The sequence below is a fragment of the Aeromonas sp. QDB34 genome (assembly GCF_027705405.1).
In the GTDB taxonomy this organism is placed as follows: domain Bacteria; phylum Pseudomonadota; class Gammaproteobacteria; order Enterobacterales; family Aeromonadaceae; genus Aeromonas; species Aeromonas hydrophila.
Genome location: NZ_JAPDBT010000008.1, coordinates 56,825 through 112,831 on the forward strand (window position 1 = coordinate 56,825; position 56,007 = coordinate 112,831).

52 protein-coding genes and 1 tRNA gene (2 of these 53 only partly in view) are annotated in these 56,007 nt (G+C 63.8%); 20 read left to right on the forward strand and 33 right to left on the reverse strand.

All coding sequences use genetic code 11. The features are described from left to right. Together OKC29_RS12635 and OKC29_RS12640 are read left to right on the forward strand one after the other, a co-directional pair. Nucleotides 1-52, forward strand: partial view of a DUF5610 domain-containing protein gene (locus OKC29_RS12635; protein ID WP_045525903.1) — the final stretch only. The gene continues 1,091 nt to the left of window position 1, outside the view; the window shows 52 of its 1,143 coding nt (coding positions 1,092-1,143); its start codon lies beyond the left edge, outside the window; its stop codon occupies nt 50-52. A gap of 87 nt (nt 53-139) precedes the next feature. Then, nucleotides 140-673, forward strand: coding sequence for an ATP--cob(I)alamin adenosyltransferase (locus tag OKC29_RS12640; protein ID WP_029304963.1), 534 nt, complete (start codon nt 140-142; stop codon nt 671-673). A 111-nt stretch (nt 674-784) separates the two neighbouring features. Here the strand turns inward: OKC29_RS12640 and malZ are convergent, their stop codons facing one another. The 9 genes from malZ to OKC29_RS12685 form a co-directional block, all read right to left on the reverse strand. Next, nucleotides 785-2,614, reverse strand: coding sequence for a maltodextrin glucosidase (gene malZ / locus OKC29_RS12645; RefSeq protein WP_045788795.1), 1,830 nt, complete (start codon nt 2,612-2,614; stop codon nt 785-787). Between the two features lie 5 nt (nt 2,615-2,619). After that, nucleotides 2,620-3,468 carry an HDOD domain-containing protein gene (locus OKC29_RS12650; RefSeq protein WP_017409738.1) on the reverse strand — a complete coding sequence of 283 codons (849 nt, stop codon included), beginning with the start codon at nt 3,466-3,468 and terminating at the stop codon, nt 2,620-2,622. 70 nt (nt 3,469-3,538) lie between these two features. Then, nucleotides 3,539-3,958: an META domain-containing protein gene (locus OKC29_RS12655; protein WP_016352339.1), complete on the reverse strand. Its 420-nt coding sequence runs from the start codon at nt 3,956-3,958 to the stop codon at nt 3,539-3,541. A gap of 153 nt (nt 3,959-4,111) precedes the next feature. After that, a complete protein-coding gene (yegD, locus tag OKC29_RS12660; protein WP_029304961.1) occupies nt 4,112-5,491 on the reverse strand; it encodes a molecular chaperone in 1,380 nt (459 codons plus the stop codon). Between the two features lie 91 nt (nt 5,492-5,582). Further along, a complete protein-coding gene (locus OKC29_RS12665; RefSeq protein ID WP_011707803.1) occupies nt 5,583-6,572 on the reverse strand; it encodes a 2-hydroxyacid dehydrogenase in 990 nt (329 codons plus the stop codon). A 77-nt stretch (nt 6,573-6,649) separates the two neighbouring features. Continuing rightward, nucleotides 6,650-7,129 (reverse strand): CreA family protein, encoded by a 480-nt coding sequence (locus tag OKC29_RS12670; protein ID WP_073352169.1) that lies wholly within the window; start codon nt 7,127-7,129, stop codon nt 6,650-6,652. Nucleotides 7,130-7,150: 21 nt separating this feature from the next. Beyond that, on the reverse strand, nt 7,151-7,597 hold the full coding sequence (locus tag OKC29_RS12675; protein ID WP_073352167.1) for an Mpo1 family 2-hydroxy fatty acid dioxygenase: 447 nt from the start codon (nt 7,595-7,597) through the stop codon (nt 7,151-7,153). A 51-nt stretch (nt 7,598-7,648) separates the two neighbouring features. Next, nucleotides 7,649-8,506, reverse strand: coding sequence for a hypothetical protein (locus tag OKC29_RS12680; protein WP_045788800.1), 858 nt, complete (start codon nt 8,504-8,506; stop codon nt 7,649-7,651). Nucleotides 8,507-8,676: 170 nt separating this feature from the next. Continuing rightward, nucleotides 8,677-9,063: a TraR/DksA family transcriptional regulator gene (locus OKC29_RS12685; protein ID WP_010635769.1), complete on the reverse strand. Its 387-nt coding sequence runs from the start codon at nt 9,061-9,063 to the stop codon at nt 8,677-8,679. 468 nt (nt 9,064-9,531) lie between these two features. On the opposite strand from OKC29_RS12685, the gene OKC29_RS12690 reads away from it, so the two are divergent. The 9 genes from OKC29_RS12690 to OKC29_RS12730 all read left to right on the forward strand — a co-directional run bounded on the left by OKC29_RS12690 (nt 9,532) and on the right by OKC29_RS12730 (nt 18,717). Continuing rightward, nucleotides 9,532-10,863, forward strand: a complete 1,332-nt coding sequence (locus OKC29_RS12690; RefSeq protein ID WP_011707799.1) for a glutamine synthetase family protein — start codon at nt 9,532-9,534, stop codon at nt 10,861-10,863. Between the two features lie 186 nt (nt 10,864-11,049). Further along, nucleotides 11,050-12,411 (forward strand): aspartate aminotransferase family protein, encoded by a 1,362-nt coding sequence (locus OKC29_RS12695; RefSeq protein ID WP_011707798.1) that lies wholly within the window; start codon nt 11,050-11,052, stop codon nt 12,409-12,411. Nucleotides 12,412-12,465: 54 nt separating this feature from the next. Further along, on the forward strand, nt 12,466-13,563 hold the full coding sequence (locus OKC29_RS12700; RefSeq protein WP_016352333.1) for a polyamine ABC transporter substrate-binding protein: 1,098 nt from the start codon (nt 12,466-12,468) through the stop codon (nt 13,561-13,563). 141 nt (nt 13,564-13,704) lie between these two features. Next, nucleotides 13,705-14,766 (forward strand): polyamine ABC transporter substrate-binding protein, encoded by a 1,062-nt coding sequence (locus OKC29_RS12705; RefSeq protein ID WP_219255756.1) that lies wholly within the window; start codon nt 13,705-13,707, stop codon nt 14,764-14,766. A 75-nt stretch (nt 14,767-14,841) separates the two neighbouring features. Beyond that, nucleotides 14,842-15,996 carry a polyamine ABC transporter ATP-binding protein gene (gene potA / locus OKC29_RS12710; protein WP_011707795.1) on the forward strand — a complete coding sequence of 385 codons (1,155 nt, stop codon included), beginning with the start codon at nt 14,842-14,844 and terminating at the stop codon, nt 15,994-15,996. After that, on the forward strand, nt 15,993-16,898 hold the full coding sequence (locus OKC29_RS12715) for an ABC transporter permease subunit (RefSeq protein ID WP_017409743.1): 906 nt from the start codon (nt 15,993-15,995) through the stop codon (nt 16,896-16,898). Before potA ends, OKC29_RS12715 begins: the two co-directional genes overlap by 4 nt. Beyond that, a complete protein-coding gene (locus OKC29_RS12720; RefSeq protein WP_011707793.1) occupies nt 16,895-17,737 on the forward strand; it encodes an ABC transporter permease subunit in 843 nt (280 codons plus the stop codon). The genes OKC29_RS12715 and OKC29_RS12720 overlap by 4 nt, the downstream gene beginning before the upstream one ends. 45 nt (nt 17,738-17,782) lie before the next feature. Further along, nucleotides 17,783-18,493, forward strand: coding sequence for an MOSC domain-containing protein (locus OKC29_RS12725; RefSeq protein ID WP_073352164.1), 711 nt, complete (start codon nt 17,783-17,785; stop codon nt 18,491-18,493). A gap of 147 nt (nt 18,494-18,640) precedes the next feature. Beyond that, nucleotides 18,641-18,717 (forward strand) — tRNA-Pro (locus OKC29_RS12730). Nucleotides 18,718-19,074: 357 nt separating this feature from the next. Here OKC29_RS12730 and OKC29_RS12735 read toward each other — a convergent pair. Together OKC29_RS12735 and OKC29_RS12740 are read right to left on the reverse strand one after the other, a co-directional pair. Beyond that, nucleotides 19,075-19,602: an AbiTii domain-containing protein gene (locus tag OKC29_RS12735; protein ID WP_011707791.1), complete on the reverse strand. Its 528-nt coding sequence runs from the start codon at nt 19,600-19,602 to the stop codon at nt 19,075-19,077. Nucleotides 19,603-19,726: 124 nt separating this feature from the next. Then, a complete protein-coding gene (locus OKC29_RS12740; RefSeq protein ID WP_029306122.1) occupies nt 19,727-20,191 on the reverse strand; it encodes a thioesterase family protein in 465 nt (154 codons plus the stop codon). A gap of 133 nt (nt 20,192-20,324) precedes the next feature. Between OKC29_RS12740 and recQ the strand changes: the two genes are divergently transcribed. Next, nucleotides 20,325-22,160, forward strand: a complete 1,836-nt coding sequence (gene recQ, locus OKC29_RS12745) for an ATP-dependent DNA helicase RecQ (RefSeq protein ID WP_011707789.1) — start codon at nt 20,325-20,327, stop codon at nt 22,158-22,160. A gap of 68 nt (nt 22,161-22,228) precedes the next feature. On the opposite strand, the gene OKC29_RS12750 is transcribed toward recQ, so the two are convergent. Next, a complete protein-coding gene (locus tag OKC29_RS12750; RefSeq protein ID WP_049045451.1) occupies nt 22,229-22,528 on the reverse strand; it encodes a c-type cytochrome in 300 nt (99 codons plus the stop codon). A 103-nt stretch (nt 22,529-22,631) separates the two neighbouring features. Between OKC29_RS12750 and OKC29_RS12755 the strand changes: the two genes are divergently transcribed. The 3 genes from OKC29_RS12755 (at nt 22,632) to OKC29_RS12765 (ending at nt 25,164) form a co-directional block, all read left to right on the forward strand. Next, a complete protein-coding gene (locus tag OKC29_RS12755; RefSeq protein ID WP_073352617.1) occupies nt 22,632-24,059 on the forward strand; it encodes a protein adenylyltransferase SelO in 1,428 nt (475 codons plus the stop codon). 10 nt (nt 24,060-24,069) lie between these two features. Beyond that, entirely contained in the window at nt 24,070-24,357 is a 288-nt protein-coding gene (locus tag OKC29_RS12760) for a DUF3630 family protein (RefSeq protein ID WP_162275792.1), read from the forward strand. A gap of 132 nt (nt 24,358-24,489) precedes the next feature. Beyond that, nucleotides 24,490-25,164 carry a 7-cyano-7-deazaguanine/7-aminomethyl-7-deazaguanine transporter gene (locus OKC29_RS12765; protein ID WP_073352161.1) on the forward strand — a complete coding sequence of 225 codons (675 nt, stop codon included), beginning with the start codon at nt 24,490-24,492 and terminating at the stop codon, nt 25,162-25,164. Between the two features lie 270 nt (nt 25,165-25,434). On the opposite strand, the gene rraA is transcribed toward OKC29_RS12765, so the two are convergent. Further along, nucleotides 25,435-25,920: a ribonuclease E activity regulator RraA gene (rraA, locus tag OKC29_RS12770; protein ID WP_005306574.1), complete on the reverse strand. Its 486-nt coding sequence runs from the start codon at nt 25,918-25,920 to the stop codon at nt 25,435-25,437. Nucleotides 25,921-26,066: 146 nt separating this feature from the next. On the opposite strand from rraA, the gene OKC29_RS12775 reads away from it, so the two are divergent. After that, nucleotides 26,067-27,920, forward strand: coding sequence for a methyl-accepting chemotaxis protein (locus OKC29_RS12775; protein ID WP_017409750.1), 1,854 nt, complete (start codon nt 26,067-26,069; stop codon nt 27,918-27,920). A gap of 57 nt (nt 27,921-27,977) precedes the next feature. Here OKC29_RS12775 and mgtE read toward each other — a convergent pair whose 3' ends face one another. The 11 genes from mgtE to OKC29_RS12835 all read right to left on the reverse strand — a co-directional run bounded on the left by mgtE (nt 27,978) and on the right by OKC29_RS12835 (nt 41,923). After that, a complete protein-coding gene (mgtE, locus tag OKC29_RS12780; protein ID WP_073352158.1) occupies nt 27,978-29,402 on the reverse strand; it encodes a magnesium transporter in 1,425 nt (474 codons plus the stop codon). A 131-nt stretch (nt 29,403-29,533) separates the two neighbouring features. Next, nucleotides 29,534-30,940, reverse strand: a complete 1,407-nt coding sequence (gene cysG / locus OKC29_RS12785) for a siroheme synthase CysG (RefSeq protein ID WP_073352156.1) — start codon at nt 30,938-30,940, stop codon at nt 29,534-29,536. 12 nt (nt 30,941-30,952) lie between these two features. Next, nucleotides 30,953-31,765 carry a nitrite transporter NirC gene (gene nirC, locus OKC29_RS12790; protein ID WP_073352154.1) on the reverse strand — a complete coding sequence of 271 codons (813 nt, stop codon included), beginning with the start codon at nt 31,763-31,765 and terminating at the stop codon, nt 30,953-30,955. Between the two features lie 57 nt (nt 31,766-31,822). After that, nucleotides 31,823-32,140, reverse strand: a complete 318-nt coding sequence (gene nirD, locus OKC29_RS12795) for a nitrite reductase small subunit NirD (protein WP_041204400.1) — start codon at nt 32,138-32,140, stop codon at nt 31,823-31,825. Nucleotides 32,141-32,246: 106 nt separating this feature from the next. Further along, nucleotides 32,247-34,793 (reverse strand): nitrite reductase large subunit NirB, encoded by a 2,547-nt coding sequence (gene nirB, locus OKC29_RS12805; RefSeq protein WP_162275791.1) that lies wholly within the window; start codon nt 34,791-34,793, stop codon nt 32,247-32,249. Between the two features lie 296 nt (nt 34,794-35,089). Further along, entirely contained in the window at nt 35,090-36,190 is a 1,101-nt protein-coding gene (locus OKC29_RS12810; protein ID WP_073352150.1) for an ABC transporter permease, read from the reverse strand. Between the two features lie 3 nt (nt 36,191-36,193). Next, complete coding sequence (locus OKC29_RS12815; RefSeq protein ID WP_073352149.1) at nt 36,194-37,303, reverse strand: ABC transporter permease; 1,110 nt, start codon at nt 37,301-37,303, stop codon at nt 36,194-36,196. After that, nucleotides 37,300-39,069, reverse strand: a complete 1,770-nt coding sequence (locus OKC29_RS12820) for an ATP-binding cassette domain-containing protein (RefSeq protein WP_073352147.1) — start codon at nt 39,067-39,069, stop codon at nt 37,300-37,302. The genes OKC29_RS12815 and OKC29_RS12820 overlap by 4 nt, the downstream gene beginning before the upstream one ends. Further along, a complete protein-coding gene (gene hlyD, locus OKC29_RS12825) occupies nt 39,066-40,034 on the reverse strand; it encodes a secretion protein HlyD (RefSeq protein ID WP_073352145.1) in 969 nt (322 codons plus the stop codon). The genes OKC29_RS12820 and hlyD overlap by 4 nt, the downstream gene beginning before the upstream one ends. An 85-nt stretch (nt 40,035-40,119) precedes the next feature. Further along, nucleotides 40,120-40,761 carry a TetR/AcrR family transcriptional regulator gene (locus OKC29_RS12830; protein WP_073352143.1) on the reverse strand — a complete coding sequence of 214 codons (642 nt, stop codon included), beginning with the start codon at nt 40,759-40,761 and terminating at the stop codon, nt 40,120-40,122. Between the two features lie 241 nt (nt 40,762-41,002). Beyond that, nucleotides 41,003-41,923, reverse strand: coding sequence for a LysR family transcriptional regulator (locus tag OKC29_RS12835; protein ID WP_073352141.1), 921 nt, complete (start codon nt 41,921-41,923; stop codon nt 41,003-41,005). A 168-nt stretch (nt 41,924-42,091) separates the two neighbouring features. Between OKC29_RS12835 and OKC29_RS12840 the strand changes: the two genes are divergently transcribed. Further along, nucleotides 42,092-43,516, forward strand: a complete 1,425-nt coding sequence (locus OKC29_RS12840; RefSeq protein ID WP_073352139.1) for an MFS transporter — start codon at nt 42,092-42,094, stop codon at nt 43,514-43,516. Between the two features lie 88 nt (nt 43,517-43,604). Here OKC29_RS12840 and hslU read toward each other — a convergent pair whose 3' ends face one another. From hslU to argS, 4 genes are all read right to left on the reverse strand, one after another. Continuing rightward, a complete protein-coding gene (hslU, locus tag OKC29_RS12845; RefSeq protein ID WP_010676031.1) occupies nt 43,605-44,933 on the reverse strand; it encodes an HslU--HslV peptidase ATPase subunit in 1,329 nt (442 codons plus the stop codon). Nucleotides 44,934-45,028: 95 nt separating this feature from the next. Continuing rightward, nucleotides 45,029-45,562 carry an ATP-dependent protease subunit HslV gene (hslV, locus tag OKC29_RS12850; protein ID WP_005306539.1) on the reverse strand — a complete coding sequence of 178 codons (534 nt, stop codon included), beginning with the start codon at nt 45,560-45,562 and terminating at the stop codon, nt 45,029-45,031. 188 nt (nt 45,563-45,750) lie between these two features. After that, nucleotides 45,751-46,590: an SPOR domain-containing protein gene (locus tag OKC29_RS12855; RefSeq protein WP_011707775.1), complete on the reverse strand. Its 840-nt coding sequence runs from the start codon at nt 46,588-46,590 to the stop codon at nt 45,751-45,753. 3 nt (nt 46,591-46,593) lie between these two features. Beyond that, nucleotides 46,594-48,339, reverse strand: a complete 1,746-nt coding sequence (gene argS, locus OKC29_RS12860) for an arginine--tRNA ligase (RefSeq protein ID WP_024945163.1) — start codon at nt 48,337-48,339, stop codon at nt 46,594-46,596. A gap of 313 nt (nt 48,340-48,652) precedes the next feature. Between argS and OKC29_RS12865 the strand changes: the two genes are divergently transcribed. From OKC29_RS12865 to OKC29_RS12875, 3 genes are all read left to right on the forward strand, one after another. After that, nucleotides 48,653-49,219: an LON peptidase substrate-binding domain-containing protein gene (locus OKC29_RS12865; RefSeq protein ID WP_043164119.1), complete on the forward strand. Its 567-nt coding sequence runs from the start codon at nt 48,653-48,655 to the stop codon at nt 49,217-49,219. A gap of 132 nt (nt 49,220-49,351) precedes the next feature. Beyond that, nucleotides 49,352-49,921 (forward strand): sigma-70 family RNA polymerase sigma factor, encoded by a 570-nt coding sequence (locus OKC29_RS12870; RefSeq protein WP_016352315.1) that lies wholly within the window; start codon nt 49,352-49,354, stop codon nt 49,919-49,921. Then, complete coding sequence (locus tag OKC29_RS12875; protein WP_073352138.1) at nt 49,914-50,579, forward strand: ChrR family anti-sigma-E factor; 666 nt, start codon at nt 49,914-49,916, stop codon at nt 50,577-50,579. Before OKC29_RS12870 ends, OKC29_RS12875 begins: the two co-directional genes overlap by 8 nt. Before the next feature lie 61 nt (nt 50,580-50,640). Here OKC29_RS12875 and bacA read toward each other — a convergent pair whose 3' ends face one another. The 5 genes from bacA to OKC29_RS12900 all read right to left on the reverse strand — a co-directional run. Continuing rightward, the gene (gene bacA, locus OKC29_RS12880; RefSeq protein WP_011707770.1) at nt 50,641-51,456 is read right to left on the reverse strand and encodes an undecaprenyl-diphosphate phosphatase; all 816 of its coding nucleotides are present in this window, start codon (nt 51,454-51,456) and stop codon (nt 50,641-50,643) included. Nucleotides 51,457-51,648: 192 nt separating this feature from the next. After that, nucleotides 51,649-52,659, reverse strand: a complete 1,011-nt coding sequence (locus tag OKC29_RS12885) for an aldo/keto reductase (protein WP_073352136.1) — start codon at nt 52,657-52,659, stop codon at nt 51,649-51,651. A gap of 186 nt (nt 52,660-52,845) precedes the next feature. Beyond that, on the reverse strand, nt 52,846-53,838 hold the full coding sequence (gene galM, locus OKC29_RS12890) for a galactose-1-epimerase (protein ID WP_162275790.1): 993 nt from the start codon (nt 53,836-53,838) through the stop codon (nt 52,846-52,848). A gap of 64 nt (nt 53,839-53,902) precedes the next feature. Next, entirely contained in the window at nt 53,903-55,051 is a 1,149-nt protein-coding gene (galK, locus tag OKC29_RS12895) for a galactokinase (protein ID WP_011707767.1), read from the reverse strand. Nucleotides 55,052-55,154: 103 nt separating this feature from the next. Next, nucleotides 55,155-56,007, reverse strand: the 3' portion of a protein-coding gene (locus OKC29_RS12900; RefSeq protein ID WP_073352615.1) for a UDP-glucose--hexose-1-phosphate uridylyltransferase. Its footprint extends 197 nt past the window's final position; only the last 853 of its 1,050 coding nucleotides appear in the window; the start codon falls outside the window, past its right edge — the gene reads right to left on this strand; it ends in the stop codon at nt 55,155-55,157.

Sequence of the window (56,007 nt, forward strand, 5' to 3'; positions counted from 1 at the left end):
GATGATCGGCCAGTTCCAGCCGGCGACGGATGCCAGCAGCAAGAGCGTCTGAACCGTTTCGAATCGAGGACCATGACCGGCCGTTTGCCAGCTCCTGCGGGGGCTGGCAAACTGGCCTTTTTCCCGATCCGGCCAGCCCATGAACCCGAAAAAGCCCAGAGACAAGCGCGAGCTTTGCTACCCCTTCATCTTCGAGACCCAGTTCCAGTGTGACTACGAGATCGCCACCGATGAGCTCTGCTGCCAGGTGGGCGCCGTGTTGTCACACCTAGCACCGGATGCCGAGATTGCGCCCATGCAGGCGGATCTCGCGGCGCTGCAGCGGCTTATCTACAACCTCAATGGCTCGGTGCGCGGCAGGCTCGGCATCTTCGAGGAGGATCTGGCGTGGCTGAAGGGGCGTTACGATCACTACAACGAGGCGAGCCGCGGCCGGGTCACCGGTTTCGTGCTGCCGCAAGGGCCGCAGCCGATCCCGACCCTGCACCTGTGCCGCTGCGGCAGCAAGAAGGTGGTGCGGCTGCTGGTGCGGCTGGAAGAGAGCGGGGTGCGCTTCGACCCCATCCTCTATCGTTTCGCCAACCTGCTGGCCAACTTCTTCTTCGTGCTGACCGTCTACCTCAAGCAGCTGTGGCAGGTGGACGAGGTGCCCTACGTCAGCATCAACTACTGATGCTCAGCCCGACTTGCTGGCGGTCTGCACAAGGCCACCGTAGGCCAGCTGTGGCGCATAAAAAAACCGGAGCCTGTGGCTCCGGTTTTTTTATTGGCGAGATAACGTCACTCAGCTGGAAAGCAGCACTCTGGCCGAGTTGGCGGGGATGGTGAGCTGTATCTCACCCTGCACCACTTCGAACTTGTCGCCGTTGAAGGCATCGGTGAAGCGGCTGGCCGGGCTCGCGGTCTGCCACAGGGGCAGGCTGATGGTGCGTGGCTCGCTGGGATGACGGTTGCAGGCTACCACCACCTGATCGCTTTGCAGGGTGCGGGCAAACACATAGCTGTGCGGGCCGGCATAGAGGGTCTGGATATCGCCGCGACGCAGTGCCGGACGCTGCCGGCGGATCTGGATCAACCGGCGGTAATGGTCGTGCAGCACGTGATCCCAGGCGGTGGTCTCCCACGGGAAGCAGCGACGGCAGTCCGGATCGTTGCCGCCAGAGAGCCCCACTTCATCGCCGTAGTAGATGGACGGCACCCCGATGTAGGTGAGCAGCAGGGTGGCCGCGAGCCGCATCCGTTGCTTGTCCTCCCCCAGCAGGTGGAGGAAGCGCGCGGTGTCGTGGCTGTCCAGCAGGTTGAACTGGGCCAGCTGGTTCTTGAACGGGATATGGGCCCGCGCCAGCTTGAGCCAGCGATCCAGCTCTTCGGCGCTGATCTTGATGGGGTGGTAGGCGATGTCCTGACCCGCCAGGAAAGCGCGGATCGGGTGGGCGAAGCCGTAGTAGTTCATGGCGCCGTCTTCCTGATCCCCCTGCAGCCACTGGCTCGCCTCGAAGAAGTGCTCGCCCAGCACGTAGGCGTCCGGGTTCTCCTGCTTCACCGCGCCGCGAATGGCACGTACGTGGCCGCGGTTGCCCTCGGCGGTGCCACGCTCCCCCAGCATGTGGATGACGTCGAAGCGCCAGCCATCGATCTGGTAGGGGGCACGCATCCAGTAGCGCAGGATGGCGTCGTCGGCGCGGTAGACGGCGTCCTGCACCTGTTCGCTGGAGAAGTCGAGCTTGGGCAGGCTGCGGATGCCCTTCCAGCTGACATAATCCCCTTCGTTGTCAAAGGTGTAGAAGCTGCGCCACGGTGAGTCCGGGTTGCTCTGGGCACCCAGTGGGGGGCAGAACCAGGGGTGCTCGGTCGAGGTGTGGTTGACCACCGCATCCAGGATGATCTTCATGCCGCGCTGGTGCAGGTTGCGGGTCAGCTCGGCAAACTGGGCGTTGGTACCCAGATGCGCATCCACCTTGAAGTAGTCCTGGGTGTCGTACTTGTGGTTGCTCGGCGAATCGAAGATGGGGTTGAGATAGAGCGCCGTCACCCCGAGAGATTGCAGGTAGTGCAGCTTGGCGTCGATGCCCGCCAGGTCGCCACCGTAGAATTCGCAGGCGCCGTGGCCCTCTTCGTGGCGGCTGACCGGCTCGCCCCACGCCTTGCTGATCACCGCCTTGCCACGGTACTCGTACTCGTGATGTTTGACGCTGAGCGACGGATCGCCGTTGCAGAAGCGATCGGGGAAGATCTGGTAGAACACCTGGTCCTGCACCCAGGCCGGTGGCTGGTGCAGGCTGTTGAAGCGAAAATGCTGCTCGCGCGGCGGCATGGCGGCGCTGACGCCGGCCCCGTGCAGCCACCACTGCTCCTCATCGGTCAGACACTTGAAACAGTAGAGGTGAATGTCCTGCCCTTTGATGAGCGGCAGGGTCGCCTGCCATACCTGCAGCCGGTCACGGGTGGAGACCGCCGTCATCGGGATCAGGTACTCCTCGTTGTCCGGCTCGTGGCGCAGCCACACCTCACGGATCGGGGCATCCAGCTCGCTGAACAGGGTCAGTTGCAGGGCATCGGCGCTCTCTTTGAACCAGGGCGCCACCTGGGGATGAAACAGAAATGGATGGGTCATGATGCTTATTGAGTCAGAAGATCGGCGAGGGCATTGCCCTGTTCATGCAAGGTTTCGAGCTGGCCGGCGAGCGACTTGGGATCCAGCCCCAGCTGGTCGGCCAGTGGCTTGGGGAAGCGGGCGATGATGGCTTGGGCCGGCACTCCCGCGTTCCAGGCGAAGGAGATGAAGACCGCCAGGCGGATCAACACCGCCTCCTTGCTGACCGGGTCGTGGGAGAGGGGATCCAGCTGCTGGGAGATGGCATCGACGAAGGCCTCGGAGAGATTCCAGCGCCGTGCCAGCTCGGCGCCGAGCTGGGCATAGTCGTAGCCCAGCATCTCGCGCTGGGCCTCGACCCGGCTGCTCCCCTTCTGGATCGCCAGACTGATGAGCTCCGCCTCTTCCGGCAGGGTGCTCTGGATCAGCAGTTCGCCGATGTTGTGAATGAGGGCGCAGGTGAAGGCGGTCTCGGGGTCGAGCACCTTGGCCTCCTGGGCCAGGGTCTTGGCGATGGTGGCGACCTGGAAGGTCTCGGTCCAGAACTTGTTCTTGTCGAAGCTGGGAGGCGCCTTGAAGCTGCCGATGATGCCGGAGGCGACCACCACGGAGCGCAGCCGGTTGAAACCGAGGCGGATCACCGCCTGTTCGATGGAAGTGACTTCGTTGCCACGGCGCAGGGCGGCCGAGTTGGCCATTCGCAGCACCTTGACGCTGATCACCTGGTCCATGGCGATCTTGGCCGCAATCTCGTCGATGCGGGCATTTTCATCGCTGAAGCTCTGCATCAACTCATGCAGCAGTTGCGGGATAGTGGGGAGTTGTTTGATCTTGTCAAACAGACGGTCCATCGACATGGCTGAGGCAGCCTCCATTGCGAGCACTGCCTCATATTGTGCCACAGGCGGGGCACATGTTCCTGTTTGTGATGCCGGTTTGTGAGCCCTAGAGCACCCAGTCGCGCAGGGTGTATTCCAAACGATGCCGTTTGCCCTGCAGGATCAGGGTCTGGGTGGTGCCGTCCAGGGTGGCCCCTTCGGTGAGGGTGGTCAGCACCGCCTGCTCCACGGCATCGAGCGGGGCCAGACAGGCCATCTCGGTGCTGCCCAGACTGGTCACCCAGAACTTGTTCCCCTCGAGGTGGCCCTGCCCGAAGTAGCGGTTGCAACCGGCGATGCCGTTGACGGTGAAGTGCTCACCTATCTCGAAATCGGGTGGGTTGTCTCGCGGCGCGGCAACGGGCTGGCCATCCAGCTTGTCGAGCACCCAATGGTGGTGCTGCAGGTCTTGCGAGGCGAAGCGGGGAGTACTGCTGCAGGCGCTGAGCAGAAGCAGGGCGAGCAGCAGTAGCAAGAATCTGGGCATGAAAGGGCTCCGGTAGTGGGAGTGACAAGCATACCCTCTGTGCGCGCCCTCAGGCAGGGCGAGGGGGAGTGCCCCCGACTGCTTCTGTCGCCCTGTGGGTGGGGCCTGTGTCGTTAAATGGCAACACAGCCCCCATGCCTGGCTGCAGTTGGGTCAGATCGGGGTGGGCTGACCGCTGCCAAATAGCCGCTCGGCGTAACGGGCTAGGCCGGAGGCGACCGAGCCGAAGTCATCACCCCCTTCCAGCGGCACCTGGGGCAGCTTCTGGCGGATGAAGGCCTGGATCAGCGGGGAGCGTGCGCTGCCGCCGGTGATGAAGACCCGATCCGGTTGCACGCCGGCGGCGGCGATGGCTTCATCCATCAGCTCGCCAATTTTCTCCAGCAGCAGGGCAGAGGCATTGGCCAGCTGTTCGCGGGTCAGCTCCGCCGCCAGCCCTTTTTCCAGCTCGCTCAGCGATTGGTGATTGGACTCCTGCGTCGAGAGGGCGATCTTGCCCTGCTCGGCACGCCACACCAGCTGGTGGCTCAGCTTGTGGGCGCGCAGACTGGCGAGGCGGCCCAGCTTGCTGCCGGGCTGGCTGTCGAGTTGCAGATCCTGCAGCTGGCGGGCGGTCTCCAGGCTGTAGAAGCGGCTCTGGGCGCTGACGTCGTTGATGGCGGCGGCGTCCCAGAACAGCGGGTGGGGCAGCGGCTTGCCGGTCTTGAGGGTCTCGTGCATGCCGAGCAGCGGCATCATGCCCTCCACCGTCAGCCGGATGTCGAAGTCGTTGCCACCGATGCGCTGGCCGCTGTGGCCGAGCAGATCGCCGTCGCGATCGAGCCGGTCGCGGTGGCTCGGGCCCATCCGCAGCACCGAACAGTCGGTGGTGCCGCCGCCGATGTCCACCACCAGCACCACCGCATCCTCGGTCAGGCGGGCCTCGAATTCGAAGCCGGCCGCCACCGGCTCATAGAGAAACTCCACCTGCTCGAACCCGGCGAGCCGTGCCGCCTCGCTCAGGATGGCGATGGCCTGACGGTTGCTCTCTTCCCCCGCCAGCCCCTGGAAGTTGACCGGGCGGCCGACCACGGCCCGGCGGATCGGCGCACCGAGCTGCTGCTCCGCCTCGCGCCGCACGTGCAGCATCATGGCGCAGACGATGTCTTCGAACAGGGCGATCTGCGGTGCCTTGAGGCCATAGGCACCGAGGAAGGATTTCGGCGACTTGAGGTAGTAGCCGTCGTCCGGCTCTTCCAGATAACGCTCCAGCGCCGCGGCGCCAAAGCTGAGCTCGTCGATCAGCCCCTCTTCGCGCATCTGGCGGCGTACCGCCTGGGCCCGGGTCACCACAGGGCCGCGCAGCTTGAGGTACTCGCTCTGCTGGGCGGGTGCCAGCCCTTCGGCCAGCAGGCCGGCAATGGCATCCCGGTGGGGCGCATGCAGGGTGGAGGGAAGGTAGTGGGCACCGCTCAGGTTCAGCAGCCTGGGGCTGCCTTGTTCCATCACGGCGACGGCACAATTGGAGGTACCGTAATCAAATCCGATAAACATGGGCAGCCAGACTCCTGAGCAAAAAAGGGCTGGTAGCCTACCCGAAGGCGCCGGGTCTCACAACCCGGCGCCTCGCTTATTGCGCGGTGGTTTACTCCACCTCGTTGTCGCAGCGACCCTGGCTGTCGATGGCGCGGATGTTGCTGAGGGTGGTGTCGGCGATGGCGTGCAGCGCCTCACGGGTCAGGAAGGCCTGGTGACCGGTGAACAGCACGTTGTGGCAGGCCGACAAGCGGCGGAACACGTCATCGGTGATCACCTCGTTGGACTTGTCGGCGAAGAAGAGATCCTCCTCTTCCTCGTAGACGTCCAGCCCCAGCGCGCCGATACGGGCGGTCTTGAGCGCCTCGATGGCGGCGTTGGAGTCGAGCAGGCCGCCCCGGCTGGTGTTGATGATCATCACCCCGTCCTTCATCTTGGCGAACGCCTCCTTGTTCAGCAGGTGGTAGTTCTCCTTGAACAGCGGGCAGTGCAGGCTGATGACGTCGGACTGGCGGAACAGGGTATCGAGATCCACGTACTCGGCACCGAGATCGATGGCCGCCTGGTTCGGATAGGGATCGCTCACCAGCAGGCGCATGCCAAAGCCCTTGAGGATGCGCAGGGTGGCGATGCCGATCTTGCCGGTGCCGATGATGCCGGCGGTGCGACCGTGCATGTTGAAGCCGACCAGCCCCTCCAGCGAGAAGTTGGCGTCACGGGTGCGCTGATAGGCTTTGTGGATGCGACGGTTGAGAGTCATCATCAGGCCCACCGCGTGCTCGGCGACCGCTTCCGGGGAGTAGGCGGGCACTCGCACCACCTTCAGGCCCAGCTCCTTGGCGGCGGCCAGATCCACGTTGTTGTAGCCGGCGCAGCGCAGGGCGATCACCCTGGTGCCATTGGTGGCCAGCTCGGTCAGTACCTCGCGGTCGGCATCGTCGTTGACGAACAGGCACACCACGGGGAAGCCGTGGGCCAGCCGGGCGGTCTTGGCCTCCAGCCGCACGTCGAAGAACTCCAGTTCATAACCGTACTGGCTGTTGGCCTGATTGAAGTGCTCTTTGTCGTAGCTCTTGGTACTGAAAACGGCGACTCTCATGGTGCGCTCTCCGCAGATAATGATGTAGTTAAATTACAACAAATATGGGTCGTCATCACGGGATAAATGGTGGGGATTCAGCCCCACGGCATGATGGGCACGGCGCTGACCGCACTCTTGTAAGAACCATCCACCAGCTTGGTGCTGTAAGTCAGATAGACCAGCGCGTTGCGCTTCTGATCGTAAAAGCGCACCACTTTCTGCTCCTTGAACACCAGCGAGGTGCTGACGTCGAACACCTCTTCCCCCGCCTTCAGCTTGGCGGGCAGGGTGATGGGGCCAATCTGGTGGCACGAGAGGGAGGCGTGGGAGGGATCTTCCGCCAGCCCGAGTCCGCCCTTGACGCCGCCGGTCTTGGGGCGCGCCAGGTAGCAGGCGACGCCGTCGATGCGCGGGTCGTCGAACGCCTCCACCAGGATCTTGTGGTTGGGGCCAAACAGCTTGAAGGCGGTGCTCACCTCGCCGACGGGGTCGGCCTTGTCGGCCAGCGCCGGGTCGGCAATCAGTGCGCCCAGCAGCAGCGGCAGGGCGCGAGCAAGGATCTGAGGATGTCTCATGGTCTCTCCTGTTGGCTTCCCTCAGTAGGGAATGCCCAAACGACGATAGAGGCTGGCCAGCACCCAGGCGGGGCCGATCAGCAAAAACTGCAGGTCGGCGAGGAAGGAGGGGCGCTTGCCCTCGATCTGGTGGCCGACGAACTGGGCTATCCAGAGCAGCACGAACCCGGCCAGCGCCGGCCACAGCAAGGTGCCTTGCCAGCTGTGGCAAATGACCAGCCCCAGCGCGGTCAGCACCGTCATGCCCACAAACAGCGCAAACGACAGCCGCAAGTAGAAGGCCAGCACCGGGATGGCGACCAGCGCGGCCCAGTTGAGCGACGGCGGCAGCGGCCCGGCCGGCAGGCACCAGAGCAGGGCCAGGGCGCAGAGATAGATACCGGGCACCGCCAGCTTGTGGATCGCCATATTGACCGGGTGCCGGTGGCTCTGGCCGTACAGTTCAAACCACTCCTCGATTCCCTTCATGGCACCTCCCTGGCGCGCTGTGGGTGCCACCCCGGTTGAGGTGGCCGACTCTTATCCCTGCGGGGGATACTCCCAATATTGGGCCGGAATGGATTTTAGCAACGGTGTCATGTCGGGATTGGGCAGGGAGATGGTGACCCGCCGCTCGAGATTGGCGCTGGCCAGGGCCTCGCGGATCTTGGGGTTCTCCCGGAAGAACTTCATGAAGCTGCCGTCGGCATAGGCCCGCTCAAGGCCGGTCTGGATCGCCTTGGCCAGCTTGGGGGATTCCGGGCTGACGAAGAAGAACTCGGCGAAGGGGTAGCGGATCAGCAGGTGCTGATCGATGACCAGGTTGGGATATTGCGCCACCAGCTCGCTGCGCTCGGCGAAGATCTCCACCAGGTTGCGCGGGAAGAAGTCCAGCTTGTCGCCGTCGTTGATCAGCCGAAACAGGTTGCTGTAGCGCCCCGAATAGGTGGGGATGCCGGCGTTCTCCAGGATCTTGTTGTCGGCCCAGCCCACCCCTTGCGCCGCCTTCAGTTTCTTTAGGTCGGCCAGCGAGTTGATCTGGTTGAACTTCTCCTGGGCATCGGCGTGGATGAAGGAGAGCCGCAGCCCTTCCAGACCGCGAAACAGCGGGATCGGCACGGCGATGAGCGAGGATTCGAGGGCGCTGGAGGTGCCCATCCAGAACACATTGATGGTTTGGCCCTTGCTCAGCTGTTGCTGCAGGCTGTACTGGTTGAGGTTGAGTTCGACCTGCTTGATGCGAAACGGCTGGTCGGCATGGGTCAGCGCCAGTTCCAGCAGCTTGAGCTGGTACTCTTTGTCGAGGTCGTTGATCGGCCGGCTGGGAACCTTGACCGTGAGGGTCTGTGCTTGTGCCAGCAACGGCAGACACAAGCACAGTTTGAGGAACCATTTCACTCTCTGCTCTCCTGTAGATTCCGGGCTTGCCCGGAGTCTAACAGAACTTGTCACTCTCTTGCTGCGTAGCCGTGATCCGCCAGGGTGAGCAGCCTGGTGTCCTCATTGTCACCTGCATGCCCACCCCGCTGGCGACGCTCGCCGCACGACAGTGAGCAGGCAGCGAGGCGTCAGGCGACGCGACGATACACGTGGGTATCGTTGAACTCCTTGGTGCTCTGGCATTCAACGCAGAAGCGGGACTCGGGACGAGCCTGCAGCCGCTTGAGGGAGATCTCGTCACCGCAGGATTCGCAGTAACCGAAATCCCCTTCGCTGATGCGCTTGAGGGCACCACGCAGCTTGCGCAGATGCAGCTTGTCATGCTCGATGCGGTTCAGCTCCAGACGACGGGCTTCCTCGATGCTGGCACGGTCAATTTCATCAGCCATCTCGTTGGTATCGGTGGCGATGGCCTGGCTGGCCTGGGAGTTGAGGCGATCTTCGAGTTCGAGGATCTGGCGCTCGATCTGTCCCTTGTAAAAGGCCAGTTGGTCTTCAGTCATGAAATCACACATACGATTTACTACCAGTCAGTTTACTAACCCAATTATCCCTGTTTATGGGGGCTGTCTGCCTGCAGACCAAGCCCTGTGTCCTGAATTTGCACCAAATCCAAGCAGGAGAGTGCAAATCAGGGCGGGCCTTGTACCAAAAAAATGCAGGCATGCAAAGCAAAGAGGACAAGTATTGTGCGCCCTTGCAAAAAAATGACCCGATTCAGACAGGGTCTGACTGAGAACATGGGGGATCCGGCAAGCTTGTTGGCACCGGGCTTGCAGTGAGTCGTTATCACGCCAGGGTGTTTAGTATTTGTCCCCGCGATGGTCATTATATGCGCCGTTATTTATAGTTTTTTAAACACCACCGCTTGACATTGCCCCTGATGGCGGGCTTTTATGGTGGTGTTGATTACAATTTGATAACAAGGGTGTTCCATATATTAGACACCCTTGCCAATGGCAACCGTAGAGTCGGGGTTTAACATGGACAGTATCAAGGGCTGGATGGAGAGCAATCGCATCACGGAAGTGGAGTGCCTGTTTCCGGATTTCACCGGCAATGCCCGAGGCAAGATCATTCCAGCCAACAAGTTTCTGCGCGAGGGGGGCATGCGGCTGCCCGAGGTCATCTTCACCCAGACGGTGACCGGCGAGTATCCGGATGACGACAGCATGATCGACCCGCTGGAGCGGGACATGCAGCTCTATCCCGATCCAAACACCATTCGTTTCGTACCCTGGGCGCTGGAGCCGACCGCCCAGGTGATCCACGACTGTTTCGACATCAATGGCAAGCTGATCGACATCGCGCCGCGCTCCGTGCTGCGTCGGGTCCTGTCATTTTACGAGAAGCAGGGCTGGAAGCCGGTGGTGGCCCCCGAGCTGGAATTCTACCTGGTCAAGCGCAACGAAGACCCCGACTATCCGCTGGTGCCGCCAGTGGGGCGCAACGGACGCCCTGAGACAGCCCGCCAATCGTTCAGCATCGACGCGGTCAACGAATTCGACCCCATCTTTGAAGACATGTACGACTACTGCGAGGCGCAGGAGCTGGAGGTGGACACCCTGATCCACGAGTCCGGCGCCGCCCAGATGGAGATCAACTTCCTGCACGGCGACGCCGTCGATCTGGCGGATCAGGTGTTCCTGTTCAAGCGCACCATGCGGGAAGCGGCCCACCGCCACGGGATTTACGCCACCTTCATGGCCAAGCCGATGAGCGACGAGCCCGGCTCCGCCATGCACATCCACCAGAGTCTGGAAGATGTGAACGGCCGTAACCTGTTCGGCACCGAGAACGGCGGCCACTCCGAGCTGTTCATGCACTTCATCGCCGGCCTGCAGAAATACACGCCGGCGGTGACCGCGCTGCTGGCCCCCAACGTCAACTCCTACCGCCGCCTCACCTTTGGCGAGAGCGCGCCGCGCAACGTGCAGTGGGGGGTGGAAAACCGCACCTGCGGGCTGCGGGTGCCCTTCTCCGAGGCCAGTGCCCGTCGGGTGGAGAACCGCTTCGCCGGCGCCGATGCCAACCCCTATCTGGCGCTGGCCGCCACCCTGGCCTGTGGCTACCTCGGCATGATGGAGAAGCTGGAGCCGCTGCCGGAGATGAAGTCGAGCGCCTATGAGTTGCCCTACAGCCTGCCCCGCTCGCTGGAGGAAGCGTTGAGCCACCTGGAGCAGTGCGACCCCATCAAGGAGATGCTGGGCGAGCGTTTTACCCGCGCCTTCGTAGCGGTCAAACGCAAGGAATATGAGACCTACTTCGGGGTGATCAGCCGCTGGGAACGGGAGTTCCTGCTGCTGAACGTGTGACCCGGATGCGCGCCGGTCGCGCATCACCCTGCCCGGAGGGGCCGCCAGCCCCTCCCGCGTGAATCGAGACAGTTGGGGTGCAGGCACTGCACGACACCCGGTGAATCACCGTGACCGGGGGAGTGTCTGCCCCTCATCAACTGACCAACAAACATCGCTTAAATCGAAGGAACCGAGGAGCAAGCAATGCAGCATACCACCCGTGAGTGGCAGCAACTGGAAGCCAGCCATCACCTGCATCCGTTTACCGATTTTCAGGCACTGAACAAGAAAGGCAGCCGCATCATCACCCGGGCCGAGGGGGTCTATCTGGAAGACTCCGAAGGCAAGCGCATTCTGGATGGCATGGCCGGCCTGTGGTGCGTCAACCTGGGCTATGGCCGCCAGGAGCTGGTGGACGCCGCCACCCGCCAGATGCAGCAACTGCCCTACTACAACCTCTTCTTCCAGACCAGCCACCCGCCCGCTGCCGAGCTGGCGACCCTGCTGGCCGAGATCACGCCGCCGCACCTCAACCACGTCTTCTTCACCGGTTCGGGCTCCGAGTGCAACGATACCGTGCTGCGCATGGTGCGCCACTACTGGGCCAGCAAGGGGCAGCCGGACAAGCAGGTGATCATCAGCCGCCACAACGCCTACCACGGCTCCACCGTGGCGGGCGCCAGCCTGGGTGGCATGAAGGGGATGCACGCTCAGGGCGGATTGCCGATCCCCGGCATAGTGCACATCGACCAGCCCTATCACTTCGGTGAGGGGCAGGGGATGAGCGCCCACGAATTCGGGCTGGCCCGTGCCCGTCAGCTGGAGGAGAAGATTCTGGCGCTGGGGGTGGACCAGGTGGCCGCCTTCATCGGCGAGCCGATCCAGGGCGCCGGCGGCGTTATCATCCCGCCCGACAGCTACTGGCCGGAGATCCAGCGCATCTGCGACAAGTACGGCATCCTGCTGATCGCCGACGAGGTGATCTGCGGCTTTGGCCGCACCGGTCACTGGTTCGCCAGCGAAGGCTTCGGCATCAAGCCGGATCTCATGTGCCTGGCCAAGGGCATCACCTCCGGCTATCTGCCGATGGGGGCCGTGATGGTGGGGGACAGGGTCGCCAAGGTGCTGGTGGAAGAGGGGGGCGAGTTCAACCACGGCTTTACCTACTCCGGTCATCCGGTGGCCTGTGCCGTGGCGATTGCCAACATTACGCTTATGCAAAACGAAAGCATAGTTAAGCGAGTTCATGATACCATCGGCCCCTATTTGCAGCGCCGCTGGGCGGAGCTGGCGGACCATCCGCTGGTGGGCGAAACCCGTGGCAAAGGCCTGGTGGCCGCGCTGGAAATAGTGCAGGACAAGCAGACCAACAGCCGCTTCCCGGCTGGGCTGCAGGCCGGTATGACCTGTCGGGAGTTCTGCTTTAACAATGGCTTGGTGATGAGGGCGGTCGGCGATACCATGATCATATCGCCCCCCTTGGTGATCACCGAGGAACAGGTGGATGAATTGGTCAATCTGGCCAGGCTCAGTCTCGATCTGACGGCGGCAAAGCTGCGGGGATAGGCGGGCGCCGGGCAGGTTGGCTTGCGCATACAATTTGCTTAGGAGACAAGGACGATGTCTTTCAAAACGGGAATGATTGCAGCCTCTGTGGCACTGGTCATGATGAGTACCGGGGCGATGGCCGAGGACAAGGTGTTGCACGTCTACAACTGGAGCGACTATATCGCGCCAAACACGCTGGAAGACTTCCAGAAAGAGACGGGCATCAAGGTGGTCTACGACGTGTTCGACAGCAACGAGGTGCTGGAAGCCAAGTTGCTGGCCGGCAGTTCGGGCTATGACATCGTCGTGCCGTCCAACCCCTTCCTGGCCAAGCAGATCAAGGCGGGCGTGTTCCAGAAGCTGGACAAGTCCAAGCTCTCCAACTGGCAAAACCTGGATACCTCGTTGCTCAAGGCGCTCGAACCGAGCGACCCGGGTAACCAGTACTCCATTCCTTACCTGTGGGGCACCATCGGTTATGCCTACAACCCGGAGAAGGTGAAAGCCGTACTGGGTGACAAGGCGCCGGTGGATTCCTGGGATCTGGTGTTCAAACCGGAAAACATGGCCAAGTTGAAGGAGTGCGGTGTCTCCTTCCTCGACTCGCCGACCGAAATGCTGCCGGCTGCCCTGCAATACCTGGGCTTCAAGCCGGACAGCCAGAAGCCGGACGAGCTGAAGAAGGCGGAGGAGCTGTTCCTCTCCATCCGTCCCTATACCGCCTACTTCCACTCCTCCAAATACATTTCGGATCTGGCCAACGGCAACCTGTGCGTGGCGGTCGGTTACTCCGGTGACTTGCAGCAGTCCAAGTCGCGGGCGATTGAGGCCAAGAACGGCGTCAACCTGACCTACGTGATCCCGAAAGAGGGGGCAGGCAGCTTCTTCGACATGCTGGCCATCCCGGCCGATGCCAAGAACGTGGAAGCGGCCCATGTGTTCCTGAACTACCTGATGAAGCCGGAGGTGATCGCCAAGATCTCCGACGCCGTCAGCTACCCGAGCGGCAACAAGGCTTCCGTGCCGCTGGTGTCCGAGAAGATCCGCAACGATCCGGGCATCTACCCGAGCGACGAGACGCTGGCCAAGATCTACACCTTCCCGGATCTGCCGGCCAAGGTGCAGCGTCTGATGACGCGTAGCTGGACCAAGATCAAGTCAGGCAAGTAAGTGACGAGTGCCCCTCCCGGTCCGCAGTTCGGCCGGGAGGGAGGTGACCCACCCGACAGGTTGGACGGCGCGTAAGGATGCGCGACTGGCAAATCACACATTAAGAGGACTGAGTAAGTGCACACAACCAAGATAGTGACGATGGCCCTGGCTCTGGGGTTGGCAAATGTGGCTCAGGCAGCCCCTGTGGTCCACTTTTACAACTGGTCCGACTATATCGGCGAGACCACCCTCAGCGACTTTCAGCGGGCGACCGGGATCCAGACCGTCTATGACGTGTTTGATTCCAACGAAACCCTCGAAGGCAAGCTGCTGACCGGACGCACCGGTTACGATCTGGTGGTGCCCTCCAACAATTTCCTGGCCAAACAGATCAAGGCGGGGGCCTTCCAGAAGCTGGATCCCGCCCTGCTGCCCAATCTGGCCAACCTGGATCCCGTGCTGCTCAAGCAGCTCGACAAGGTGGATCCGGGTCATCAGTACGCCGTGCCCTATCTGTGGGGCACCAACGGCATCGGTTACAACATCGACAAGGTCAAGGCCGTGCTGGGGGTCGACAAGATTGACTCCTGGGCCGTGATCTTCGAACCGGAAAACATGCAGAAACTGGCCCGTTGCGGGGTCGCCTTCCTCGACTCGGCAGACGAGATGATCCCGGCGGCGCTCAACTATCTGGGGCTCAACCCCAACAGCCAGGATCCGGCGGATCTCAAGCGCGCCGAGGAGCAGTTGCTCAAGGTGCGTCCCTACGTGGCCTATTTCCACTCCTCCAAGTACATCGGCGATCTCGCCAATGGCGACATCTGCGTGGCGGCCGGTTTCTCCGGCGACATCCTGCAGGCGGCGGCCCGTGCCGACGAAGCCGGCAAGGGGATCAAGATCGCTTACAGCATACCGAAGGAGGGGGGCAACCTCTGGTTCGACATGATGGCGATCCCGGCCGATGCCACCAACGTGAAAGAGGCGCACGCCCTCATCAACTATGTGCTGCAGCCCGAGGTGATTGCCCAGATCAGCAATCATGTGGGCTACGCGAACCCCAACGCCAAGGCGGGGGAGTTCATGGAGGAGCACGTGCGCAATGACGAGTCCGTCTATCCACCCCAGGCGGTGCTGGAGCGGCTGTATGTGCAGCAGGCACATCCCCGCGCGGTGCAGCGCCTGATCACCCGGAGTTGGACCAAGATCAAGTCCGGAACCTAACCTTGGCGCCCATCCCGGGGCGCCAGACTGTTTTATGGATCGGCCCCGGCCGGTATTACCTTTGGGAGTTTGGTAATGGCGATAGCCTCCAGTGCCTACAAGAAAGCCCTCGAGGGCAGCCAGCAACGCAAAGAAGTGCTGGTCAAGATAGACAGGGTAAGCAAGCAGTTCGATGAAACGCTGGCGGTCGACAACGTGTCCCTCAACATCCACAAGGGCGAGATCTTCGCCCTGCTGGGCGGGTCCGGCTCCGGCAAGTCGACCCTGCTGCGGATGCTGGCGGGGTTCGAGCGTCCCACCGAGGGGCGCTTGTTCCTCGACGGGGTCGACATCACCGACATGCCGCCCTATGAACGCCCCATCAACATGATGTTCCAGTCCTACGCCCTGTTCCCCCACATGACGGTGGCGCAGAACATCGCCTTCGGCCTCAAGCAGGATGGCCTGCCCAAGGCGGAGGTCGATGCCCGGGTGGAGGAGATGCTCAAGCTGGTGCAGATGACCCAGTATGCCCGTCGCAAGCCCCATCAGCTCTCCGGTGGCCAGCGCCAGCGGGTGGCACTGGCGCGCTCGCTGGCCAAGCGGCCCAAGCTGCTGCTGCTGGATGAGCCCATGGGGGCGCTGGACAAGAAGCTGCGCTCCCAGATGCAGCTCGAGCTGGTCGAGATCATCGAACGGGTCGGGGTAACCTGCGTCATGGTGACTCACGACCAGGAAGAGGCAATGACCATGGCCGAGCGGATTGCCATCATGCACCTTGGCTGCATCGAACAGATCGGCAGCCCGATGGATATCTATGAAACCCCGGCCAGCCGGCTGGTGTGCGAGTTCATCGGCAACGTCAACCTGTTCGACGGCCTGCTGGTGGAGGATGAGCAGGACCACGCCACCATCGCCTGCGCCGATCTGGAGCAGCCCATCTACGTGGGCCACGGCATCAGCTCCCGCGCCGAGAACAAGAAGGTCACCTACGCCCTGCGGCCGGAAAAACTGCTGATGAGCCTGCAAAAGCCGGTGGAGATCGAGCATCCGGACTTCAACTGGACCAAGGGCGAAGTCTATGACATCGCCTATCTGGGCGGTCATTCGGTTTATCACATCCAGTTGCCTTCGGGCAAAATCGTTCAGGCTTTCATCGCCAACGCCGAACGCCACGGCAAGCGGCCGACCTGGGATGACCAGGTGTTCCTCTACTGGGAAGATGACAGCGGCGTGGTGCTGCAATCATGATGGCATTGAGACGACTGAAGGCTCTGGGGGGGCGGCAGCTGGTGATCGGCATCCCGTTCTTCTGGCTGTTCCTGTTCTTCCTGCTGCCCTTCATCATAGTGGTGAAGATCAGCTTCGCCGAAGCGGACGTGGCGATCCCGCCCTACACCGACGTGGTGAGCTGGGCCGACGATCAGCTCACCATCTTGCTGCACATGGGCAACTACCTGCTGCTGCAGGAAGATGAGCTCTACATCGCGGCTTACCTCGGTTCCCTCAAGATGGCCTTCATCAGCACAGTGCTCTGTCTGCTGATCGGCTATCCGATGGCCTACTCCATCGCCCGGGCCAACAAGGAGACCCAGACCGTTCTGCTGCTGCTCATCATGATGCCGACCTGGACCGCGATCCTGATCCGGGTCTACGCCTGGATGGGCATTCTCAGCAACAACGGCCTGCTCAACAGCCTGTTGATGGGCATCGGCCTCATCAACGAGCCGCTGCAGATCCTCAACACCAACCTGGCGGTCTACATCGGCATCGTTTACTCCTACCTGCCGTTCATGGTGTTGCCGCTCTACGCCAACCTGGTCAAGCACGATCAGAGCCTGCTGGAGGCGGCCTCCGACCTCGGCGCCCGCAACCTGACCCGGTTCTGGCAGATCACGGTGCCACTCTCCAAGAACGGCATCATCGCCGGCTGCATGCTGGTGTTCATCCCGGTGGTGGGCGAGTTCGTCATTCCGGAGCTGCTGGGCGGCCCCGAGACTCTGATGATCGGCAAGGTGCTGTGGCAGGAGTTCTTCAACAACCGTGACTGGCCGGTGGCGTCCGCCCTGGCGGTGGTGATGCTGGCGGTGCTGATCATTCCGATCATCCTGTTCAACCGCAACCAGGCCAAAGAGCTGGAGGGTAAAGTATGAGGCGCTTTGGTTTTGCCAAGCTGATGCTGTGGCTGGGGCTGCTGTTCATCTACCTGCCGATGATCATCATGGTGATCTACTCCTTCAACGCCTCCAAGCTGGTGACGGTATGGGGCGGCTGGTCGCTGAAGTGGTATTTCGGCCTGCTCGACAACAAGCAGTTGATAGGTTCGGTACTGCGTTCGCTGGAGATCGCTTTCTATACCGCCATCGCGGCGGTGGCGTTGGGGACGGTGGCGGCCTTCGTGCTGACCCGGATCCCGCACTTCCGTGGCCGGACCCTGTTCGGCGGCATGGTGACGGCGCCGCTGGTGATGCCCGAGGTGATCACCGGTCTCTCCTTGCTGCTGCTGTTCGTGGCCATGGCCCAGCTGGTGGGCTGGCCCGCCGAGCGCGGCATGGTGACCATCTGGATCGCGCACACCACCTTCTGTACTGCCTATGTGGCGATCGTGGTGTCGGCCCGCCTGCGGGAACTGGATCTCTCCATCGAGGAGGCAGCCATGGATCTGGGGGCCAAACCCTGGAAGGTGTTCTTCCTGATCACCATCCCGATGATTGCCCCCTCGCTGGCGGCGGGCGGCATGATGTCGTTTGCCCTGTCGCTGGATGACCTGGTGCTGGCGAGCTTCGTCTCCGGCCCAGGCTCGACCACCCTGCCGATGGAGGTCTTCTCAGCGGTGCGGCTCGGGGTGAAACCTGAGATCAACGCGGTGGCCAGCCTGATCCTGCTGTCAGTGTCGCTGTTCACCTTCGGCAGCTGGTATCTGATGGCCAAGGCGGAGAAACGTCGCCGCGCCGAGATCGCCATGACCACCCAGATGCAGGCAGTCGCCTGACCTCGTGTTAAGATCCGCATTCTCTCGTCAATCCGGAGGATGAGAATGCGGATCTCCATCTTTAGCGGCCAGGGTACCGAGCTGGTTCCCGGCCTTGTCAGTGCCATCCACAAACAAGCCACCTCCATACCGCTCTGGTGCAGTGCCAATGGTCTGGCTGGCGATGAACAGTGCGACCAGCGCCACCATGGCGGCCCAGATCGGGCGCTGCACTACTATCCCGCCGATCACTACCCCTGGTGGCACAACTGGCAGACGGCGCTGGGCCTGCCGGCCCCGCGTACTCCCTGGCAACCGGCCGCCTTCGGCGAGAACCTCTCCGGGGTCGGACTGACCGAGGTGCAGGCCTGCATTGGCGATGTCTATCGACTCGGCGAGGCGCTGATCCAGATAAGCCAGCCCAGATCCCCCTGCTTCAAGCTCAACCAGCGTTTCGGCTATGGCCAGATGTCGCAGGTGATGCAGCTCAGCGGCCGCTGCGGCTGGCTGCTGCGGGTGCTGGAGGAGGGGATGGTTATGCCGCAGGAGCGATTGGAGCTGGTGGACAGGCCCTACCCTGAACTCACGGTAAAGCGCACCGCCGACATCCTGTTCAACCAGCTGCGCAACGAGGCTGACCTGCTGTTGCTGCTGGAAAATCCGGCCCTCTCGCCCAACTGGCGCAAGCATGCGGCAGACTGGCTGGAGCATGGTGTGGTCGCTGACTGGCGTCGCCGCTTGCTCGGCCCGGCCGAATTCCAGCTCGCTTCGTCATAAGTGTTGCCAGGCCATTTTTTGGCCGCTGACGGCTCGGGATGGATGGAACTGACGAATAGTTGAGCGAACAGCCATTTTTTTCCTTCCAAACGTAAAAAAGGCTTGTGTCGAGTCGGGGCTTTCGGTAAATTCCCGTCCCGCAGACATCGGTGTGTAGCGCAGCTTGGTAGCGCACTTCGTTCGGGACGAAGGGGTCGGAGGTTCGAATCCTCTCACACCGACCACATTAGAAAAGGCCGCTCAATAGAGCGGCCTTTTCGCATTTGGCGTTCGCAAGTGGAGGGAGATATTCAGGCTGGCGGCGTTCTATGAGAATTGCGATGCTCCTCTGTCTCCTCTGTCTCCTCTGTCTCCTCTGTCTCCTCTGTCTCCTCTGTCTCCTCTGTCTCCTCTGTCTCCTCTGTCTCCCCTGTCTCCTCTGTCTCCTCTGTCTCCTCTGTCTCGTTGTCCGGCACTGGGCAATAAAAGGGCCACCGCTCGGTGGCCCAGGGTGGAGTCTGATCCTGACTCCGGCACTCTAGATTGTGGCAATCTCTGGTTGGGTTCTGTCTATGGTGCCCTCCTTGCGCGCCAGGCGCCTGTTAGATATGCCAGTGCTGATGCCGCAATGCCTTGAAGCCGTGCTGAGGTTGCAAGGCCGCGTGCTTGGGGTACTCACTAATGAAATGTTCGATTCCCTCCATCAGTTGTTCACGTAATGAAGACACGGGCTCATGCCAGGCTTGCAGGCATAGATGGCCGGGGATCAGCTGCTCCTGATAATCTTCCAGCAGCTGTTCTGGCCAGGGCTCAATACCGGAATTGCGTTGCAACAAATAGTGGGCGGCGGGTTCACGGGCATAGATGAACTGAATTTGGGCCAGGTCGCGTTGGCTTAGCGTTTGACTGTTGATATGACAAGTCAGGTATTTTCCCGTCTTCAGGTCCAAGAAGTGACCGCGTTGCCGACAGGCTATGATGCGATACCAGGGCAGGGGCGAACAGAGAGAGTATCCCTCAAGCTCCTGTTCCAGCCAGTGGCGACACTCGGGTGTCTGCACCTCGTCGAGCATGGACTCGAGCTGCCTCAACAAGGCTCTGGATGGTTTGGTGGCCAGTTTCGCACTCATCGCCTGCAATCCTCCCTCTGCACACAATCCCGACTTTCAGTATGAACCTGGTGGCGGCAGAGGGGGTAAGGTTTCTAATGATTAAAATCAGATTAGCAGCGTGGTTTTTATGCAATAGGCTGGCTCAGCCCACCAGATAGGTGCCGGTACCGAAGGCGATATGAGTCCCTTCTTCGTTGTGCAGTTCCATGCGGGCAACCGCGACCTTGCTGCCGGCCCGGATGATGTGGGCGGTGGCGATGAACTCGTTGCCGCGCCCCGGCCGCAGGTAGTCCACCCGCAGATCGATGGTACCGAGGCGGGAGAAGCGCTCCTTGAGGTAGCTGGGGGAGAAGTCTTCCAGCTCGTCGATGCAGGAGGCGGCGACTATCATGCCGCCGGCCACATCGAGCAGGCTGGCGGTGACGCCGCCGTGCAGGATGTTGTGGAAGGGGTTGCCGATCAGCTTCTCCTCCATCTTGATGCGCAGCTCCACCTTGTCGAAGTCGTAGTGCGTCACCTGCATGCCGATCAGCTTGTTGAACGGCATCCTCTCGGCGAACAGGTTGGCAATGCCACTGAGCGCCATCTTCTTGAGCATCTGTTTCATTCCTTGAGTCCGATCCCTGGCAGTACGACCGAGTAAAAATTCCAGCCAGTCTGCAACACTTCCTTAACAGTCGCAATGGCAGGTTTATTGTAGGCGGCGGCTGCTTTAGAATGGCGACCCCAAAGGAGAGCCCATGACCGCCATTGCCGAAACCCTGCCTGACCCCCAGCCAGAGAATCCGCTTGCCCTGCTGCAGGCGGTGTTCGGCTATCAGCAATTCCGGCCGGGCCAGCTCGAAATCATCGAGCAGATCGTGGCGGGGCGCGATGCGCTGGTGCTCAAGCCCACCGGTGGCGGCAAGTCGCTCTGCTACCAGATCCCGGCGCTGTTGCGGCCCGGGCTCGGGGTGGTGGTCTCTCCCCTCATTTCGCTGATGAAGGATCAGGTGGACAGCCTGCGCGCCAACGGCGTGGCAGCGGTCTACATCAACTCGGCCCTCAGCCGGGAGGAGATGATCCAGAACTTCGCCGCCATGCGGCGCGGCGAGATAAAAATCGTCTATGTCTCCCCCGAACGCCTGCTGCAGCACGAGTTTATGGATCGGCTGGCGGAGCTGCCGCTCGGCCTGTTTGCCATCGACGAGGCGCACTGCGTCTCCCAGTGGGGGCACGATTTTCGGCCGGAATATGCGGCGCTGGGCCGGCTCAAGCAGTGGTTCCCGCAGGTGCCGGTGGTGGCGCTCACCGCCACTGCCGACGAGGCGACCCGCAGCGATATGCTGCATCGGCTGGAACTCCACGACCCCTTCATCCACACCGCCAGCTTTGACAGACCCAATATCCGCTACAGCCTGGTGGAGAAGTTCAAGGCGGCGGAGCAGCTGCTGCGCTACGTGCAGAGCCAGAAGGGCAACTGCGGCATCGTCTACTGTTCCAGCCGCAATCGGGTGGAGGAGGTGGCCGAGCGGCTCTCCCGCCACGGCTGCAAGGCGGCGCCCTATCACGCCGGCCTGCCGCTCGAGCTACGTCAGCGCACTCAGGAGTCCTTCCTCAAGGACGACATCGAGATAGTGGTGGCGACGGTGGCGTTCGGCATGGGCATCGACAAGCCCAACGTGCGCTTCGTGGTGCACTACGACATCCCGAAGAACATCGAATCCTACTATCAGGAGACCGGCCGGGCCGGCCGTGACGGCACCCCGGCCGAGGCGCTGCTGCTCTACGATCCCGCCGACATCGGCCGGGTGCGCCGGCTGCTCGACAACATCGAAAACCCCCAGCAGTTGCAGGTGGAGCAGTACAAGCTCAACGTGATGGCTGCGTTTGCCGAGGCGCAGACCTGCCGCCGCCAGGTGCTGCTCAACTACTTCGGCGAGTACAACGACAAGCCGTGCGGCAACTGTGACATCTGCCTCGACCCTCCCCAGAGCTATGACGGCACCGAAGATGCCCAGAAGGCGCTCTCCTGCGTCTGGCGGGTGGGGCAGAATTTCGGGGTGGGTTATGTGGTGGAGGTGTTGCGCGGGTCGCTGAACCAGCGCATCAAGGACCACGGCCACGACAAGCTGTCGACCTACGGCATCGGCAAGGATCAGAGCCACGAGTACTGGATGAGCGTGATCCGCCAGCTGATCCACAAGGGGCTGCTGACCCAGAACATCACCCGCAATCTTGTGCTGCAGCTGACCGAGGCCGCCCGTCCCGTGCTGCGCGGCGAGGTGAAGCTGGATCTGGCGGTGCCGCGCCTGCAGCCCATCTCCAGCCGCAAGGAGAAGCGCAACGGCCTGCTCGACAACGCCAACTACGACAAGCGGCTGTTCAAGGAGTTGCGCGCCCTGCGCAAGCAGATCGCCGAGGATGAAGAGGTGCCGCCCTACGTGGTGTTCAACGACGCCACCCTGGTCGAGATGGCGCAGCTGATGCCGATGACCGAGGCGGAAATGCTGGCGGTCAACGGCGTGGGTCACCGCAAGCTGGAACGCTTCGGTGAAGCCTTTATGGACCTGATCATCGACTACTGCCGTCGGTAAAAGGTTGGCGAAGTTGCACCGGGCAGAAGCTTCGCCAACGGGCGGCGCGTGTCTGCCGGGCGCGCCGGTTATTTGAGGCTGGCGTAATAGGCCGCCAGGTTCTCCATGTCCGCATCGGTGAGCGGCGCCATGAAGGGCACCATCAAAGGCTCCTTGCGGCTGCCATCCTTGAAGGCCTTCAGCTGTTTCACCAGATAGGCGGCGTTTTGTCCCGCCAGATGGGGATAGTTGGGTATCAGAGCCTTGCCTTCGACCCCGTGACAGGCGGCGCAGACGGCGGCCTTGGCCTTGCCTGCCTCGACATCGGCCGCCTGGGCCGGCCCCCACAACAACAGCAACAGGGGCAGGGCGCCCAGCCATCTTTGCATCTTCTTCTCCTTGAAATGAAATAGCGCATCGTCCGTTAGCCAGTGCTGGCCGACGGCGGTATAAAGAGTGACACGAGCATACGCAGGGATGAACCGCACCACCATGAAGCTGATCAACACTTTTGCCACCGAACTGCCCTGGGCCTGTGAGCCCGTCGCACCCCAGCCACTGCATGCTCCCGGCCTGCTGCACCTCAACCGTGCGCTGCTCGGCGAGCTGGGACTGGGGGCGGTGAGCGAGGCCGACTGGCTGGCCTGCTGTGGCCATGGGCTGCCCTTGCCCGGCATGCAGCCGGTAGCCCAGGTCTATGCGGGCCACCAGTTCGGCGGCTACAGCCCGCGTCTTGGCGATGGCCGTGCCCTGCTGCTGGGGGAGCAACAGGCGCCGGATGGCAGCCGCTGGGATCTGCACCTGAAAGGGGCGGGCAAGACCCCCTTCTCCCGTTTCGGCGATGGCCGCGCCGTGCTCCGTTCCAGCATTCGCGAGTACATTGCCTCCGAGGCGCTGCATGCCCTCGGTATTCCCACCACCCGGGCTCTGGTGCTGGTGGGCAGCCTGGAGCCGGTCTACCGCGAGCAGGTGGAGACGGGCGCGACCGTGCTGCGTACCGCCCCGAGTCATCTGCGCTTCGGCCACGTCGAGTATTTCGCCTGGAGCGGGCAGGGGGATCGGATCCCGACCCTTATCGACTATCTGCTGCGCCACCATTTCCCCGAGCTGGCCGATGGTGCCGAGCTGTTTGCCGAAGTGGTGCGCCGCACCGCGCGGCTCATCGCCAAGTGGCAGGCGGCAGGCTTCTGCCACGGGGTGATGAACACCGACAACATGTCGCTGCTCGGACTGACGCTGGATTACGGCCCCTACGGCTTCATCGATGCCTATGTGCCGGACTTTGTCTGCAACCACTCGGATCCGGGCGGCCGCTATGCACTGGATCAGCAGCCGGCGGTCGGTTACTGGAATTTGCAAAAGCTGGCGCAGGCGCTGGCCGGCCACGTCGATGGGGACGCGCTGGTTGCGGCCCTGGCCCAGTATGAACACCAATTGATGCTGCACTACTCCGAACTGATGCGCGCCAAACTGGGGCTGGCGGTGTGGGAAGAGGACGATCCGGCGCTGTTTCGCGAGTTGTTCCGGCTGCTGGCGGCGCACGGGGTGGATTACCACCTGTTCCTGCGTCGTCTCGGTGAGGTGACGCGAGAGGGGGCGTGGCCCGCCAGCCTGCTGGCCCTGCTACCGGAGCCTGCCGCCTGGCAAGGGTGGCTTGAGGCCTATCGGGCGCGCCTCGCCCGGGAAGGGAGCGAGGATGGCGTGCGCAAGGGGCTGATGGATGCGGTCAACCCCAAGTATGTGCTGCGCAACGCGCTGGCCCAGCGGGTGATCGAGGCTGCCGAGCAGGGCGACATGGCGCCGTTCGAGCGGCTGTTTACGGCTTTGCAGCATCCCTATGATGAGCAACCCGAATACGAGGATCTCGCTACTCCGCAACCGGCATGGTATTGCGGTGGCGAGCTCTCTTGCAGTAGTTGAGGAGCCGCAGATGAACTGGCATATCGCGCAAATAGACAGGGACGCCGGGGTAGTGACGCTGGTGAACCCCGCGCTCGACTGGGACAGCTTTCCGACTCTGGCTAACACCCTGTTGCAGGAGTGGGAGCTGGTAGCGCTCGAGCGGGAGTGTGGCGCCGATCGTCACAGCTGGTTGCTGGAGTTCGAGGGGAGCCGCTTTCGGCTCGAATACGAACACTACAGCGGCTGCTGGCTGGCGGCGGAGCAGCCGGCCGATGCCGAGGTGCTGCTCTGGCTGGTTCGTCAGCATCAGGGCTGAGCAGGGGCGGCAGCCTCAAGCAACCGCATAAAGATTGAACTATCAGCGTGGGGGCGTATAATCTCGCCCCTCAATTATCGCCAATGGTGGCGGTATGGGTTCCCTAACCCCATTAACCAAAAAGGTCACAATATGAATCTGACCCCTGCTCAGCACCAGACGGCGCTGGTGCGCCTCTCGTTGTTCCACATCCTGATCATTGCCAGCAGCAACTACCTGGTGCAGCTGCCGATCACCATCTTCGGCTTCCATACCACCTGGGGTGCCTTCAGCTTCCCGTTCATCTTTCTGGCCACCGACCTGACGGTGCGGATCTTCGGTGCCGGTCTGGCGCGCAAGATCATCCAGACCGTGATGTTGCCGGCGCTGGCCATCTCCTATGTCCTGTCGGTGCTGTTCTTCGAGGGCAGCTTCCAGGGCGTCGGCAACCTGGCTGAATTCAACCTGTTCGTGGCGCGCATCGCCCTGGCCAGCTTTATGGCCTATCTGGTGGGCCAGTTCATGGACGTGGTGGTATTCAACCGGCTGCGGCTGCTGAAAGCCTGGTGGGTGGCACCGGCGGCCTCCACTCTGTTCGGCAACCTGGTGGACACCATCGCCTTCTTCACCATCGCTTTCTGGCGCAGCACGGATCCCTTCATGGCCGAGCACTGGGTCGAGATTGCTACCGTGGACTACGTGTTCAAGCTGCTGATAAGCCTGGGGTTGTTTGTGCCGCTCTACGGCGTGCTGCTGCGTTATCTCAGCCGCAAGCTGGTGGGCGAGGCCGGATTGGCCGGCCTGCAAACGGCCACGCGACAAGCCTGACGAGATTGACCACCCCCAGGGGTGGTCAATTTTTTTGCATTTTTGGCAAATAAGGGTTGCCAAGTTAAATGAGAATGATTATTGTTACCTTGTTTTCCGGGAAAGACTTCATTCGTTCCAACGTGATGGACTTCTTGTGAAGGCACGACATTGCTCACATTGCTTCCAGTTAAGGGGCCAGTTTTTACTGGCCCTCTTTTTTTGCGTGTTTTCGGCCAGCGACGGGCATAAAAAATGGGAGCCTTGGCTCCCATGTTCACTCTGCTCTGCTTACTCGATGTCGAGTGCATCGGGGGAGAGGATCACCCCTGTGGTATCGGCGTAGAGGTGGTCGTCCGGCAGGAAGGTGACGCCGCCGAAGTTGACCGGCAGATCGGTCTCGCCCACGTCCTTGCTGTCGGCTCCCACCGGAATGGCTGCCAGCGCCTGAATGCCGATATCCAAGTCTTCCAGAATGTCGACCTCGCGTACGCAGCCGTAGCAGACGATCCCTTCCCACTCGTTTTCGGCCGCCGTGGTGGCGATCTCGCTGTCGATCAGGGCGCGGCGCATGGAGCCACCGCCATCGATCAGCAACACCCGACCGACGCCGTTCTCTTTGACGAGTTCACGGATCAGGCCGTTTGATTCGAAGCATTTGACTGTGGTGATGACGCCGCCGAACGAGGCGCGGCCGCCGAAGGAGCAGAGCATGGGTTCGAGCACATCCACCATGTCCTGATAGATGTCGCACAGTTCTGAAGTGTTGTATTCCATTGTGTCAAATCCACCGCTGGAAACAGGTGGGATCCAGTATAAGGAGTGGGACCGGCATTTCAATGAATATTCCTTGAACAACAACGGGGATAACGTTTTCCGCATAAGCTCAATGCAGTCCATCCCGTGCTTGTGAGAGGTTCATCGTGCTGATCCGTCATAAATTGATCCTGAATACCGCGCTGGTCGCCGTTGCCATGCTGGTATTGAGCGGCCTGTTTCTCTACTCCAACCAGGTGAGTCGCCATCTGACCGAGGCCCAGCGCAACGTGGACGGGCTCGAGATCGCCATGCTCAACCTGCGACGGGCCGAGAAGGATTTCCTGATCCGCAAGGATCCGGCCTTCGTGACCCGCTTCAACGAGGTGCTGGCCAATTTTCACCAGCTCAACCAGACCCTGGGTCAGGATGACAACCTCAGCGCCGTGCAGGGCGAACTGACCCGGCTGGATCAGCAGATGGGAGCCTATGGCAAGGCCTTCAACGATCTGGTGGCCCAGCAGCAGATCATCGGGCTGGGGCCGGAAGACGGCCTCTACGGGCGTTTGAGAACCGCGGTGCATCAGGTGGAAGAGGGGCTCAAGCAGCTGGATGAACAGGGGCTGCTCATCACCATGTTGCAGCTGCGGCGGGCGGAGAAAGACTTCATGCTGCGCTCCGACATCCAGTATCTGGAGCGCTTCCAGACCCTGCACAAGGACTTCCAGCAGCGGCTGGCAACCCTGCCGGAGGCTGATCGCGGCAAGCTGGAGCAGGCCAGCGAGCAGTACCGGCAGGACTTCGTCGCGCTGGTGCAGGGCATGCAAGTGCTGGGGCTGAGTGAAGATGAGGGGCTGCGCAATGAGATGCGGGGCCTGGTGCATCAGACCGAGCAGGGCTTTACCGCCGTCGGCAAGCACATCGCCGACGAGCTGGTACGGCAGACCTCGCGCCTCAATACCCTGATGCTGGTCTGCGGCGGCATCATCATAGTGCTGATCGGCATCATGAGCATGTTGCTGGGGCGCAGCATCGACCGCCCCATCTCACGGGTGAACGACACCGTCAACCGCATCCGGCAGGACAACGACCTGCGCCTCAAGATAGAACTGCAGGGGGCGGACGAGATGGCCCAGCTGGCAGGCAATCTGGACGTGATGCTGGGGGGCTTTCGCCACCTTATCGGCGATGTGAAGCAGAGCGTGCACACCCTGACCGAGGCGGCGGATCACCTCTCCGGCAACGTGCGCCGCACCAGCGAGGGGGCTGCTCGCCAGCTGCAGGAGACCGACATGGTGGCGACCGCCTCCACCGAGATGGGCTCCACCATAGAGGAGATTGCCCGCAACACCGAACAGGCCGCCAACAATGCCCAGACCACCAACAACAAGGCGATGGAGGGGCGCAGTGCGGTGGAGAACACCGTCAGCCAGATCCGCTCCCTGGCCGACAATCTGGAGAACTCCTCCCGCGAAGTGGCGCAGTTGCAGCAGGAGAGCGAAACCATCGGCTCTGTGCTGGACGTGATCCGCGGCATCGCCGAGCAGACCAACCTGCTGGCGCTTAACGCGGCCATCGAGGCGGCGCGGGCGGGGGATCAGGGGCGCGGCTTTGCGGTGGTGGCGGACGAGGTGCGCAGCCTGGCCATCCGCACCCAGAAGTCGACCCAGGAGATCGCCGGCATCATCAGTTCGCTACAGAAGCAGACCGGCAACATAGTGGGCATGATGGCGACCTGCCGCGAGCAGGGCAACAGCAGCTCGGAGCAGGCCAGCATGGCGGGCGAACTGCTGGAGCAGATCACCCAGGATGTCACCCACATCATGGACATGAGCACCCAGATTGCCGCCGCCATCGAGCAGCAGAGCCTGGTGGCCAACGAGGTGAACCGCAACGTCAACAATATTCGCGACATCGCCCAGGAGTCGAGCCTGATGGCGGAGGAGAATGCCAAGTCGAGTCACGGCCTGACCGAGCAGGCCAAGCTGCTCAACCAGGCGGTGGCCAAATACCGGGTGTAGCGGCCGCGCCGAATGAACAAGGGAGCCATAAAGGCTCCCTTTTTATTGCCGAGCGGATTAAAGCAGGAACAGGGTGGCCAGCCCTAGGAAGATGAAGAAGCCGCCGGTGTCGGTGATGGCGGTGATCATCACGCTGGCCCCCACTGCCGGGTCGCGGCCCAGCCGGCTCATGGTCATGGGGATGATGACCCCCATCAGTGCCGCCACCAGCAGGTTGAGCATCATGGCAAGGGTCATCACTGCGCCCAGCGCCGCATCCTGATAGAGGATGTAGGTGGCCACCCCCATGGTGCCGCCCCACACCAGGCCGTTGATCAGGGCCACCCCCAGCTCGCGCCACAGCAGGAAGGAGACGTTGCCGGTCTGGATATGCTGCAGCGCCAGGGCCCGCACTATCATGGTGATGGTCTGGTTGCCGGTGTTGCCGCCGATGCCGGCGACGATGGGCATCAGCGCCGCCAGCGCCACCAGCTGGGAGATGGTGTGCTCGAACAGACCGATCACCCGCGATGCCACGAAGGCGGTGCAGAGGTTGATGGCTAGCCAGGCCCAGCGGGTCTTGACCGCCTTGGAGACGGGCGCGAACACGTCCTCCTCTTCACTGATCCCCCCCATCCGGCGCAGGTCGGTGTCGCTCTCTTCATAGACCAGGTCCACCACCTCGGCGACGGTGAGCCGGCCCATCAGCTTGCCACGGCCGTCGATGACGGCGGCGGAGACCAGGTCGTCCCGCTCGAAGGTACGGGCGGCGGCTTCATCGTTGTCTTCCGGATCGAAGGTGACCGGATCCTTCTCCATCACGTCGCGCACCAGGGTCTCGGGCCTGTGCAGCAGCACAGTGGTGAGCGGCAGCTCCCCCTGCAGCCGGTTGCGCCGGTCGGTGACGAACAGCTTGTCGGTGTTGGCGGGGATCTGGCCGCGCAGGCGCAGGTAGCGCTGCACCGTGGCCAGGCTCACCTCGGCCCGCACCGTGATGAGTTCGAAGTCCATCATGGCGCCGACCGTGTGCTTGCCGTAGCGGATCACCTCCCGCACCCGGTCGCGCTGGGCCGGGGCCATGGAGGTGAGTAGCCGCCCCATCAGGTTGCGGGGCAGGTACTGGCCCAGATAGATCTGATCGTCGATATCGAGGGTGCGCAGGGCGTGCAGCAGCTCCTTGTCGCTCATGCCGCTGATCAGGCTGTCCCACACCGTCTCCGATGCCTCGACCAGGATCTGGCCGTGTTTCTCCTCGTCCACCTGCTGCCACAGCACGTGACGCTCGTCCGGCGGCAGGGATTCCAGCGCATCGGCGATATCGGCGGCGGGCAGGCTGTTGACCAGCCGGGTGAGCTCGCTGGTCTGATCCCGCAGGGTGGCATCCTGCACCCCTTGCGGGTCGAGCAGGCTGTCGGTGAGGGCATCATCGGCCAGCAGCAGGGTGAGAATGCGCGATCTGTCTTGTTCACGCTGTTTGGCGCTGTTCTTGGCGGGGAGGGACATGAAGCAGAATTCCTGAATTCGGTGGTCCGGCTGACACACCCATAGGATACCAGACTCAAAACAAGAGGTTATGACAGTAAATGCAGAAAAAGAAACGCCACCCGAAGGTGGCGTTGGAATGGATGCAGCGATCAGGCCGAGGCCAGGGCCGCGTCTGCGGCACCTCCTTGCCCGAACCAGGCAAGCTGGTCCGCCAGGGTCACCACAGATCCCACCATGATGAGAGCCGGGCTCTCGACCCCCACCGCCAGTTCGGGCAGCTGGTCGAGGGTACCGCGAATGACCCGCTGACTTGGCTGGGTGCCGCGCTCGATCAGCGCCACCGGGGTGTCGCCCGCCTTGCCGTGGGTCAGCAACTGCTCGCGGATGGTTGCACAGGAGGAGAGCCCCATGTAGAACACCAGGGTCTGTTTGTCTTTGGCCAGCAGCGGCCAGTCGAGATCCCGGGCGCCACCCTTGCCGTGGGCGGTGACGAAGCGCACGCTCTGGGCGTGGTCGCGGTGAGTCAGCGGAATGCCGGCGTAGGCGGCGCAGCCGCTGGCCGCGGTGATCCCTGGCACCACCTGAAAACCGATGCCGCTGCCGACCAGCGTCTCCAGCTCCTCGCCACCACGGCCGAAGATGAAGGGGTCACCCCCCTTCAGCCGCACCACCCGCTGGCCCTTCTTCGCCTCCTCCAGCAACAGCTGGTTGATCCCCTCCTGCGGCACGCAGTGGTTGCCCGCCTGCTTGCCGACGAAGATGCGTTTGGCATCGCGGCGCACCAGCGCCATCACCTCGTCGGAGACCAGTCGGTCATAGACCACCACGTCAGCCTGCTGCATCTGGCGCAGGGCGTGCAGGGTGAGCAGGCCCGGATCGCCGGGGCCGGCTCCCACCAGCACCACCTCGCCAGCGCTCTGGCTTTCATCGGCAAACAGGTTGTCGGCCAGCTGATGGGCAGAGGCGCTATCGCTCCGCGCCAGCGCCTGACCGAGCCGATCCGCCCCGAGCAGCCGCTCCCAGAAGCGGCGCCGCTCGCCCATGCTGGCGAAGCGCGCCTTGACCCGCTCCCGCAGGCTACCGGCAAAGGTCGCCACGGCCCCCAGATGTTGCGGCAGCAGGGCTTCGAGTTTTTCCCGCAGCAGCCGGGCCAGCACCGGCGCCTTGCCACCGGAGGAGATGGCCACCATCAGCGGCGAGCGGTCGATGATCGACGGCATGATGAAGCTGGAGCGTTTCGGGTCATCCACCACGTTGGCAAAGATCCGCGCCTGATTGGCGCTCTGGTAGACCAGCGCGTTCACCTCGCGCCGATCGGTGGCTGCCACCACCAACCACTTGCCCGCCAGTTGCTCCGGCGCGAATTCACCGGCCAGCCACTCGATGCTGCCGTTGGCAGCCAGCTCCGCCAGCTCGGGGTCGAGCTCGGGCGCGACCACGGTGAGGCGAGCACCGGCATCCAGCAGCAGGCGCGCCTTGCGCTCCGCTACCTCGCCGCCGCCGATCAGCAGCACGGGTTTGTTGTCGAGTCGGCAAAAGATGGGCAAGTAGTCCATGGGGCCTCCGGATCAGGCGGTTCGGGTCTGGTTGGTGGTGCTGGTGGTTTCGCTCACCGCGACCGGGCGCTCGGCCTTGGGGGTGGCATACCAGTAGCCGAGACCCATAAAGAGGGCGCCGGAGACGGTGTTGCCCAGCGTCACCCACAGCAGGTTGTGGCCGATGCCGCTCAGGGTGTAGGCATCGGAGTGGGCGCCAAACCAGGAGAGGGCGAACAGGGTCATGTTGGCGATGGAGTGCTCGTAGCCGGAGGCGATAAAGGCCAGCAGGCACCACCAGATGGCGATGAAGCGGGCGGCTCCTTCGGTGCGCAGCGCCATCCAGATGGCGAGGCAGACCAGCCAGTTGCAGAGGATCCCCTTCATAAACAGGGTCAGCGCCGGTGCCTGGGTTTTGGCCAGTGCCACCTTGTGGGCCAGACTGCCCGCATCCGGCAGCAGGCTGCCGCCGTAGGAGTAGATCAGCGCCACCACGACGGAGCCAATCAGATTGCCCGCCCAGGTCTGCGGCAGGATGCGCAGCAGATCGGCCATGGTGATCTTGCCCGTTTTCACCCCGAAGGTGAGGAACATGGTGTGGCCGGTAAACAGCTCGGAGCCGGCGATGATCACCAGCGTCAGGGCGATACCGAAGGTGGCCCCCATCACCAGCGGCCGGATGGCGGGATCCACCAGATTGCCGAGAGTGAAGATGAGGATGATGCCGAGGCCCACATAGGCCCCCGCCATGGCGGAGCTGAGCCAGAAGCCGAGCTTGTCGCTGCGCTCGAAGCGGTTGATGCGGGCCGCGTTGGCGGCGCACTTGTTAATGGTTTCCGTGTACATCTTGTGAGTCCTTGAAAGGGCTGCCCTCTGGCAGCCCGAAAGAGAGTGAAATCGGCGTTAGACGGCGACCCAGACCTGCTGGTCGCGCACTTCAACGGGATAGCTTTGCACCGACATGGCGGCGTTCTCGAGGCAGTGGCCGTCGCGCAGACGGAAGTGCTGCTTCTTGAGCGGGCTGGCGACCCAGAGCTCGCCCTCGTGTTCACCTACGATGCCGCGCGACAGCACGTTGGCGGCGAAGAAGGGATCCCGGTTGTCGATGGCGAACACCTCGGCCGCCGCGCTCGGGCGGAACAGGGCGATCTGACGCCCCTCGAGCAGAGCGCAGACGCCGGTGCCCGGCAGGATGTCGTTGAGTTGGCAGGCGAATTTCATGATTGAACCTCCACATCGAGCGAAACAGGCATATTCTGACGCCCCTCGAGCAGAGCGCAGACGCCGGTGCCAGGGAGTATGTCGTTGAGTTGGCAGGCTAATTTCATCATTTGGTCTCCACCTCGATCTGGTAGACGGGGATGCGCTCGGCCGGGGTGGCCGGTCGGTGCTGGTCGCGCTCGCTGACGAACTGGACGTCCGGGTCGCGCTTGTCGCTATTGATGAAGTGGCTGAAACGCTTGAGCGCCTCCTCTTCATTGAGGGTGCGCGACCATTCGCACTCGTAGCTGTCGATCAGGATCTGGATATCGCGCTCCAGGGTGTCGGCCAGCCCCAGCTTGTCGTCGACGATCACTTCGCGCAGGTAGTCGATGCCCCCTTCCAGGTTGCCGAGCCAGACCGAGGTGCGCTGCAGTTTGTCGGCGCTGGTAACGTAGAACATCATGAAACGGTCGATCAGCTTGATCAGGGTCTCGCGGTCGAGGTCGGACGCCAGCAGGTCGGCGTGGCGCGGTTTCATGCCGCCGTTGCCGCCCACATAGAGGTTCCAGCCTGCGTCGGTGGCGATGATGCCGACGTCCTTGCCCTGCGCTTCCGCACATTCGCGGGTACAGCCGGAGACGCCGAACTTCATCTTGTGCGGGGTGCGAATGCCCTTGTAGCGGTTCTCGAGGAAGACCCCGAGGCCGACGCTGTCCTGCACGCCGAAGCGGCACCAGGTGCTGCCGACGCAGGTCTTGGCCATGCGCAGTGCCTTGGCGTAGGCCTGACCGGTCTCGAAACCCGCCGCCAGCAGCTTGCGCCAGATGGCAGGCAGATCATCCTTCTGGGCCCCGAACAGGCCGATGCGCTGGGCGCCGGTGATCTTGGTGTAGAGCTTGTAGTCGCGGGCCACTTCGGCCACCGCCAGCAGCCCTTCTGGGGTCACTTCGCCACCGGCCATGCGCGGGATGACGGAGTAGCTGCCGTCCTTTTGCATGTTGCCGAGGAAGATGTCGTTGGTGTCCTGCAGCGGGATGTTGCGCGGGCTCAGCACATGCTCGTTCCAGCAGGAGGCGAGGATGGAGCCGACGGTCGGTTTGCACACCTCGCAGCCATAGCCTTGGCCGTGCTTGGCCAGCAGCTCGTCGAAGCTCTTGATCCCCTCCACCTTGACCAGATGGAACAGCTCCTGGCGGGAGTGGGGGAAGTGGGCGCAGAGGTGGTTGTTGACCTCGATGCCCTGCTTCACCAGCTCGGCGTTGAGTACCTGACTGATGAGCGGCACGCAGCCGCCACAGCCGGTACCGGCCTTGGTGTGCTGCTTGATGGCGGCCAGGGTGGTGTGACCTTCGGCCACCGCCTTGGCGATGTCGCCCTTGGATACGTCGAAGCAGGAGCAGATCTGGGCGCTCTCCGGCAGGGCATCCACCCCCAGCGTCGGTTTGGCACCGGCGTAGGCGGGCAGGATCAGGGTGTCCGGGTGGCTCGGCAGCGGCAGGGCATTGAGCATCATCTGCAGCAGGTTGCCGTAATCTTCCACGTCACCCACCAGCACGGCGCCGAGCAATCGGCTGTTGTCCTCGCTCACCACGATCTTCTTGTAGACGCCGGCCTGATCGTCCTGGAACACATAGCTGTGGCTGCCCGGGGTGCGGCCGTGGGCATCACCGATGGAGCCGACGGAGACGCCGAGCAGCTTGAGCTTGGCGCTCATGTCCGCCCCTTCGAAACGGCTGTCGCCGCCGAGCAGATGGTCGACGGTGATCTGGGCCATCTTGTAGCCCGGCGCCACCAGGCCGAAGAAGCGGCCCTGCCAGGCGGCGCACTCGCCGATGGCATAGATGTCGGGGTCTGAGGTGAGGCAGTGATCGTCGATGACGATGCCGCCGCGCTCGGCGATGGCGAGATCACCGTAGCGGCCCAGGGTATCTTGCGGGCGAATGCCGGTGGAGAAGACCACCACGTCTACTTCCAGTTGGCTGCCGTCAGCGAAGGCGAGGCGGTGTTTCGCCTGCTCGCCGCCATGCATCAGGATCTCGCTGGTGCTCTTGCTGGTGTGTACCTGCACGCCCATGGATTCAATCTTGCGGCGCAGCAGCTGGCCGCCCTGACCGTCGAGCTGCTCGGCCATCAGCACCGGAGCAAACTCCACCACGTGGGTCTCGAGACCCAGCGCCTTGAGGGCGCCGGCGGCTTCGAGGCCAAGCAGGCCACCCCCGATCACCACCCCGCTCTTGCCGCTCTTGGCGGCGCTGCGGATGGCTTTCAGATCCTCGATGGTGCGGTAGACGAAGCACTCGTGGTGTTGACTGCCCTGGATGGGCGGCACCCAGGGGTAGGAGCCGGTGGCCAGTACCAGCTTGTCGTACTCGACCACAGTGCCCTTGTTGGAGTGCACTTCGCGGTTGGCCCTGTCGATTTTTTTCACCGCTTCGCCGAGCAGCAGGCGGATGCCGTGCTTGTCGTAGAAACCGGGTTTGACGAGGGAGAGATCTTCGCTGGTGTGGTGGGAGAAGTAGGAGGAGAGATGGACGCGATCGTAGGCGGGACGGGGTTCTGCACCGAAGACGGTGATCTCGTAGCGGCCCGGATCGGCCCGCTCGATCAGCTCTTCGATGAAGCGGTGCCCCACCATGCCGTTGCCCACAACGACCAGTCTGACTTTGCTCATAGTTGCCTCAAGTTTGGAGTAATAAAACATCATTCTGGGGCTAGGCTACCCAGTCGGCAGGGGTGGGCGATTGATGCAAATCAAGTGTCTATTTATATATCTCCTCAGGGGTAATTCGAGAAAACTCAACACTATACAAAAATAGGTATACCAGTTAATGATTTCTGGGCTGGCTCGGGGTGAGGAATGGTGGAGGGAAAGCCCGGTTTACCCACTGCCGGGGAGTGAAAACTTCTGTCGGAAAAAGACCGGTCTCGCACTGGGCGAGACCGGTATCAGCTGATCAAGGCGGCACGTCAGGCGATGTGGCGGCGGAACATGGCGAGCGCCAGCGACAGGGTGACGCCGGCGATGGCGAGCAGCGGCCAGAGCAGGGGCCAGGCGGCCGACCAGTCGAACCCCTTGAGGAAGACCCCCTTGAGCAGCACGATGAAGTGGGTGAGAGGGTCGATGGCCGCCAGCCACTGGAACACCTGCGGCATGTTCTCCACCGGCGAGATGTAGCCCGAGAGGATCACCGCCGGGACGGTGAAGGAGAAGACTCCGAGAAAGGCCTGCTGCTGGGTCGAGCAGAACGACGAGATGAAGAGCCCGATCCCGGCCAGTGCCAGCCCGTAGCAGACCATGCCCGCCAGCAGCAGGCTGAGGCTGCCGGCAAAGGGAAGGTGAAAGACAAAACGGGCGGCCAGCGCGACTATGCACCCTTGTCCCACCGCCACCAGGATGCCGGGCACCGCCTTGCCCGCCATGATCCAGCCTGCGGTGAGGGGGGAAACCAGCAGCTGATCGAAGGTGCCCTCTTCCCGCTCCCGCGCCACCGAGAGGGCGGTGACGATAAGACAGCCGGTGGTGGTGATGATGGCCACCAGGGCCGGCAGGATATGCCAGTGGAACTCGATATTGGGGTTGTAGAGGTTGCGCACCGCGAGGGTCGGCGGCGCCTTGCCTGCGTTCCCTTCTTCATTCTGCCAGCGGGCGATCACCTGGCTGATGTAGCCCGCCGCCACCTGACCACCGTTGGAGCGGCGGCCGTCGATGATCAGCTGCACCTTGGCCGGTTCGCCCCGCGCCAGCCGGCGCGAAAAATCCCCCGGAATAATCAGCCCGAGCAGTGCCTGCTGCCCGGTGATGGCCTCGGTCATGCCCGCCTCGCCTTGCACCGGGATGATGGTGGTGAAGGCGAGCATATGGGTGAGGCGCTCCAGCAGCTCGCGGCTCTGGGCTCCGCCATCCTGGTTGTAGATGGCCAGCGTGTTGCCGGTCACCTCCAGAGTGGCGGCGAACGGGAAGAGGGCGGTTTGCAGCAGCACCGGCATGATGAGCAGAAAGCGCCCCTGGGTGTTGCCCATCAGGGCCTGCAGCTCTTTTCGGATCAGCCACCAGAGTCGGATCAGCATGGGTTACTCCAGAGTGCGCCGCGTCTTGCGGGCGGTCAGGGCCAGCCAGAAACCGGCCAGCAGCAGCAGACAGAAACCGTTGACCAGCAGGATCGAGAAGACGCTGCCCGCCTGATAGAGGGTCTGCAGGGAGCTCGCGAAGTAACGGGCCGGAATGAGGTGGGTGATGGCCCGAAGCAGCGGTGGCATGCTGGCGATCTCGAACACGAAGCCCGACAGCATCACGGCGGGCAGAAACGCGGCGATCAGCGCTGCCTGCGCGGCGTTGAACTGGCTGCGCATCACGGTGGAGAGGAACAACCCGAGCCCGAGGGCGCTGCCGAGAAAGACGCTGGTGACCAGAAAGAGCAGCAGGAGGGAGCCGCGCCACGGCACCGCCATCACCGCCACCGAGAAGAGCAGGCAGAGCAGCATGGCGATGATGCCAAGGCCGTAGTAGGGCAACAGCTTGGAGAGCAGCAGCTCCCCCTTGGTGACCGGGGTGGCGAGCAGCGCCTCCATGGTGCCGCGCTCCCACTCCCGCGCCACCACCAGCGAGGTGAGCAGGGCACCGATGATGGTCATCACCACCGCAATGGAGCCTGGCACCAGAAAGTTGCGGCTCACCAGCGCCGGGTTGAACCAGGCGCGGCTCTCTATCGACACCGGCATGGCGACCCCCTCGCCAGCGAGCCACCCCTGCCAGATCCCCTGCACATAGTTGGTGACAAAGTTGGCGGTGTTGGGCTCGGAGCCATCGGTCAGCAGCAGCGCCTGCGGCGTGCCATTGCCCTGACCGGCCATGGCGCGGGAGAAGCCGTCATCGATCACCAGCAGGCCGCGGATCTCGCCACGGGCCAGACTGGCGAGCAGGGACTCCTTGCTCGGGCCGCTGTGGATCTCCAGTGCGGTAGAGCCGCGCAGGGCCTGCTCCAGCCGCACCGCCGGGGCGCCGCTGTCGGTGCGCCAGATGCCGAGGCGCAGATGGTCCACATCCAGATTGATGGCGTAGCCCATCACCACCAGCAGCACCACCGGCATGATGAAGGCGATGAGGATGCTGCTCGGGTCACGGACGATTTGCAGCGTCTCCTTGCGGCAGAGGGCCAGCAGTCGTCGACGGTTGATGCTCATGCGTCCTCCTCGCTGGCCCGCTCGACCAGGGTGATAAAGGCCTCTTCCATTGTTGGCAAAGAACAGGTCTGCAAGGAGCCGGTTGGCAAAGAGGTCGCCGCCTCTTTGGCGGCCAGCCCCTTGAGATCGTCCGGAGTGCCGAGGGCCAGCAGCTTGCCGCGATAGATGAGGGCGATGCGGTCGCAATACTCCGCCTCATCCATAAAGTGGGTGGTGACCAGCACGGTGACGCCGTGGTCGGCCAGCGCGTTGATGTGCGACCAGAACTCGCGCCGGGTCACCGGATCGACCCCGGAGGTGGGCTCGTCGAGGAACAGCAGCGGCGGCTCGTGCAGCAGGGCGCAGGCCAGCGATAAGCGCTGGCGCAGACCGAGCGGCAGGGATTCCGCCTTCTGATCGAGCCAAGGGGCGAGGGCAAAGGCAGTCACCATGGCGTCGATCCGCGTCTGCTGGTGGCGGCCGAACAGGCCGTAGATACCGGCGAAGAAGGAGAGGTTCTGGGCCACGGTGAGCTGCTTGTAGAGGGAGAACTTCTGCGCCATGTAGCCGAGACGCTGGCGCGCTGCCGAGGGGCTGTGGGCCAGATCGATGCCGGTCACCAGCGCCTGTCCCTCGCTCGGGCGCAGCAGGCCGCACTCCATCTTGAAGGTGGTGGACTTGCCCGCCCCGTTGGGGCCGAGCAGGCCGAAAATCTCGCCGCGGCGCACCGCAAAACTGACGTCATCGGTGGCGGCAAAATCGCCGAAGCGCTTGGTGAGGTGGCGCGCCTCGATCACCGCCTCGGGGGAGACCCCCTGCGGCAGTTCTGCTTCGCGCATCCCGGTTGCCAGACTCGACTCACCGCCGGGGCCGCCGCCGAGCAGGTCGATAAAGGCATCCTCCAACCGGGGCTGGGCCGGTTGAAAGGCGCCGTTGGCGAGATGCAGCTCCGAGAGCGGTGGGGGCGTCATGCCCGGGTGCAGCAGCAGGCGAACCCGCTCCCCCGCCACCGCGCCATCCATCACCGCCTGGTGAGCCAGTGCCCGGCGCAGCAGGGCACGCCGCTCGCGGCCATCCAGCTGCCCCGCCTCCAGCAGCCAGCAGCGGCTGGCCATGGCCCCCATCAGATCGGCTGGCGTGCCGCTGGTGCGCACCTCGCCATCCGCCATCAGCAGCACGTGGTCGCACAGCTCCGCCTCATCGAGATAGGCGGTACTCCAGAGCACCGTCATTCCCCCTTTTGCCAGCTCCCGCACCATCTGCCAGAGGGCGCGGCGGGAGATGGGATCGACCCCGACCCCCGGTTCGTCGAGCAGCAGCACATCCGGGGTGCCGAGCAGGGCGCAGGCCAGCCCGAGTTTCTGCTTCATCCCGCCAGAGAGCTTGCCTGCCGGCCTTGCGGTGAAGCGGGCAAGGTCGGTGAAGGCGAGCAGCCGCGCGAAGGTGGGTGTGCGTTCGGGCTCCAGTACGCCGCGCAAGTCAGCGTAGAGGGTGAGGTTCTCCAGCACGCTGAGATCCTCGTAGAGGCCGAACTGCTGGGGCATGTAGCCGAGGCGCTGACGCAACAGATCCCCCTCGCTCACCGGATCCAGCCCCAGCACCCGGATGGTGCCCGCTTCGGGGATCAGCAGACCGGCCAGCAGGCGCAGCAAAGTGCTCTTGCCCGCGCCGTCGGGGCCGACCAGCCCGGTAATGCCACCGGCCGGAATGGTGGCCGAGATGGCGTTGAGGGCGACCCGCTCGCCAAAACGTTTGGTGAGCCCCTCGAGGGAGATAGCGCTGTTCATGGCGCCAGCCTGACGGTGACCGGCATCCCCTGGCGCAGGGCCGGGTCGGGGTCCTGCACCACGATGCGCAGCCGGTAGACGAGGTGGGTGCGCAGGTCCGGCGTCTCCACCGATTTCGGAGTGAACTCGGCGGTGGGCGAGACAAAGCCCACCACCCCGTGATAGGGCTGATCCGGCCGCGAGTCGGTGGTGAGGATCACCCTGGCGCCGCTCGGGAAGTGGCCGAGCCAGGGCTCCTCCACATAGGCGCGCACCCAGACCGGTGCGGTCAGGGAGAGGTTGAAGGCGGTCGCTCCGCTCTGCACCATGCTGCCGTTCTCGATGGCGCGGCTGATGATGATGCCGTCGCTGGGGGCGGTCAGGCTGGCATCGGCCAGCGCCAGCTCGGCACTGGCGAGCGCCGCTTTGGCCCCTTCCAGCTGGGCATCGGACTGGGCGATTTCCTCCGGGCGGTAGCCGGTTTCGAGCTGGGCGAGCTGTTCGCGTGCCGAGCGCACCTGCGCCTGGGTCTGATCCCGCTGGGAGCGGGCGGTATCGAGCTGACCGCGGGAGATGGCGCCGGTGGCGGCCAATGCGCTCTGGCGGCGCCACTGCTGGTCGGCTTCCAGCGCAGCGGCCTCGGCGGCGGCCAGTGCAGCCCGGGCGCGGTCGGTCTCTTCGCTGCGATAGCCTTTGTGGATCAAGGCGTTGGCGGCAGTGAGCGCCGCCAGATTGGCCAAGGCGCTGTCGCGGCTGTGGGTGAGGGGCGCCGGATCCAGGCGTGCCAGCAGTTGACCTGCTTTTGCCCTATCCCCCTCGTCTACCAGCACCTGATCGACGCGGCCGCCGACCCGAAAGGCCAGATTGACGTCGCGAATATCGACGTTGCCGTAGAGGATGGATCCGTCGGCCGGGCGCCCCTGCCACCAGAGGTAGCCACCGATAACAGTTAGCAGCAGGGCCAGGATTGCAATGCGTTGTTTCATGCTGCTTCTCCTTGAGGATGGCTCTGCAGCCAGAGGTCACCACCGAGAACGGCCAGCAGCAGAGCTCGCATCGCGATGCGTTGTTTCATGCCGTTTCTCCTTCTTTCATGTCGGTGGGGCGCAGGCCGCGCAGGGCCCATACCAGCCGCTGTCTGGCGGCCTCGGGGCTGTCTATCTGGCTGAGAAAGGGGGCAGCCTGTTCGGGCAGCCAGCCGAGCTGACGACCGCTGCCGGCGATCACCAGCGGCAGGCCGACCGACCCCATGATGAAGATCATCAGCTGGAGCGGGTGACCCGCGACCAGCGACCCTTCCGCCTGTGCCATCCGTACCTGCTCGATCAGCAGCAGGGGATGACGGCGCGGCAGACTGAGCAGAAAGCGCTGGGCCGCCCCTTCACCCGCCAGGGCATCGCCAAACAGGTGGTTGATGAAGCCGCGCTGGCGCGCCACCAGCCCGATCAGCGCCTCCATGGTCGCCTCGAACATGGCGATGGCAGAGGAGTAGGAGCCTTTGGCTGCCACCGCCTTGAGCTCGTCATAGAGGGGGGCGTACCAGAGCTCGACCAACTCGTCGATAAAGGCGTCGCGGTTGCCGAAGTGGTAGACGAAGGAGCCGAGGTTCACCTCGGCCGCTGCCGCCAGCTCGCGCACCGGCAGGCCGCGCAGCCCCTTCTCGGTGGCGATGGCGAGGCCGGTATCGAGCAGTTTCTGACGGGTGGGGTGCATCTGGCTGGCGCTCCTGGTGTATGCATTTTGTACGCAATTATACGTCCGTATAAAAAATGCGGAAGCGGGTGGCAGGATCTTTTTGCCCGCAATGTGATCCGCCCCGCTCTGAGGGGCCGTGATCCCCGTCCGGCAGGGGGAAGGATCCACCGCTTGTGCCCAAGCCACAGGCATGTCGGTGTGACGGGGTGGTGACAGGCGCAAGAGGCTGGTGATGGAGCCGGGAGCTGCCTGACCCGGATCAGGGGGTGTCGGTGGCCTCGGTGTGATAGGGGGGCCGGGCACAGGTGTCCCGTATCAGGGCGCGCAGCCAGCGGTGGCCCGGATCGGCATCCTGACTGGGGTGCCAGAGCAGGGCGACCCGGATCCCTGGCAGAGCGAAGGGCAGGGGCAGGGTGACCAGATCGCCGAGCAGGCTGGCGCAGTGCAGGTGCGGCACCGTCGCCACCAGATTGCTCTCCCTGACCAGGGCCAGCGCCGTCGCAAACCCGGGAACCAGGGTGGTGATGGTGCGCCGCCTCCCCTGGCCTGCGAGGATCTCATCGATGGGGCTGTGAGGCTGGCCCCGGCGGGAGACCAGTACGTGGCGGGCGGCGGCATAGCGCGCCACGGTCAGGGTGCCGTCGCAGAGGGGGTGGTCCGGGTGCACCACGGCGACGAAGTGGTCCTGGAACAGGGCCTGGGTGCGCAGCTCGGGGGCCGTGGTGGTGCCGATCACCCCGGTCTCGAAGTCCAGCTCGCCACGGCGCAGGGGGCCGCTCTCCTTGTCGGGTTTGGCCAGAAAGTGCAGCCGCACCCCGGGGGCCTCGACGGCGAGGCGCGCCAGCAGGGCGGGGCCCACCGCCTCCACGAAGCCGTCACTGGATCGCAGGCGGAAGGTGCGCTCCAGGCTCGCCGGGTCTACTTCCTGCTGGGGGCGCAGCACGGCCCGGGTCTCCTGAACCAGGCGGGCAACCTCATCCCGCAGGATCTGCGCCCGGGGGGTGGGGATCAGGCCGCGTCCCGCCCGCACCAGCAGCGGATCCCCCGTGGTCTCCCGCAGCCTTGCCAGGGCCCGGCTCATGGCGGAAGCACTCAGGCCTAGCCGTCTGGCGGCGCCCGCCACACTGCCCTCTTCCAGCAGGGCATCCAGGGTGATCAGCAGGTTGAAATCCGGGGTCATGGTCGTCTCCTCGCAGGCGGCGCCTGACGGGCCGACCCCTTCATGATACGCGAGTTGCCGTCTCTTCATATGGCGTCTGATGCAACTATAAGCTGCAATCCGTGCGTCTTCCGCCTTGTCATCCCCCCCGCTAGCCTGAGTGCATCATCACTTGCCGGAGAGACTGCCATGTCCACACCACTTCTTGTTTCCCCTCCCGTGACGCGCCGTCTCGGTCTCGCGGGGCTCGGGCTCGCCACCCTGCTGCCCATGCTGGCGGGCAGCATGGCCAACCTGGTGCTGCCTGCCCTGGGGCAGGACTTCGGCGTGCCCTTCGCCAGCCTGCAATGGGTGCTGGTGGCCTACCTGCTTGGGATCACCAGTCTGACGGTGGTGGCGGGCCGGCTTGGCGATCGTCTGGGGCGGCGTCGCGTGCTGCTCTGGGGGACCGGGGTCTTTGCGTTGGCTTCCCTGCTGTGCGCCCTGGCCCCTTCCATTGGCTGGCTCATTGCCGCTCGCATCCTGCAAGGGGCCGGTGCGGCCTGCATGCTGGTGCTCTCCCTGGCCATGGCAGGAGAGCTGGTGCCGCCAGCCCGACGGGGCTGGAGCATGGGATTGCTCGGCACCCTGTCGGCCTGCGGCACGGCGCTCGGCCCCTCCTTCGGCGGCCTGTTGATCGGCAGATTTGGCTGGCAGGCTCCCTTCCTGCTGCTGCTCCCCCTGACGTTGCTGGCGCTGGGGTGTGCCTGGCGGGATCTGCCCCGGGATGAGGCGGGCTCTGCCGAGGGAGGTCTCCCGCTCACCAGTCTGTTGCTGCTGGTGACGGCGCTGCTCTGCTACGGGCTGGCACTGACCCGGGGCAGCCAACTCGGGGTCTGGCCGGGGATAGGGGCGCTCGTCGCCATGGTGCTCTTCGTGCGTGCCGACTCGGGCGCCCGTCGCCCCCTGCTGCCTCTGGCGCTGTTGGGGGCGTCCAGGCGAAGAGGCGGGATCATCGCCAGTGCGCTGGTGGCCAGCGTCATGGTGGCGACGCTGCTGATCGGTCCTTTCTACCTGCACGGTGCCTTTGCCCTCGACATGGGGACGGTGGGGCTGATGATCTCCATGGGCCCCCTGCTGGCGGCGCTGTCTGGCATGCCCGCTGGCTGGCTGGTGGACAGGGTGGGGGCGACCCCTGTGGTGCGCCTCGGCCTGGGACTCATGGTGGTGGCCGCCGTCTTGCTGGCCCTCCTGGACAGGGCGCTCGGGCCCCTCGGCTACCTGCTGCCCATCCTGCTGCTCACCGCCGGCTATGCCCTGTTCCAGACCGCCAACAACAGCGCCGTGGTAGGGGAGGCGGAGGGGGCGAGCCGTGGCGCCGTGGCCGGGCTGCTGACCCTGTCGCGCAACCTGGGCCAGCTGACGGGGGCGGCGGGGCTGGGGGGCCTGTTCGCCGCCCTGGCGGGGCGGCCCGATCTCGCCCTCGCGACGGCGGACGAGCTGGCGTTTGCCACCCGGGTCACCTTCGCCCTGACTGCCTTGCTGCTGATGAGTGCGCTCTGGCTGGCGGGAAGGGAGGAGCGTGCCGTGCAGGGTGATGTGGCCCGGGACGGCTGCGAGTCGGGAGAACGCTGAAAACGAAGACGCCTCCACAGGGGAGGCGTCTTGCTATGGGATTGAGCAGGATAGTAAACCGCTCAGCTCCTCGTTATCGATCAACCTGTTACAGAATGAAGCGGCTCAGATCCTCGTCTTCAATCAGCTTGCCGAGGTGGGCGTTGACGTAGTCGGTGTTGATGACGAAGGTCTCGCCTGACTTCTCGGAGGCGTCGTAGGAGATGTCTTCCATCAGCCGCTCCATCACGGTGTGCAGACGACGGGCGCCGATGTTCTCGGTGCGCTCGTTGACCTGCCAGGCCGCTTCGGCCAGACGGCGGATGCCATCCTGGGTGAACTCGATGTTGACCCCTTCGGTGGCCATCAGCGCCTTGTACTGATCGGTCAGGGAGGCGTTCGGCTCGGTCAGGATGCGCTCGAAGTCTTCGGTGGTCAGGGCGGTCAGCTCGACCCGGATCGGCAGACGGCCCTGCAGCTCGGGGATGAGGTCGGACGGCTTGGCGATCTGGAAGGCACCGGAGGCGACAAACAGGATGTGATCGGTCTTGACCATGCCGTGCTTGGTGTTGACGGTGCAGCCCTCGACCAGCGGCAGCAGGTCGCGCTGAACCCCTTCACGGGAAACGTCCGGGCCGGAGCTCTCGCCGCGCTTGCAGATCTTGTCGATCTCGTCGAGGAAGACGATGCCGTTGTTCTCGACGGAGGCGATGGCCTTCTGCTTCAGCTCTTCCGGATTGACCAGGCGGGCCGCTTCCTCTTCGATCAGCGCCTTCATGGCCTCCTTGACCTTGATCTTGCGCTTCTTCTTCTGGTTCTGGCCCAGGTTCTGGAACAGCCCCTGCAACTGGTTGGCCATCTCTTCCATGCCCGGCGGGGTCATGATTTCGACACCCATGGGGGAGGCGGCCAGATCCAGCTCGATCTCTTTGTCATCCAGCTGACCTTCCCGCAGTTTCTTGCGGAAAATCTGGCGGGTGTTGGAGTTGTCGGCTTTCTCTTCCTCACCCCAGCTGTTGCGCGGGTTGGGCAGCAGGGCGTCGAGGATGCGCTCTTCGGCGGCTTCCTCGGCGCGGTATTTCATCTTCTCCATCTCGGTCTCGCGCACCAGCTTGATGGCGACATCGGTCAGATCGCGGATGATGCTGTCCACTTCCTTGCCCACATAGCCCACTTCGGTGAACTTGGTCGCTTCCACCTTGATGAAGGGGGCGTTGGCCAGCTTGGCCAGGCGACGGGCGATCTCGGTCTTGCCGACGCCGGTCGGGCCGATCATCAGAATGTTCTTCGGGGTTACCTCGTGGCGCATCTCCTCGGAGAGCTGCATCCGGCGCCAGCGGTTGCGCAGGGCGACGGCGACCGCGCGCTTGGCGTCGGCCTGACCAATGATGTGTCTGTCCAGCTCGTGGACGATTTCTCTCGGGGTCATCTCGGACATGATGGCGTTCCTGTATCCGGGGCGGGCAGGGCCCACCCCTTGGAAAATGGGGCGTCTGGCAAGGCGGCCTTATTTGGCGGCCCTATTTCGCCGACTTATTTAGCTGAATAATCCAGCACTTCGATGGTGTGGTTGCCGTTGGTGAAGACGCAGATGTCGCCCGCAATCTTGAGGGACTTCTCGACGATGCTCTTGGCATCGAGCTCGGTGTTCTCCAGCAAGGCGATGGCGGCGGACTGGGCAAAGTTGCCGCCGCTGCCGATGGCGATGAGATCGTGTTCCGGCTGCACCACGTCACCGTTGCCGGTGATGATGAAGGATTTGTGCTCGTCGGCGACGGCCAGCAGGGCCTCGAGGCGACGCAGGGCGCGATCGGTGCGCCAGTCCTTGGCCAGCGCCACGGCGGCGCGCTCCAGGTTGCCCTGATGGGCCTGCAGTTTGGCTTCGAAGCGCTCGAGCAGGGTGAAGGCGTCGGCGGTGCCGCCGGCGAAACCAGCCAGTACCTTGCCGTTGTAGAGGCGATGAACCTTGCGGGCGTTGCCCTTCATGACGGTGTTGCCAAGGGAAACCTGGCCATCGCCACCGATGACGACCTGACCGTTGCGGCGAACTGAAACTATGGTAGTCACTTTACTTACCTCGCTTGAGCCGAATGACGGCCTGACTGTGCATGGCAAGAAAGATGGGGATGGCAAACCGGCTTTTCAAGCCTGTGGTGTGGCGAGACCAACGGGGTGGGAGAGGCGCGGTGGCAACTGGCACCAAAAGAAACAGGGCCGGGTGTTGCCACCCGGCCCTGTGGGTATGGACGCGGCGATCAGCCCTTCTTGGGGATGCAGCCGCTGATGCCGGAGCCCTGCAGCTTGCGGTTGGCCGCATCGGCCGCCGCCTTGCCGCTGAAGGGACCGACCATCACCTTGTAGACGGCGCCACCGGCCCCGTTGACCACCTGCAGGCTGGAAGAGAGCCCGGCGGTGAAGGCGATGCGCGCCTTGAGCGATTCGGCGGAATCCTGCGAGCGCAGGGCGGCGCACTGCATCATGTAGCGTTCGTTGTCGGCCGTTGCTGGCGGGGTTGCTGCCTTGGCCTTGGCGGCCTCGGCCCGTTCCCGCTCCAGTTCGGCACGCAGCTCCCGCTCCATCCGATCCCGTTCGGCCTTGCGGTCGATCACCTGCTCCTGGGCACTGGCCACCGGTGCGCCGGTGGCCGGCTTGGCCGGTTGTACCGGTTGCGGCTTGTAAGGCTGCACCTGACCGATGGGGGTACCCGGCTGGGGAATGTCGGTCGGCACCGGTTGCGGCAGCTTCTCCGGCTGCAGGGTCATGGTTTCCGCCGGCGGTGGTGGCAGCACGCCCGGCTGGGGCGGCGGCTCGGTGATATCGACCTGCTTGTTCTCCAGCCGTTCGATATAGCTCCACTTCTCCTGCGGCAGACCGTTGTTCTGTGCCTTGGGCTTGTTGGCTTTCACCTGCTCTTCGATGGTCGGGGCATCATGACCCTTGCCACTGATGGTGTAGAGGAAGCCGCCGAACCCTGCCAGCAGCGCCCCGGCCAGCAGGGCCGGGATAACAGGAAAGCGGCGAGGTGCCGCTTTCTTGGTGTTGCGACCACCCGCCCGACGTCGCGGGCGGCTGCCGACATAATCCCGGGTCGCCATCTATTACATGCGCTCCAGGGTGTGGATGCCCAGTACGCCCAGACCCAGCTTGAGGACCTTGGCGGTGGCGGCACACAGCAGCAGGCGGCTCTGACGGGTCGCTTCGTCGACGCCATCCTTGTTGATCGGGCAGGCTTCGTAGAAGGTCATGAAGTTGCCGGACAGCTCGTACAGATAGGTACAGAGCAGGTGCGGCATGCCCTTGTCCGCCACGCCGTTGACCGCGTCGGAGAACTGGATCAGCTTCTGGGCCAGCACCTCTTCCGCTTCCTCGTTCAGGATCACATGACCGCTCAGGGTGTCGGCATCGACGCCGGCCTTGCGGAAGATGGACTGGATACGGGTGTAGGCGTACTGCAGGTACGGCGCCGTGTTGCCTTCAAAGGAGAGCATCAGATCCCAGTCGAAGATGTAGTCGGTGGTGCGGTTCTTGGAGAGATCCGCATACTTGACCGCGCCCATGGCGATGGCGTGCACCACCTGGGCCTTCTCTTCGGCGGAGAGGTCGCTGTTGCGGCTCTCCAGCAGGGCGCTGGCGCGCTCTTCGGCTTCGTTCAGCAGTTCGACCAGCTTGACGGTGCCGCCGGAACGGGTCTTGTAGGGACGGCCGTCCTTGCCCAGCATCATGCCGAAGGCGTGGTGCTCGAGCGGTACGGATTCCGGCACATAGCCCGCCTTGCGGGTGATGGTCCAGGCCTGCATCAGGTGCTGGTGCTGACGGGAGTCGATGAAGTACATCACCCGGTCGGCGCCCAGGGTTTCGTAACGGTATTTGGCACAGGCGATGTCGGTGGTGGTGTAGAGGAAGCCGCCATCGCTCTTCTGGATGATGACGCCCATGGGCTCGCCATCCTTGTTCTTGTACTCGTCCAGGAAGACGACGGTGGCGCCTTCGCTTTCGACCGCCAGGCCGCGCGCTTTCAGATCGGCGACGATCTCCGGCAGCATGTCGTTGTACATGGACTCGCCCATGATGTCCTTGTTGGTCAGGGAGACATTCAGGCGGTCGTAGTTGCGCTGGTTCTGCTCCATGGTCATGTCGACCAGCTTCTTCCACATGGTGCGGCAGTACTCATCGCCGCCCTGCAGCTTGACCACGTAGTTGCGTGCGCGCTCGGCGAAGGCTTCGTCTTCGTCGTAGTGGCGCTTGGCCTGGGTGTAGAAGGCTTCCAGATCGCGCAGTTCCATGTCGGAGGCGTGCTCGTTGGCCATCTTCTCCAGATAGGCGATCAGCATGCCGAACTGGGTACCCCAGTCGCCGATGTGGTTGGCACGCACCACCTTGTGGCCGAGGAACTCCAGTGCACGGGCGGCTACGTCACCGAGAACGGTGGAGCGGATGTGGTGCACCGCCATCTCCTTGGCCACGTTGGGGGCGGAGTAGTCCACCACCACGGTCTGCGGCGCCGGCAGCTTCACGTTGGCGTTGGCAGAGGCGACCATGGCCTCCACCTGACCGGCCAGCCAGCTCGGGTCGAAGAAGAAGTTGATGAAGCCGGGGCCGGCGATCTCGACCTTGGCGATCAGATCGGAGGCGGGCAGGTGCTCGATGATGGCAGCGGCCAGCTCACGGGGATTCTTGCGGGCCGGTTTGGCCAGCAGCATGGCCAGGTTGGTGGCCAGGTCGCCGTGAGCCTTCTCCTTGCATCGGTCTACTTGCACGCGGGCTTCCAGGTCCGCCGGCAGGACGCCCGCTGACTTCAGATTGGCTACCGTTTGTTCAAGTAGATGATGAATATGCTCTTTCATAACTGACCACCAAGGTTGCGCGTCGAAAAATGACTGATATATAAGGGCGTGAATTTTACCCGCATCGGCCCGAGAAAACTATAGGGACGGCCCGCCGGAGTTGGACGGGCGGATATTTCACTGCATTTGGCACCGTAATCCAGAATATTGGACGGAAATTGTGGTGCTTATCCATTTCTACTGCATATCGAAGCGGCTTGTCCAGGCTATTTTCCCCTGATTGTTAAGGGGTTTTTTATTCCAACTCGTTCTGAATGATCTGCCCCGTCGGCACGGTCGTATCAACAGGGACCTTTTACCGAGGAATCTGTCGATGAAACTGGCGCTGTTTCCCCTCTCGGCCCATCTGCTGCCCGGTGGCATCATGCCGCTGCGCATCTTCGAGCCCAGATACCAGCGCATGATCGCCCAGGCGGGAGATCAGGGCTTCGCCCTCTGCATGCTGGATCCCCGCCAGCCCGATGCGCTGCGCAACATGTACCCCATCGCCACCCGGGTGAGGATCGTCGACTTCGATCAACTGCCGGACGGCCTGCTCGGCATCACTGTGCTTGGCATGGAGCGGGTCAGGATCACCGATCTGTGGCAGGAGGCTGACGGCTTGCGGCTTGGGGAGGTGGAGCAATTGCCCCCCTGGCGCACCGGCCGGCTCAATGCCGACCAGCACTCGCTGGCCAGGGCGCTGCAGGAGGTGTTCGAGGACTATCCGGAATACGCGGCCCTCTATCGCAACCCCGACTGGGGTGATGCCAGCTGGGTGGCCCAGCGCTGGCTGGAGGTGCTGCCCATCCCGGTGGAGCAGAAGCAGTGGCTGGTGGCGGCGGAAGACAACCAGCCGGCGCTCTCCCTGCTGAGCGGGTTGCTGGTCGCCAGCCACTGAGCCCTCTTTGATACGGCGCCAGTGATCCTTTTGCTGCGGCGCACGTATTGGCACTCATCACCCTCTTCAAGGTACGGCGCCATGGCATATACTGGCCAATCACAATCGACTCCGCACAGGATATCGCCCCCCATGGATGACCCCGCCGGCGATCTGAAATCCCTGTTGGTGCGGGTGGCCGAGCATGGCGACAAGGCCGCCTTCGCCACCCTGTTCCAGCACTTTGCCCCGCGCATCCGCAGCTACGGGCTGCGCCACCTCGGCAGCGAGGCCAACGCCATGGAGCTGGTGCAGGAGACCATGCTGCTGGTGTGGCAGAAGGCCCGGCTCTATCACCCCGACAAGGGGGCTGCCACCACCTGGATCTACACCGTGATGCGCAATCAGGGCTTCGACATGCTGCGCCGACGCCGCGCCAGCAAGGAAGAACTCTGTGCCGAAGAGCTGTGGCCCATGCTGGAGTTCAGGGCGGAAGAGGAGCACCTGAGCGGCGGCGAAGACGCCGTGCTGACCCGCCAGATGGCCCATTACGTCGGCACCTTGCCGGAACCGCAGCAGCAGGTGGTGCGCGGCATCTACCTGCAGGAGCTCTCCCAGCAGGAGCTGGCAGACCGGCTCGGCGTGCCGCTCGGCACCATCAAATCCCGCCTCAGACTGGCATTACAAAAATTGAAGGAACAAGTGGAGCAAGGCCATGATTAAAGCCCATCCCGTTCAGGCCATGTTGCGCGCCTTTGCCGCCGACGAACTGCCCCTGCCGCTGGCCGTCGGCGTTTCCGCTCACTGCGAGCTCTGCCCCGATTGTGCGGCCCGGCTGCGGGCCTGCGAAGAGGAGCTGGCCCGGCAATACCTGGCGCCCACCGAAGAGTGCGAGCCCTTGCCGGCGGCGTTCGATGCCATGCTGGCCGGCATCCTGCAGCAGCCGGTGGCCAGTGCGGCCGCGTTGAGTCAGTCGACGGCGGTCCAGCCCGAGCTGCAGGTGGCGGGCCAGTCGTACCGGTTGCCGCGGGTGCTGGCCCGTCACCACGCCCCCAGCTGGCGTCACATCGGCGCCATCCGGCAGGTGAGCCTGCCGCTCGACGAGCAGGGGGCCCGCGCCAGCCTGCTGCACATAGAGGCGGGTGGCCGCATCCCGGAGCACACCCACAAGGGCTACGAGCTGACCCTGCTGCTGGCAGGCACCATCGAAGATGGCGACACCCGCTATCAGGCCGGGGACTTCATCTGGCGCGATGCCAGCCATGCCCACAGTCCGCACACCCCGGACGGCTGCCTCTGCTACACGGTGCAGGATGCGCCGGTCCAGTTCACCAAGGGGTTGTCGCGGCTGCTGAACGGCATCAGCCATCGCCTCTACTGAGTCATGGCGGCAATAAAAAAGGGACCCTCTAGGTCCCTTTTTGCATGGTGTCGCGGCCGGATCAGGCGACGAACACCAGATAGACGGCGAAGGCCACCACGAAGCGGTAGATGGCGAACGGGATGAAGTCGAGGCGACGGATCAGCGCCAGGAAGGTCTTGATGGCGATCATGGCCACCACGAAGGCGGTGATGAAGCCCACCGCGAACATGGGGAAGTCGGCCATGGAGAGCAGATCCCGGCTCTTGTAGAGATCCAGTCCGCTGGCCGCCACCATCATGGGTACCGCCAGGATGAAGGAGAACTCGGCCGCAGCCTGACGGCTGATCCCCATCAGCATGCCGCCGCTGATGGTGGCACCGGAGCGGGAGAAACCAGGCCAGAGCGCCAGGCACTGGAACAGACCGATGCCGAGCGCCTGCTTGTAGCTGATGTCGTCCAGGGTTTCGGAGCGCACTGCCGGGCGGAACTTCTCGGCGATGATCAGCAGGATGCCGCCGGCCACCAGGGCGTACATCACGGTTTGCGGGCCGAACAGATGAGCCTTGATCCAGCTGTGGATGGCGAGGCCGATGATCACGGCGGGCAGCATGCCGAGGATGATGTGCACCAGCGAGAGGGTGGCGTGTCCCTGCGCCGGTTTTTGGCCGAAGTGGATGCCGATCAGGCCAAACAGGCGGCGCCAGAACACGGCGACCACCGCCAGGATGGAGCCCATCTGGATCACCACTTCGAAGGTGGCAGCCTTGGGGCCGTCGAAGCCAAGCAGGTGGCCGACGATGATCATGTGGCCGGTGGAGGAGACGGGGAGGAACTCGGTCAGGCCCTCCACTATGCCCAGCACGAAGGCGACAAACAGGGCGTAAGACTCTGTCATGTTTCAGATCTCTTGATTATTGGTCCGGATGAAGTCGGCCCCGAGCCGAGCCAGGGGCGACCAATGATGGAGGAAAATCGGGCGGGCAACCAGTGAATATTGTGTCGGTGCCAGGCCGCGCCGGCGGGATCGACGGCGGGGTCATGGGTTTTCGTTCGGGTCATATTTGTTCGCTGTCGGCATCGGCCCCGATCAGGCGGTGCCCTGGCTGGCCAGGATCCCCTCGATTTGCTGCAGCAGCGCCGCATCCAGCGGGGGTTGGGCCTGGGCTTCCACCGCGCTGACAATCTGTTGCGGGCTGCTGGCACCGATCAGGGCGCAGCTCACCACAGCGTCGCGCAGCACCCACTGCAGCGCCAGTTGCGACAGCGGTTGGCCCCGCTGCTGCGCCAGCGCATGCAGGGCTCGGATGGTGGCCAGCTTGCCGGCGGTGATCTGCTCGGGCTTGAGGAAGGGGCTGGCACTGGCGGCGCGCGAATCCGCTGGAATGCCGGCCAGGTAGCGATCGCTCAGCAGCCCGCCGGCCAGCGGGGAGAAGGCGACCACCCCCATGCCGTGCTCGCGGCAGACCGGCAGGGTGTCGGCTTCAATATCGCGCTGGAACAGGGAGTATTTGAGCTGATTGACCAGACAGGGGGTGCCCAGCTCCGCCAGCCGGGCGGCGGCCTGCGCGGCGAGCGGGGCCGGGTAGTTGGAGAGGCCGACGTAGAGCGCCTTGCCCTGACGTACCATCAGGGCCAGCGCCTGACAGGTCTCCTCCAGCGGGGTGCGCGGATCCGGCCTGTGGTGATAGAAGATGTCCACGTAGTCGAGACCGAGCCGGCGCAGGCTCTGGTGCAGGCTGGCAAACAGGTATTTGGCGCTGCCGCCGTCGCCGTAGGGGCCATCCCACATGATGTATCCCGCCTTGCTGGCGATGATGAGCTCGTCTCGATAGGGAGCCAGGCTCCCCTTGAGCAGCTTGCCGAAGGTGATCTCGGCCGACCCCGGCGGCGGCCCGTAGTTGTTGGCCAGATCGAAGTGGGTGATGCCCAGATCGAACGCCTGGTGCACCATGGCTTTTGCGGTGGCGGGATCGCACTCGGCGCCGAAGTTGTGCCAGAGGCCGAGACCGATGCCGGGCAGACGCAGGCCGTGGCGACCGGCGGGTCGATAGGGCTGGCGCTGGTAGCGGTCGGGGGCGGCGAGGTAGTGATCATCCATAACGACTCCTTGCGTGAACTTGTGTGCGAGCGGATGTGACGGGGTGACCCCGCGCCCTCTTCATCCGCCATGTCGGCGTGGAGCAGAGCGCGCGGGGCCAGCGTGTAGCCAGAGTGCCGCGAAACGGTGACGCCGCCCCGGCCGCGCCTGTGGTGGTCAGCGCAGGTCTGCCGGAGAGGGCCGGGGTCAGCTGGCGGCGATAAAGCGATAACGGGTCTGGTGACGATAAGTCTGCCCCGGCAACAGCCAGGGATCCCCCAGCTCGGGCCGGTTGGGGCTGTCCGGCAGTTGCTGGGCCTCCAGACAGAAGCCGGCGTGATCCTGATGGAGTTGGCCATCGCGTGCCGGCGTATTGGCCAGCCAGTTGCCGGTGTAGAACTGCAGCGAGGGCTGGTTGGTGTAGACCTCCATGGCCAGCTGGCGATCCCCCGAGACTACCCGCGCCGCGCACTCGGCGGTCGGCCCGTTGAGCACAAAGGCGTGGTCATACCCCTTGGCCTGTTGCAGCTGAGGGTGGCTCAGCCAATCTTGTCCGATAAGGCGCTCACGGCGCAGATCGAACGGCCCCTCCACCGGTGCGATCGTGAGTGGCAGCCCGCTCGGGTCGGTCGGCAGGAAACGGTCGGCATTGAGGCGGATGAGGTGATTGCGCACATCGCCGTCGGCGGCTTGTCCATCGAGATTGAAGTAGGTGTGGCTGGTGAGGCTGACCGGGGTGGCGGCATCCGTGCTGGCGACGAAATCCACCACCAGATCGCACTGTTCCAGCCGGTACTCCAGCGTGACCCGCAGGTTGCCGGGAAAGCCCTGATCCCCCGCCCGGGAGAGCAGGGTCAGTCTGACCCGGTCCGCCTCCCGCTCCTTGATCTGCCAGTGCTGGCGATGAAACCCCGCCCGTCCGCCGTGCAGGCAGTGGGGCGGCTGGTTGGCATCCAGCGGCCAGCGCTGGCCGTCGCGCAGCAGCTCGGCGTTGCCGATGCGGTTGGCAAAGCGCCCCGCCACCGCCCCCAGCCACACCTGCTGGGCGGGGTAGGCCTCATCGGCGCAGCCCAGCAGCACTTCGCGGCGCCCGCCCGCCACCGGCAGGGTGAGGGAGGTGAGGGTGGCGCCGAAATCGAGGCCGCGCAGGCGCAGCCCCTCCTCGTTTTCCAGCTCGAACGGGATCATGGCATCGCTCATAGTCTGCCTGCACCTGTGTTGCCGATCCGGCCGACGTCGCCGTCGGCCTGCATCATCAATGGGCTCATAGTTTTCCCGCCCCTGCGCTGGCGCGGCAGACGTAGCTGTCGGCCTTGAGGCCGAAGCGGGCCGGGTACTCGGCATCGACCGCGGCGATCACCTCGGCCACCTTGTCGGGGTGCAGCAGGGCGACCACGCAGCCACCGAAGCCGCCGCCGGTCATCCGCACACCGCCTTCGGTGCCGATCCTGGCCTTGATGATCTCCACCAGACCGTCGATGGCGGGCACGGTAATTTCGAAGTCATCGCGCATGGCGGCGTGGGAGTCGGCCATCAGCTCGCCGAGGCGCACCAGATCCCCTTGCGCCAGCGCATCGGCGGCGGCCAGGGTGCGGCTGTTGTCACCCACCACGTGACGGGCACGACGATAACAGACCTCATCCAGCCCGGCCTTGCCCGCTTCCAGCGCCGCCAGATCCAGATCGCGCAGCGCCTTGACCCCGTAGTGACGGGCGGCGGCTTCGCACTGCTGGCGGCGGGTGTTGTATTCGCTGTCCACCAGGCCGCGGCGCACGTTGGAGTTGACGATCAGCACCGCCAGATCGGTGGGCATGGGGATGAGTCGGGTTTCCAGCGAGCGGCAGTCGAGCAGCAGGGCGTGATCCTGTTTGCCGCTGGCGGAGATCATCTGGTCCATGATGCCGCAGTTGCAGCCGACGAACTGGTTCTCCGCCTGCTGGCCGTTGAGGGCAATCTCGGCTTGCGTGATGGCGAGCCCCAGCGCCTCCTTGAAGGCCTGGCCGATGGCCACTTCCAGCGAGGCGGAAGAGGAGAGGCCGGCCCCCTGCGGCACGTTGCCGGAGACCACCAGATTGAGGCCGCGCAGCGGATAGCCCCGCTCCTGCAGGTACTTCACCACCCCGCGGATGTAGTCGCTCCAGCGCTGGTCGGCATGGTGGCCGATGGGCTGGTCGAGATCGAACAGGTCGCGCTGGTTGCCGTAGTCGGCGGCGATCACGTGCACCAGGCTGTCATCGCGCAGGCCGATGGCGACGCAGGTCTCGTAGTCGATGGCGCAGGGCAGCACGAAGCCGTCGTTGTAGTCGGTGTGCTCGCCGATGAGGTTGACGCGGCCGGGGGCCCGCACCAGCAGGTCGGGTTGTTGCTCAAACTGCTCGGCAAACACGGCGCTGACGCGCTGGCTCGGGGTCATAGGGCCTCCTCGTTGGCCTGATTGGTCTGGTTGTAATGAATGGGGGAAAGCGCCCGCAGCCGTTCCGCGGCTTGCTCCGGGGTCGGAACACATTGACTGGGTTTCATCGCTTCTCCCCGTCAGCCTGGTTGTAATGAATGGGGGACAGTGCGCGCAGCCGTTCCGCGGCTTGTTCCGGGGTAAGGTCACGCTGGGTCTCGGCCAGCATCTCGAAGCCCACCATGAATTTGCGCACCGTGGCGGAGCGCAGCAGCGGCGGATAGAAGTGGGCATGCAGTTGCCACGCCTCTGGGCAGTCGGAGCGGGGCGGGGCAAAGTGCCAGCCCATGGAGTAGGGGAAGCTGCACTCGAACAGGTTGTCGTAGCGACTGGTGAGCTCCTTGAGCGCGATGGCCAGATCCTGCTGCAGCTCGGGGGTGAGGTCGAGCAGAGAGGGAATGTGGCGCTTGGGCAGCAGCAGGGTCTCGAATGGCCAGGCCGCCCAGAAGGGGACTACCGCCAGCCAGTGGGCGGTCTCCACCACGATGCGGGAGCGATCCTGCAGCTCCCGCTCCACGTAGTCGACCAGCAGCGGGCGGCCGTGCTCCGCCAGCCAGTCGCGCTGGTGCTGCTCTTCGCGGGCAATTTCATTGGGCAGGAAGTCGCTGCCCCACAGCTGACCGTGGGGATGAGGGTTGGAGCAACCCATGACGGCGCCCTTGTTTTCAAACACCTGTACCCACTCCCACTGGGCCGACAGCTCGGCCACCTGCTCCATCCAGGTGGTGATCACCTGCTCGATGGCAGGCAGGGGCAGTTCGGGCAGGGTCTTGCCGTGATCCGGCGAGAAGCAGATGACCCGGCTGGTGCCACGGGCGGCTTCCAGCTTGAGCAGGGGATCCTGCTGGCCACTGGCGGCCGGGGTGTCCTGCATCAGGGCGGCAAAGTCGTTGGTAAAGACGAAGGTATCCCGATAG

Coding starts and splice junctions, on each gene's coding strand:
- rraA (WP_005306574.1), bottom strand. CDS start 25,920: ATGGAATACAACACTTCAGAACTGTGCGACATCTATCAGGACATGGTG.
- OKC29_RS12810 (WP_073352150.1), bottom strand. CDS start 36,190: ATGCTGATCCGACTCTGGTGGCTGATCCGAAAAGAGCTGCAGGCCCTG.
- OKC29_RS12690 (WP_011707799.1), top strand. CDS start 9,532: ATGGACAGTATCAAGGGCTGGATGGAGAGCAATCGCATCACGGAAGTG.
- nirB (WP_162275791.1), bottom strand. CDS start 34,793: ATGAGCAAAGTCAGACTGGTCGTTGTGGGCAACGGCATGGTGGGGCAC.
- OKC29_RS12640 (WP_029304963.1), top strand. CDS start 140: ATGAACCCGAAAAAGCCCAGAGACAAGCGCGAGCTTTGCTACCCCTTC.
- OKC29_RS12655 (WP_016352339.1), bottom strand. CDS start 3,958: ATGCCCAGATTCTTGCTACTGCTGCTCGCCCTGCTTCTGCTCAGCGCC.
- yegD (WP_029304961.1), bottom strand. CDS start 5,491: ATGTTTATCGGATTTGATTACGGTACCTCCAATTGTGCCGTCGCCGTG.
- OKC29_RS12820 (WP_073352147.1), bottom strand. CDS start 39,069: ATGAACAGCGCTATCTCCCTCGAGGGGCTCACCAAACGTTTTGGCGAG.
- OKC29_RS12715 (WP_017409743.1), top strand. CDS start 15,993: ATGATGGCATTGAGACGACTGAAGGCTCTGGGGGGGCGGCAGCTGGTG.
- OKC29_RS12665 (WP_011707803.1), bottom strand. CDS start 6,572: ATGAGAGTCGCCGTTTTCAGTACCAAGAGCTACGACAAAGAGCACTTC.
- galM (WP_162275790.1), bottom strand. CDS start 53,838: ATGAGCGATGCCATGATCCCGTTCGAGCTGGAAAACGAGGAGGGGCTG.
- OKC29_RS12695 (WP_011707798.1), top strand. CDS start 11,050: ATGCAGCATACCACCCGTGAGTGGCAGCAACTGGAAGCCAGCCATCAC.
- OKC29_RS12650 (WP_017409738.1), bottom strand. CDS start 3,468: ATGGAGGCTGCCTCAGCCATGTCGATGGACCGTCTGTTTGACAAGATC.
- OKC29_RS12750 (WP_049045451.1), bottom strand. CDS start 22,528: ATGCAAAGATGGCTGGGCGCCCTGCCCCTGTTGCTGTTGTTGTGGGGG.
- galK (WP_011707767.1), bottom strand. CDS start 55,051: ATGACCCCGAGCCAGCGCGTCAGCGCCGTGTTTGCCGAGCAGTTTGAG.
- OKC29_RS12830 (WP_073352143.1), bottom strand. CDS start 40,761: ATGCACCCCACCCGTCAGAAACTGCTCGATACCGGCCTCGCCATCGCC.
- bacA (WP_011707770.1), bottom strand. CDS start 51,456: ATGACAGAGTCTTACGCCCTGTTTGTCGCCTTCGTGCTGGGCATAGTG.
- OKC29_RS12685 (WP_010635769.1), bottom strand. CDS start 9,063: ATGTGTGATTTCATGACTGAAGACCAACTGGCCTTTTACAAGGGACAG.
- argS (WP_024945163.1), bottom strand. CDS start 48,339: ATGAAAGAGCATATTCATCATCTACTTGAACAAACGGTAGCCAATCTG.
- OKC29_RS12765 (WP_073352161.1), top strand. CDS start 24,490: ATGAATCTGACCCCTGCTCAGCACCAGACGGCGCTGGTGCGCCTCTCG.
- OKC29_RS12755 (WP_073352617.1), top strand. CDS start 22,632: ATGAAGCTGATCAACACTTTTGCCACCGAACTGCCCTGGGCCTGTGAG.
- OKC29_RS12840 (WP_073352139.1), top strand. CDS start 42,092: ATGTCCACACCACTTCTTGTTTCCCCTCCCGTGACGCGCCGTCTCGGT.
- OKC29_RS12815 (WP_073352149.1), bottom strand. CDS start 37,303: ATGAGCATCAACCGTCGACGACTGCTGGCCCTCTGCCGCAAGGAGACG.
- OKC29_RS12865 (WP_043164119.1), top strand. CDS start 48,653: ATGAAACTGGCGCTGTTTCCCCTCTCGGCCCATCTGCTGCCCGGTGGC.
- OKC29_RS12705 (WP_219255756.1), top strand. CDS start 13,705: ATGGCCCTGGCTCTGGGGTTGGCAAATGTGGCTCAGGCAGCCCCTGTG.
- OKC29_RS12725 (WP_073352164.1), top strand. CDS start 17,783: ATGCGGATCTCCATCTTTAGCGGCCAGGGTACCGAGCTGGTTCCCGGC.
- hslU (WP_010676031.1), bottom strand. CDS start 44,933: ATGTCCGAGATGACCCCGAGAGAAATCGTCCACGAGCTGGACAGACAC.
- OKC29_RS12875 (WP_073352138.1), top strand. CDS start 49,914: ATGATTAAAGCCCATCCCGTTCAGGCCATGTTGCGCGCCTTTGCCGCC.
- hlyD (WP_073352145.1), bottom strand. CDS start 40,034: ATGAAACAACGCATTGCAATCCTGGCCCTGCTGCTAACTGTTATCGGT.
- OKC29_RS12835 (WP_073352141.1), bottom strand. CDS start 41,923: ATGACCCCGGATTTCAACCTGCTGATCACCCTGGATGCCCTGCTGGAA.
- OKC29_RS12675 (WP_073352167.1), bottom strand. CDS start 7,597: ATGAAGGGAATCGAGGAGTGGTTTGAACTGTACGGCCAGAGCCACCGG.
- potA (WP_011707795.1), top strand. CDS start 14,842: ATGGCGATAGCCTCCAGTGCCTACAAGAAAGCCCTCGAGGGCAGCCAG.
- nirD (WP_041204400.1), bottom strand. CDS start 32,140: ATGAAATTCGCCTGCCAACTCAACGACATCCTGCCGGGCACCGGCGTC.
- OKC29_RS12700 (WP_016352333.1), top strand. CDS start 12,466: ATGTCTTTCAAAACGGGAATGATTGCAGCCTCTGTGGCACTGGTCATG.
- malZ (WP_045788795.1), bottom strand. CDS start 2,614: ATGACCCATCCATTTCTGTTTCATCCCCAGGTGGCGCCCTGGTTCAAA.
- OKC29_RS12720 (WP_011707793.1), top strand. CDS start 16,895: ATGAGGCGCTTTGGTTTTGCCAAGCTGATGCTGTGGCTGGGGCTGCTG.
- OKC29_RS12855 (WP_011707775.1), bottom strand. CDS start 46,590: ATGGCGACCCGGGATTATGTCGGCAGCCGCCCGCGACGTCGGGCGGGT.
- cysG (WP_073352156.1), bottom strand. CDS start 30,940: ATGGACTACTTGCCCATCTTTTGCCGACTCGACAACAAACCCGTGCTG.
- OKC29_RS12740 (WP_029306122.1), bottom strand. CDS start 20,191: ATGAAACAGATGCTCAAGAAGATGGCGCTCAGTGGCATTGCCAACCTG.
- OKC29_RS12760 (WP_162275792.1), top strand. CDS start 24,070: ATGAACTGGCATATCGCGCAAATAGACAGGGACGCCGGGGTAGTGACG.
- nirC (WP_073352154.1), bottom strand. CDS start 31,765: ATGTACACGGAAACCATTAACAAGTGCGCCGCCAACGCGGCCCGCATC.
- OKC29_RS12870 (WP_016352315.1), top strand. CDS start 49,352: ATGGATGACCCCGCCGGCGATCTGAAATCCCTGTTGGTGCGGGTGGCC.
- OKC29_RS12885 (WP_073352136.1), bottom strand. CDS start 52,659: ATGGATGATCACTACCTCGCCGCCCCCGACCGCTACCAGCGCCAGCCC.
- mgtE (WP_073352158.1), bottom strand. CDS start 29,402: ATGTCCCTCCCCGCCAAGAACAGCGCCAAACAGCGTGAACAAGACAGA.
- OKC29_RS12670 (WP_073352169.1), bottom strand. CDS start 7,129: ATGAGACATCCTCAGATCCTTGCTCGCGCCCTGCCGCTGCTGCTGGGC.
- recQ (WP_011707789.1), top strand. CDS start 20,325: ATGACCGCCATTGCCGAAACCCTGCCTGACCCCCAGCCAGAGAATCCG.
- OKC29_RS12735 (WP_011707791.1), bottom strand. CDS start 19,602: ATGAGTGCGAAACTGGCCACCAAACCATCCAGAGCCTTGTTGAGGCAG.